Source organism: Actinocatenispora comari (assembly GCF_017312725.1).
Lineage (GTDB): Bacteria > Actinomycetota > Actinomycetes > Mycobacteriales > Micromonosporaceae > Actinocatenispora > Actinocatenispora comari.
Window position 1 is genome coordinate 56,435 of sequence record NZ_BOPO01000023.1, and the last position, 57,066, is coordinate 113,500.

The 57,066-nt window shown below is 72.3% G+C and carries 54 protein-coding genes and 1 pseudogene (2 of these 55 only partly in view); 19 read left to right on the forward strand and 36 right to left on the reverse strand.

Translation table 11 applies throughout. The features are described 5' to 3' along the window. On the forward strand, positions 1-60 hold the 3' end of the coding sequence (locus NUM_RS08275; RefSeq protein ID WP_207124203.1) for a VIT1/CCC1 transporter family protein. Its footprint begins 657 nt before the window's first position; only the last 60 of its 717 coding nucleotides appear in the window; its start codon lies beyond the left edge, outside the window; it ends in the stop codon at positions 58-60. 77 nt (positions 61-137) lie between these two features. On the opposite strand, the gene NUM_RS08280 is transcribed toward NUM_RS08275, so the two are convergent. Continuing rightward, positions 138-1,130: a GlxA family transcriptional regulator gene (locus tag NUM_RS08280; protein ID WP_207124204.1), complete on the reverse strand. Its 993-nt coding sequence runs from the start codon at positions 1,128-1,130 to the stop codon at positions 138-140. A gap of 96 nt (positions 1,131-1,226) precedes the next feature. Between NUM_RS08280 and NUM_RS08285 the strand changes: the two genes are divergently transcribed. The 5 genes from NUM_RS08285 (at position 1,227) to NUM_RS08305 (ending at position 9,473) form a co-directional block, all read left to right on the forward strand. Further along, complete coding sequence (locus NUM_RS08285; RefSeq protein ID WP_225918414.1) at positions 1,227-2,171, forward strand: NAD(P)H-dependent oxidoreductase; 945 nt, start codon at positions 1,227-1,229, stop codon at positions 2,169-2,171. A 140-nt stretch (positions 2,172-2,311) separates the two neighbouring features. Then, positions 2,312-4,402: a beta-glucosidase gene (locus tag NUM_RS08290; RefSeq protein ID WP_207124205.1), complete on the forward strand. Its 2,091-nt coding sequence runs from the start codon at positions 2,312-2,314 to the stop codon at positions 4,400-4,402. A 541-nt stretch (positions 4,403-4,943) separates the two neighbouring features. After that, positions 4,944-5,855 (forward strand): phosphatase PAP2 family protein, encoded by a 912-nt coding sequence (locus tag NUM_RS08295; RefSeq protein WP_207124206.1) that lies wholly within the window; start codon positions 4,944-4,946, stop codon positions 5,853-5,855. A gap of 194 nt (positions 5,856-6,049) precedes the next feature. Next, positions 6,050-7,471 carry a sigma 54-interacting transcriptional regulator gene (locus NUM_RS08300; protein ID WP_207124207.1) on the forward strand — a complete coding sequence of 474 codons (1,422 nt, stop codon included), beginning with the start codon at positions 6,050-6,052 and terminating at the stop codon, positions 7,469-7,471. 43 nt (positions 7,472-7,514) lie between these two features. Next, entirely contained in the window at positions 7,515-9,473 is a 1,959-nt protein-coding gene (locus tag NUM_RS08305; protein WP_207124208.1) for a vWA domain-containing protein, read from the forward strand. Positions 9,474-9,531: 58 nt separating this feature from the next. Here the strand turns inward: NUM_RS08305 and NUM_RS08310 are convergent, their stop codons facing one another. The 3 genes from NUM_RS08310 to NUM_RS08320 all read right to left on the reverse strand — a co-directional run bounded on the left by NUM_RS08310 (position 9,532) and on the right by NUM_RS08320 (position 11,118). Beyond that, complete coding sequence (locus NUM_RS08310) at positions 9,532-10,245, reverse strand: cytidylate kinase family protein (RefSeq protein ID WP_225918416.1); 714 nt, start codon at positions 10,243-10,245, stop codon at positions 9,532-9,534. After that, positions 10,242-10,643 (reverse strand): VOC family protein, encoded by a 402-nt coding sequence (locus NUM_RS08315; RefSeq protein WP_207124209.1) that lies wholly within the window; start codon positions 10,641-10,643, stop codon positions 10,242-10,244. The genes NUM_RS08310 and NUM_RS08315 overlap by 4 nt, the downstream gene beginning before the upstream one ends. A gap of 97 nt (positions 10,644-10,740) precedes the next feature. After that, entirely contained in the window at positions 10,741-11,118 is a 378-nt protein-coding gene (locus tag NUM_RS08320; protein WP_207124210.1) for a rhodanese-like domain-containing protein, read from the reverse strand. An 82-nt stretch (positions 11,119-11,200) separates the two neighbouring features. On the opposite strand from NUM_RS08320, the gene NUM_RS08325 reads away from it, so the two are divergent. Beyond that, complete coding sequence (locus NUM_RS08325; protein WP_207124211.1) at positions 11,201-11,719, forward strand: hypothetical protein; 519 nt, start codon at positions 11,201-11,203, stop codon at positions 11,717-11,719. A 51-nt stretch (positions 11,720-11,770) separates the two neighbouring features. On the opposite strand, the gene NUM_RS08330 is transcribed toward NUM_RS08325, so the two are convergent. Beyond that, positions 11,771-14,620, reverse strand: coding sequence for a penicillin acylase family protein (locus NUM_RS08330; RefSeq protein ID WP_207124212.1), 2,850 nt, complete (start codon positions 14,618-14,620; stop codon positions 11,771-11,773). 152 nt (positions 14,621-14,772) lie between these two features. Then, complete coding sequence (locus NUM_RS08335) at positions 14,773-15,555, reverse strand: HAD-IIA family hydrolase (protein WP_207124213.1); 783 nt, start codon at positions 15,553-15,555, stop codon at positions 14,773-14,775. Between the two features lie 128 nt (positions 15,556-15,683). On the opposite strand from NUM_RS08335, the gene NUM_RS08340 reads away from it, so the two are divergent. Continuing rightward, complete coding sequence (locus tag NUM_RS08340; RefSeq protein WP_207124214.1) at positions 15,684-15,899, forward strand: hypothetical protein; 216 nt, start codon at positions 15,684-15,686, stop codon at positions 15,897-15,899. A 33-nt stretch (positions 15,900-15,932) separates the two neighbouring features. On the opposite strand, the gene NUM_RS08345 is transcribed toward NUM_RS08340, so the two are convergent. Beyond that, positions 15,933-17,156 carry an amidohydrolase gene (locus NUM_RS08345; protein ID WP_207124215.1) on the reverse strand — a complete coding sequence of 408 codons (1,224 nt, stop codon included), beginning with the start codon at positions 17,154-17,156 and terminating at the stop codon, positions 15,933-15,935. Positions 17,157-17,239: 83 nt separating this feature from the next. Between NUM_RS08345 and NUM_RS08350 the strand changes: the two genes are divergently transcribed. Then, positions 17,240-17,902, forward strand: coding sequence for an HAD family hydrolase (locus NUM_RS08350; protein ID WP_207124216.1), 663 nt, complete (start codon positions 17,240-17,242; stop codon positions 17,900-17,902). Between the two features lie 76 nt (positions 17,903-17,978). Here the strand turns inward: NUM_RS08350 and NUM_RS08355 are convergent, their stop codons facing one another. Next, on the reverse strand, positions 17,979-19,091 hold the full coding sequence (locus tag NUM_RS08355; RefSeq protein WP_207124217.1) for a phage baseplate protein: 1,113 nt from the start codon (positions 19,089-19,091) through the stop codon (positions 17,979-17,981). Between the two features lie 262 nt (positions 19,092-19,353). Here NUM_RS08355 and NUM_RS08360 point away from each other — a divergent pair, with 262 nt between their 5' ends. Then, positions 19,354-20,103 carry a M50 family metallopeptidase gene (locus NUM_RS08360; RefSeq protein WP_207124218.1) on the forward strand — a complete coding sequence of 250 codons (750 nt, stop codon included), beginning with the start codon at positions 19,354-19,356 and terminating at the stop codon, positions 20,101-20,103. Positions 20,104-20,111: 8 nt separating this feature from the next. Here the strand turns inward: NUM_RS08360 and NUM_RS08365 are convergent, their stop codons facing one another. Then, positions 20,112-21,089, reverse strand: coding sequence for an ArsR/SmtB family transcription factor (locus NUM_RS08365; RefSeq protein ID WP_207124219.1), 978 nt, complete (start codon positions 21,087-21,089; stop codon positions 20,112-20,114). A gap of 75 nt (positions 21,090-21,164) precedes the next feature. Here NUM_RS08365 and NUM_RS08370 point away from each other — a divergent pair, with 75 nt between their 5' ends. The 4 genes from NUM_RS08370 to crcB all read left to right on the forward strand — a co-directional run bounded on the left by NUM_RS08370 (position 21,165) and on the right by crcB (position 25,071). Then, complete coding sequence (locus NUM_RS08370; RefSeq protein WP_207124220.1) at positions 21,165-22,454, forward strand: MDR family MFS transporter; 1,290 nt, start codon at positions 21,165-21,167, stop codon at positions 22,452-22,454. Between the two features lie 192 nt (positions 22,455-22,646). Next, positions 22,647-23,879: a phosphoglycerate dehydrogenase gene (gene serA / locus NUM_RS08375; protein ID WP_207124221.1), complete on the forward strand. Its 1,233-nt coding sequence runs from the start codon at positions 22,647-22,649 to the stop codon at positions 23,877-23,879. A 251-nt stretch (positions 23,880-24,130) separates the two neighbouring features. Beyond that, on the forward strand, positions 24,131-24,706 hold the full coding sequence (locus NUM_RS08380) for a fluoride efflux transporter FluC (RefSeq protein ID WP_225918417.1): 576 nt from the start codon (positions 24,131-24,133) through the stop codon (positions 24,704-24,706). Further along, positions 24,703-25,071: a fluoride efflux transporter CrcB gene (crcB, locus tag NUM_RS08385; protein WP_207124222.1), complete on the forward strand. Its 369-nt coding sequence runs from the start codon at positions 24,703-24,705 to the stop codon at positions 25,069-25,071. Before NUM_RS08380 ends, crcB begins: the two co-directional genes overlap by 4 nt. 98 nt (positions 25,072-25,169) lie before the next feature. On the opposite strand, the gene NUM_RS08390 is transcribed toward crcB, so the two are convergent. Further along, positions 25,170-25,931, reverse strand: a complete 762-nt coding sequence (locus NUM_RS08390) for a hypothetical protein (RefSeq protein WP_207124223.1) — start codon at positions 25,929-25,931, stop codon at positions 25,170-25,172. A gap of 302 nt (positions 25,932-26,233) precedes the next feature. Here NUM_RS08390 and NUM_RS08395 point away from each other — a divergent pair, with 302 nt between their 5' ends. Beyond that, positions 26,234-26,470: a hypothetical protein gene (locus NUM_RS08395; RefSeq protein WP_030444556.1), complete on the forward strand. Its 237-nt coding sequence runs from the start codon at positions 26,234-26,236 to the stop codon at positions 26,468-26,470. Positions 26,471-26,626: 156 nt separating this feature from the next. Here the strand turns inward: NUM_RS08395 and NUM_RS08400 are convergent, their stop codons facing one another. The 18 genes and pseudogenes from NUM_RS08400 to NUM_RS08485 all read right to left on the reverse strand — a co-directional run bounded on the left by NUM_RS08400 (position 26,627) and on the right by NUM_RS08485 (position 45,778). Continuing rightward, positions 26,627-27,103 carry an NUDIX hydrolase gene (locus tag NUM_RS08400; protein ID WP_225918418.1) on the reverse strand — a complete coding sequence of 159 codons (477 nt, stop codon included), beginning with the start codon at positions 27,101-27,103 and terminating at the stop codon, positions 26,627-26,629. Positions 27,104-27,129: 26 nt separating this feature from the next. Further along, positions 27,130-28,587: an AMP-binding protein gene (locus tag NUM_RS08405; protein WP_308440556.1), complete on the reverse strand. Its 1,458-nt coding sequence runs from the start codon at positions 28,585-28,587 to the stop codon at positions 27,130-27,132. 19 nt (positions 28,588-28,606) lie between these two features. Then, complete coding sequence (locus tag NUM_RS08410; RefSeq protein WP_207124225.1) at positions 28,607-30,277, reverse strand: condensation domain-containing protein; 1,671 nt, start codon at positions 30,275-30,277, stop codon at positions 28,607-28,609. Further along, entirely contained in the window at positions 30,274-31,608 is a 1,335-nt protein-coding gene (locus NUM_RS08415; protein WP_207124266.1) for a condensation domain-containing protein, read from the reverse strand. Before NUM_RS08415 ends, NUM_RS08410 begins: the two co-directional genes overlap by 4 nt. A gap of 12 nt (positions 31,609-31,620) precedes the next feature. Next, on the reverse strand, positions 31,621-33,408 hold the full coding sequence (locus NUM_RS08420) for an AMP-binding protein (protein WP_207124226.1): 1,788 nt from the start codon (positions 33,406-33,408) through the stop codon (positions 31,621-31,623). Positions 33,409-33,411: 3 nt separating this feature from the next. Then, positions 33,412-34,005: a GNAT family N-acetyltransferase gene (locus tag NUM_RS08425; protein ID WP_207124227.1), complete on the reverse strand. Its 594-nt coding sequence runs from the start codon at positions 34,003-34,005 to the stop codon at positions 33,412-33,414. Positions 34,006-34,156: 151 nt separating this feature from the next. After that, on the reverse strand, positions 34,157-34,768 hold the full coding sequence (locus NUM_RS08430; RefSeq protein WP_207124228.1) for a hypothetical protein: 612 nt from the start codon (positions 34,766-34,768) through the stop codon (positions 34,157-34,159). Beyond that, entirely contained in the window at positions 34,765-36,030 is a 1,266-nt protein-coding gene (locus tag NUM_RS08435; RefSeq protein ID WP_207124229.1) for a nitroreductase family protein, read from the reverse strand. Before NUM_RS08435 ends, NUM_RS08430 begins: the two co-directional genes overlap by 4 nt. 209 nt (positions 36,031-36,239) lie before the next feature. After that, on the reverse strand, positions 36,240-36,845 hold the full coding sequence (locus NUM_RS08440; RefSeq protein WP_207124230.1) for a hypothetical protein: 606 nt from the start codon (positions 36,843-36,845) through the stop codon (positions 36,240-36,242). A 28-nt stretch (positions 36,846-36,873) separates the two neighbouring features. Beyond that, on the reverse strand, positions 36,874-38,265 hold the full coding sequence (locus tag NUM_RS08445; protein ID WP_207124231.1) for a YcaO-like family protein: 1,392 nt from the start codon (positions 38,263-38,265) through the stop codon (positions 36,874-36,876). Between the two features lie 171 nt (positions 38,266-38,436). Then, positions 38,437-38,658: a hypothetical protein gene (locus tag NUM_RS08450; RefSeq protein ID WP_207124232.1), complete on the reverse strand. Its 222-nt coding sequence runs from the start codon at positions 38,656-38,658 to the stop codon at positions 38,437-38,439. 401 nt (positions 38,659-39,059) lie between these two features. Continuing rightward, positions 39,060-39,953, reverse strand: a complete 894-nt coding sequence (locus tag NUM_RS08455) for a carbohydrate ABC transporter permease (RefSeq protein WP_207124233.1) — start codon at positions 39,951-39,953, stop codon at positions 39,060-39,062. Continuing rightward, positions 39,950-40,948, reverse strand: a complete 999-nt coding sequence (locus NUM_RS08460) for a carbohydrate ABC transporter permease (RefSeq protein ID WP_207124234.1) — start codon at positions 40,946-40,948, stop codon at positions 39,950-39,952. Before NUM_RS08460 ends, NUM_RS08455 begins: the two co-directional genes overlap by 4 nt. Next, positions 40,945-42,354 carry an N-acetylglucosamine/diacetylchitobiose ABC transporter substrate-binding protein gene (ngcE, locus tag NUM_RS08465; RefSeq protein WP_207124235.1) on the reverse strand — a complete coding sequence of 470 codons (1,410 nt, stop codon included), beginning with the start codon at positions 42,352-42,354 and terminating at the stop codon, positions 40,945-40,947. Before ngcE ends, NUM_RS08460 begins: the two co-directional genes overlap by 4 nt. Before the next feature lie 58 nt (positions 42,355-42,412). Continuing rightward, positions 42,413-42,760: a phosphoheptose isomerase family protein gene (locus NUM_RS08470; protein WP_207124236.1), complete on the reverse strand. Its 348-nt coding sequence runs from the start codon at positions 42,758-42,760 to the stop codon at positions 42,413-42,415. Between the two features lie 396 nt (positions 42,761-43,156). Next, positions 43,157-44,011, reverse strand: a complete 855-nt coding sequence (locus NUM_RS08475) for a TrmH family RNA methyltransferase (protein ID WP_207124237.1) — start codon at positions 44,009-44,011, stop codon at positions 43,157-43,159. Between the two features lie 247 nt (positions 44,012-44,258). After that, a pseudogene (locus NUM_RS08480) lies at positions 44,259-45,338 on the reverse strand (SPFH domain-containing protein); the annotation flags it as partial. Further along, a complete protein-coding gene (locus tag NUM_RS08485; RefSeq protein WP_207124268.1) occupies positions 45,338-45,778 on the reverse strand; it encodes an NfeD family protein in 441 nt (146 codons plus the stop codon). The gene NUM_RS08485 and the pseudogene NUM_RS08480, both read right to left, overlap by 1 nt. A 140-nt stretch (positions 45,779-45,918) precedes the next feature. Between NUM_RS08485 and NUM_RS08490 the strand changes: the two genes are divergently transcribed. Both NUM_RS08490 and NUM_RS08495 read left to right on the forward strand, forming a co-directional pair. Further along, the gene (locus NUM_RS08490) at positions 45,919-47,259 is read left to right on the forward strand and encodes a serine hydrolase domain-containing protein (RefSeq protein WP_207124238.1); all 1,341 of its coding nucleotides are present in this window, start codon (positions 45,919-45,921) and stop codon (positions 47,257-47,259) included. A gap of 122 nt (positions 47,260-47,381) precedes the next feature. Next, positions 47,382-48,644, forward strand: a complete 1,263-nt coding sequence (locus NUM_RS08495; protein WP_207124239.1) for a C40 family peptidase — start codon at positions 47,382-47,384, stop codon at positions 48,642-48,644. Between the two features lie 9 nt (positions 48,645-48,653). On the opposite strand, the gene NUM_RS08500 is transcribed toward NUM_RS08495, so the two are convergent. Continuing rightward, on the reverse strand, positions 48,654-49,502 hold the full coding sequence (locus NUM_RS08500) for a DUF3097 domain-containing protein (protein ID WP_225918420.1): 849 nt from the start codon (positions 49,500-49,502) through the stop codon (positions 48,654-48,656). Positions 49,503-49,647: 145 nt separating this feature from the next. On the opposite strand from NUM_RS08500, the gene NUM_RS08505 reads away from it, so the two are divergent. Then, positions 49,648-50,433 (forward strand): hypothetical protein, encoded by a 786-nt coding sequence (locus NUM_RS08505; protein WP_225918421.1) that lies wholly within the window; start codon positions 49,648-49,650, stop codon positions 50,431-50,433. 198 nt (positions 50,434-50,631) lie between these two features. Here NUM_RS08505 and NUM_RS08510 read toward each other — a convergent pair whose 3' ends face one another. Together NUM_RS08510 and NUM_RS08515 are read right to left on the reverse strand one after the other, a co-directional pair. After that, positions 50,632-50,949, reverse strand: a complete 318-nt coding sequence (locus tag NUM_RS08510) for a hypothetical protein (RefSeq protein ID WP_207124241.1) — start codon at positions 50,947-50,949, stop codon at positions 50,632-50,634. Positions 50,950-51,035: 86 nt separating this feature from the next. Continuing rightward, positions 51,036-51,671, reverse strand: a complete 636-nt coding sequence (locus NUM_RS08515) for a TetR/AcrR family transcriptional regulator (RefSeq protein WP_207124242.1) — start codon at positions 51,669-51,671, stop codon at positions 51,036-51,038. Positions 51,672-51,759: 88 nt separating this feature from the next. On the opposite strand from NUM_RS08515, the gene NUM_RS08520 reads away from it, so the two are divergent. Beyond that, positions 51,760-52,473 (forward strand): SDR family NAD(P)-dependent oxidoreductase, encoded by a 714-nt coding sequence (locus NUM_RS08520; protein ID WP_207124243.1) that lies wholly within the window; start codon positions 51,760-51,762, stop codon positions 52,471-52,473. Between the two features lie 51 nt (positions 52,474-52,524). Here NUM_RS08520 and NUM_RS08525 read toward each other — a convergent pair whose 3' ends face one another. From NUM_RS08525 to NUM_RS08545, 5 genes are all read right to left on the reverse strand, one after another. Continuing rightward, positions 52,525-53,478 carry a ferrochelatase gene (locus NUM_RS08525; RefSeq protein ID WP_370466942.1) on the reverse strand — a complete coding sequence of 318 codons (954 nt, stop codon included), beginning with the start codon at positions 53,476-53,478 and terminating at the stop codon, positions 52,525-52,527. A 90-nt stretch (positions 53,479-53,568) separates the two neighbouring features. Then, positions 53,569-54,339, reverse strand: a complete 771-nt coding sequence (gene fabI, locus NUM_RS08530) for an enoyl-ACP reductase FabI (RefSeq protein ID WP_207124245.1) — start codon at positions 54,337-54,339, stop codon at positions 53,569-53,571. A 139-nt stretch (positions 54,340-54,478) separates the two neighbouring features. Then, a complete protein-coding gene (fabG, locus tag NUM_RS08535) occupies positions 54,479-55,183 on the reverse strand; it encodes a beta-ketoacyl-ACP reductase (RefSeq protein WP_207124246.1) in 705 nt (234 codons plus the stop codon). 132 nt (positions 55,184-55,315) lie between these two features. Beyond that, positions 55,316-56,266 carry a VWA domain-containing protein gene (locus tag NUM_RS08540; RefSeq protein WP_207124247.1) on the reverse strand — a complete coding sequence of 317 codons (951 nt, stop codon included), beginning with the start codon at positions 56,264-56,266 and terminating at the stop codon, positions 55,316-55,318. A 114-nt stretch (positions 56,267-56,380) separates the two neighbouring features. Then, positions 56,381-57,066 carry the 3' portion of a DUF58 domain-containing protein gene (locus NUM_RS08545; RefSeq protein WP_370466944.1) on the reverse strand. The gene runs 256 nt beyond the window's last position, so 686 of the gene's 942 nt are visible here — the last part of the coding sequence; its start codon lies beyond the right edge, outside the window; the stop codon is at positions 56,381-56,383.

A 57,066-nucleotide genomic window follows, 5' to 3' on the forward strand; every position in this document is an offset into this window, starting at 1 on the left:
GCGATCGCCATGGTGGTCACCTTCGTGATCGGCCACGCGTTCGGCACCACGACCGGCTGATCGGCCGACGTCACGCCTGCTGGTGCGGCCCGTACGGCACCGCCACCGCCGTCGCGCCACCAGCACCGGTTGCCAGCTCAGCGGCCGCGGAAGGTGGCCCGGTAGGCGGACGGCGAGGTGTGCAGCGTGGTGGCGAGATGCGCGCGCAGCGACGCGGCGGTACCGAAACCGGCCTGTGCGGCGACCCGGTCCACCGGCAGGTCGCTGCCCTCCAGCAGCTCGCGGGCCCGCTCCAGCCGGCGCTGCAGCAGCCACTCCCCCGGCGCGACCCCGACCTCGGCCCGGAACCGCCGGGTGAAGGTACGCACGCTCATCGAGCCACGCCGGGCCAGCTCGGCGAGCGGCAGCGGTCGGTCCAGGTGCGCGAGCGCCCACTCCCGTACCGCCGCGGTGGAGGTCTCGGCCACCGCCGGCACCGGCTGCCGGATGAACTGGGCCTGGCCGCCCTCGCGGTGCGGCGCGACGACGGTGGCCCGGGCGACCTCGTTGGCGACGGCGGCACCGTGGTCCCGGCGGACCAGGTGCAGGCACAGGTCGACGCCGGCCGCGGCGCCCGCCGAGGTGAGCACGTCGCCCTCGTCGACGTAGAGCACGTCCGGATCCAGCCGTACCGCCGGGAACAGCCGGCGGAAGCTCTCCGCGTACCGCCAGTGCGTGGTCGCCCGCCGCCCGTCCAGCAGGCCGGCCGCGGCCAGCACGAACGCACCGGTACAGATGGAGGCGAGCCGGCTGCCCGGCCGGCGCCTGGCCAGCGCGGTGGCGAGCTCCGGCGACAGCCACCCGGTCTCGTCGGTGGCGTCGGGCGCGTGCGCGGCCGGCACCACCACCGTGTCGGCGGTGCGCAGGGTGCCCGGGCCGCGCTCGACCACGATCGGGAAGTCGGTGTCGGTACGCACCGGGCCGGGCACCAGCGTGCAGGTGACCACCCGGTACAGCGGGGTGCCGGCGGCCGACCGGGCCCGCCCGAACACCTGGTGCACCAGGCCGAGATCGAGCAGCTCCACCCCGTCGCGGACCAGCACGACCACCCGGTGCGGCCGTTCGGATGCCCGCCCCGCGTTGCTGACCATGGCCCGATCCTTGCACATGATGGCTGTCAGGCCAATCGTCGGTCCGGCCGCCCCGGTCCACGCTGGGGTCATGGACGGGATGCAGCAGGGAGGTTCGTGGTGAAGATCCTGTGGGTGTCGGCGCATCCGGAGCCCCGGTCGCTGACCGGCGCGTTGCGCGCCGAGGGGCTGCGCACCCTCGCCGAGGCGGGGCACGAGCACCGGGAGTCCGACCTGTACGCGATGGGTTTCGACCCGGTGGTGCGGGGCAGCGACTACCCCGCCGAGCCCGCCGGCGCCCGGCTGGACGTCGCCGGAGCATCCCGCCGCGCGTACGACTCGGGTACGTTGCCGGCCGAGATCCGTGCCGAGCAGGACAAGCTGCGTTGGGCGGACACGGTGGTGGTGCAGTTCCCCCTCTGGTGGTACGGCATGCCCGCGATCCTCAAGGGCTGGTTCGACCGGGTCTTCGTCAAGGGGTTCGGTTACGGCGTCACCGATCCCGCCACCGGCCGGACCCGGCGGTACGGCGACGGCACGCTCGCCGGCCGCCGCGCCCTCGCGGTGGTCACCGTCGGCGCGCGCGGGCCGAGCCTCGGGCCGCGGGGCATCCACGGCGAGCTGACCGACACGCTGTTCGGCCTGCTGCACGGGACGTTCTTCTACACCGGCATGCGGGTGCTGCCACCGTTGCTGCTCGACGGCGCGAACCGGGTGAGCGCGCGGCGCTACGACGCGATGCGGGCCGAGCTGGCCGACCGGCTGCGCAGCCTGGCCGACACGCCGCCGCTGCCGTACCGGCCGGAGGCCGGCGGCGACTACGACGCCGACCTGGTGCTGCGCGCCGACCTGGCCCCGGGCCGTACCGGCCTCGCCGTCCACCGCGCCACCCCGGACCACCCGGTCCCGCGCCGCGGGACCCCGGACGGTCCGACCCGGGATCGAGGGACGGGCGCGCCCGCGGGTCCCGGCCGGCCGATCGTCGAGCCCGAGAGCGCCGATCTTCCGGGCGCCGGGCCGGCGACGCGGCGCGACGCCGCCCGGTTCGCCGGCTGCCGCTGATCGTCGGCGCCCGCGCGTGGCCGGCGGAACGGCACGGGTGTGGCGCCCGACCCGTTCTCCGGCCGGCTCTGCTTTCCGCAGCGTGGTGGGCGGCGGTCACAATGGCCGCCGGATACCGGATCGTCGGTGGGAGGCCGCGGGTGCGGGTGCGGTGGTGGCGGTGGCCGGCGGCGCTGGCCTGCGTGCTGCTCGCCGCCGGCACGTTGAGCGCCGCGGCCGCCGGTGGCCCACCCCGCGCCTGGCTGGATCGCACCCTGCCGGCGACGGTGCGCGCCACGGCGCTGGTCGCCGCGATGACCCGCGGGGAGAAGCTCGGCCAGTTGCACGGGATCTGGCGCGGCGCCCACCACCGGTACGTGCCGGGCATCCGGCGGCTGGCCGTGCCGCCGCTGCGGATCACGAACGGCCCGGCCGGGGTCGCCGCCGGTGACGACCCGGTGCAGCCGGCGGCGACCGCGCTGCCGGCCCCGATCGCGCTCGCCGCCACCTTCGACCCGGCCGCCGCGCACCGGTACGGGCGGGTGCTCGGCACCGAGACCCGCGCGTCCGGGCACGGGCTGGTGGAGGCGCCGGACGTCAACATCGCCCGGGTGCCCACCGGCGGTCGGGTCTTCGAGTCGTACGGCGAGGACCCCTACCTGGCCGGCCGGCTCGCCGCCGCCGACATCCGCGGCATCCAGTCGACCGGCACGATCGCCGAGGTCAAGCACTTCGCGGCGAACAACCAGGAGACCGACCGGGACACCGTCGACGAGCGGATCGACGACCGCACCCTGCACGAGATCTACCTGACCCAGTTCGAGGCGGCGGTGCGCGGCGGCCGGCCAGGTGCGGTGATGTGCGCGTACCCGCGGATCAACGGCACGTACGCCTGCCAGCACCGCTACCTGCTGCACGAGGTGCTGCGCGGCCAGTGGGGCTTCGACGGGTTCGTCCAGTCCGACTTCGACGCGGCGCACGACCCGCTCGCCGCGGTGGCCGCCGGGATGGACCTGGAGTTGCCCAGCGGACGCTGCTACGGCGCCCCGCTGCGCCGCGCGCTGGCCGCCGGCACGGTGCGCTGGAGCGAGGTGGACGCGATGCTGGTGCGCCGGTTCGCCACCGAGATGCGGATCGGCGTGTTCGACCGTCCCCCGGTCCGCACCGAGCTGCCCACCCGGGCCGACGCCGGCACCGCGCGCCGGCTCGCCGCCGAGGGCATGGTGCTGCTGCGCAACGAGCGACACGCCCTGCCGCTGTCGCCGCGGCTGCGCTCGGTGGCGGTGGTCGGTCCGGCTGCCGGTGCCGCGGTCACCGGGGGCGGCGGCAGTTCGCGGGTGCGCGCCGCGCGGCGCAGCGATCCGGTCGCGGCGATCCGGCGGCGGCTCGGTGCGGCCGCCACGGTCCGGTACGCGCCCGGCGACACCGCCGCCCGCATCCCGGCCGCGGTCGCCGCGGCCCGCCGGGCCGACGTCGCCGTGGTGATGGTCGGCGACGGCCAGACCGAGGGCAGCGACCGGCGCAGCCTCGCCCTGCCCGGCGTGCAGGACCGGCTGGTGCGCGCGGTCGCCGCGGCCAACCCGGCCACCGTGGTCGTGGTCAAGAGCGGCGGCGCGGTGTTGCTGCCCTGGCACGACGAGGTGCCGGCGATCCTCGACGCCTGGTACCCGGGTGGGCAGGACGGCGCCGCGGTGGCGGCGGTGCTGTTCGGCGACGCCGAGCCAGGCGGTCGGCTGCCACTCACCTTCCCGGCAGCCGACTCCCAGGTGCCCGCACACGAGCCCGGGCAGTACCCGGGGGTGGGCGGCACCGTGCGCTACTCGGAGCGGCTGCTGGTCGGCTACCGGTGGTACGACGCGCGGCGGGTGGCGCCGCGGTACCCGTTCGGGTTCGGGCTGTCCTACACCACCTTCGCGCTGTCCCGGCCGACCGTGGCCCGGCACGAGGCCGGCGCCACCGTGCGGGTCGAGGTCGGCAACACCGGCGCCCGGCCCGGTACCGAGGTGGTGCAGGTGTACCTGGGGTTCCCGGCCGGTGCCGGGGAACCGCCGCGGCAGCTGGCCGGGGTCGCCCGGGTGCGGCTCACGCCCGGCGAGCACCGCACGGTCGCCGTACGGTTGCCGCCCCGCGCCTTCCGCGTCTGGGACACCGCGGCTCAGCGCTGGCGGCCGGCGCCCGGCCGGTTCCGGGTGTACCTCGGCGACTCGTCGGCGCACCTGTCGCTGGCCGGCTCGGTGACCGTTCCCCGGTGAGTACGTTCCCGGAGAGGACGCTGGGAAAGCCGTGTGTTTGCTGTGACTTCGCGACACGGCACCGTCTGCTGTGGTCGATCCGGGCCCGATCGGGCATGCTGGGGTCGTCCCAGCCGATCCGGTGGCGGCGAAGCCGGCCCGACTGTCGACAGCGACGCCGTCCGGCCAGCCCGGGTGGCGGGGGTGCGATGCCACCGGGGGGCGGCAGCGGCAAGTGGTGTCTCCGGGTGGGTGCGGCGGTTCGGGATGCTGCGGCGGTTCGGGATGCAATGGGCGATTGCCCTGACGGCGAGTCCCGATGCCACCACCGCTCGTTGAGCATGAATGTGACCTCGGCCCCGGCGGTTGGCCGCCCGCGGGTCCGGTTTGCGATGATGTCCTACCGTGCCTACGGCCGGGACTGCGGCCGTTGGCACCGCGACGGCTACGGGGGCCGGAGCACGACGGCGTGTGAGGGGCCATGATCACGGGAGGCAACCGGCTGGTGAGTCCGGGAACGCAGATTCCGCGACCGCGAGGTGCCGTTGGTGCGCACCGCGCCGTGCCGCCGCGGGTTCGGCCGACCGGCTGGTGGTTCGACGTCGTGCTGGTCGCCATCTTCGTGGCGATCACCATCCCGCTGATCTTCAACGACAGCCACATCCTCGCCGTCGACACCGCCGCCCTGAACTGGTCGGACAACCACCGCAACGCGCTGAGCTGGTGGACCGGGTACGCGCTGAGCTGCCTGGGCCAGGGTGGTCCGCTGACCTACGGCACGCTGGCTATCGCGGTGTTCCTGGCCTGGCGCCGGCGCACCATCCGGCCGGTGTTCGTGCCGGCCACCGCGTTCCTGCTGACCTACCTGGTGATCGGCCCGATCAAGGTGTGGAGCAACCGCGCCGTGCCGCACCACGGTCCGGTCGAGATGTTCGCCCACCCCTCCGGGCCGTACAGCATGGCCTACCCGTCCGGGCACACCGGCAACGCGATCGTCTGGTACGGCGCGCTGATGCTGCTCATCGGGCCGTACCTGCCGCGGGTCATCTACTGGCTGGTCCGGTTCGGCGCTCCCGCCACGGTCGCAGTCACCATGGTCTACATCGACTACCACTGGCTGACCGACGTGGTCGCGGCGATCCCGCTGGGGCTGTTCCTGAGCCGGGTGCTCTACCGCATCCCGTTCGACACGATCCCGCTACCACCCTGGCGACGGCGCGCCGAACAGCCCAGCGGGATCGAGTCGGAGGAACCACGGCGCAGCCTGCCCGCGCTCGTGCCGGCGTCCTGGGGCCAGCTGGCCGCCGGGCGACGGCCGGGTCCGCTGGCCCGGATCTGGTCCACCACCCGGCCCGCCGGCCCTCCGGTCCGGTCCGACACCCCGGTGCAGCGCCGCCCCGGCGGCGCCGGGCGCGCCGGCCGGCACCCGCACGCGCGCGGCGGCCCGGTCCGGGTCCGCGACGACCACGAGTAGCGGTGACCGCGGGGTGTTCACCCCGCGGTCACCTCGGTGGTTGCGGCTCGTGGGACTCGGTGTGACGGGGCCGGGTGGGTTGTGACGGGGCCGGGTGGGTTGTGACGGGGCCCGGGCGGGTAATGACGGGGCCCGGGCGGGGCCGGGCGGGGCCGGGGGTTGTGCGTGGTCGTTTGGGGTGAGGTCGCCGTAGCGTGGTGCGGGTGACGACTCCCATCGCACCCGAAGAGCTGCCCCGCACGACCGGCGCGCTGCGCGCCTCGGGCCACCGGTACCGCAGCATCCGCACCGAGATTCGCGACAATCTGCTCACCCGGCTGCGCGCCGGGGAGGACCCCTGGCCCGGCATCGTCGGGTTCGACACGACCGTTCTGCCCCAGTTGGAGCGGGCCCTGATCGCCGGGCACGACGTGGTGCTGCTCGGTGAGCGCGGCCAGGGCAAGACCCGGCTGCTGCGCGCCCTGACCGGGCTGCTGGACGAGTGGTCCCCGGTCATCGACGGCGCCGAGCTGGGCGAACACCCGTACCGGCCGGTCACGCCGGCGTCGGTGCGCCGGGCCGACCAGCTGGGCGACGAGCTGCCGGTCGCCTGGCGGCACCGCTCGACGCGGTACGCGGAGAAGCTGGCCACCCCGGACACCAGCGTGGCCGACCTGGTCGGCGACGTCGACCCGGTGAAGGTCGCCGCCGGCCGCAGCCTCGGCGACCCGGAGACCATCCACTACGGCCTGGTACCGCGGGCGCACCGCGGCATCATCGCCGTCAACGAGCTGCCCGACCTCGCCGAACGCATCCAGGTGGCGCTGCTCAACGTGATGGAGGAGCGCGACATCCAGGTCCGCGGGTACAACCTGCGGCTGCCGCTGGACGTGCTGCTGGTCGGGTCGGCCAACCCGGACGACTACACCAACCGGGGGCGGATCATCACACCGCTCAAGGACCGGTTCGGCGCCGAGATCCGGACCCACTACCCACCGACGGTGACCGCCGAGGTGGCGCTGGTCCGGCAGGAGGCGCAGCTGGTCGCCGAGGTACCGGAGACGCTGCTGGAGGTGGTGGCCCGGCTGTCCCGGCTGCTGCGCGAGTCGACCTCGATCGACCAGCGCTCCGGCGTGTCCGCCCGGTTCGCGATCGCCGCGGCCGAGACGGTGTCCGCCGCCGCGCTGCGCCGGGCCGCGCTGACCGGCGAGGACCCGGCGGTGGCCCGCCCGGTCGACCTGACCACGGTGCCGGGCGTGCTGCGCGGCAAGCTGGAGTTCGAGCCCGGCGAGGAGGGCCGGGAGGACGAGCTGCTGCACTACCTGCTGCGCCGGGCGGTCGCCGAGACCGGCCGGGCCCGGCTGGCGGGCCTCGACCTGACCGAGCTCGCGGACGCGGTGTCCGACGGGCACCAGGTGCTCACCGGCGAGCGGGTACCGGCCGGCGAGGTGCTGGCCGCGCTCCCGAAACTCGCGGTGCTGGACGAGCTGGTCAGCCGGCTGCGGCTGCCGGCGGACGCCGGTGACGGGGCCCGCGCGGCCGCCGTCGAGCTGGCGTTGGAACACCTGTACCTGACCCGCCGGCTGGCCAAGCAACCGACCGACGCCGACCCCGACACGGTGGTGTACGGCGGATGACCGGCCGCGTGGCACCCACCACTGCGGTACGGAGGGAGTGGCGATGAGCTCGGATCCGTCGTTTCGGTACTCCCGGTTCCTCGGCGGGCCGGACCCGCTCGCCCCGCCGTACGATCCGCGGGCCGCGCTGGACGCCATCGGCGAGGACGTGCTGGCCGGCGCGTCCCCGTCGGCGGCGCTGCGCGAGCTGCTGCGCCGCGGCCTGGGCGACCGGGCCGGGCTGGACGAGTTGTCCCGCCGGGTGCACGAGCGGCGCCGCGAACTGCGCTCCCGGTACCGGCTGGACGGCACGTTGCGGCAGGTCGACGAGCTGCTGCGGCAGGCGCTGGCGGACGAGCGGGACGCGCTCGCCGCGGAGCGCTCGGACGACGCGCGGTTCCGGGAGATGCAGCTGGACGCGCTGCCGGGCGACACCGCGGGCGCGGTGCGCGAACTCGCCGAGTACGACTGGCGCAGTGCCGAGGGTGCCGCGGCGTACGCCGAGATCCAGCGGCTGCTCGGCCGCGAGCTGCTGGACCAGCGGTTCGCCGGGATCCGGGACGCGATGCGGCAGGTCACCGACGCCGACGTGGCCCGGGTCGCGGACATGCTCGCCGACCTGAACGCGCTGCTCGCCGCGCACGCCCGCAGCGAGCCGGACATCGACCGCCGGTTCGCCGAGTTCATGGACGCCCACGGCGAGTTCTTCCCGGAGCGGCCGGGCAGCATCGACGAGCTCATCGAGTCGCTGGCGCAACGCTCGGCGCAGGCGTCCCGGCTGCTCAACTCCCTGACCGAACAGCAGCGGGCCGAGCTCGCCGAGCTGTCCCAGCAGGCGTTCGGCGATCCTCGGATCGGCGCCGCGCTGTCGCAGCTCGACGCGCAGCTCCAGGCGCTGCGGCCGGACCTCGACTGGTCCGGTGGGGCGGAGTTCGACGGGGACCAGCCGCTCGGCCTGGGGCAGGCCAGCCGGGCGATGGGCGAGCTGGCCGACCTGGACTCGCTGGCCGAGCAGCTGGCCCAGGCGTACCCGGGTGCGCAGCTGTCCGACCTCGACCTGGAGGCGCTGGAGCGTACCCTCGGGCCGCGGTCGGTGGCCGACGCCCGCCGGCTCGCCGAGCTGGAGCAGGCGCTGCGTGCGGACGGGCTGTTCGAGCGCGCCGCCGACGGGTCGCTGCGGCTGTCGCCACGGGCGTTGCGCCGGCTCGGCGAGACGGCCCTGCGGGATGTCGCACGGCAGCTGTCCGCGCGCGGCGGACAGCGCGACACTCGGCTCGCCGGCGCCGCCGGGGAGCCGACCGGCGCCAGCCGCGAGTGGCGCTTCGGTGACACCGAGCCGTGGGACGTGCCGCGCACGCTGGGCAACGCCGTGCTGCGGCGGGCCGCCGACCCGTCCGACGACGCACCGTTCGCGCTGGCCGACGTGGCCATCACGGAGACCGAGGCGCGCAGCCGGGCCGCGGTCGCGCTGTGCGTCGACACGTCGTGGTCGATGGTCGCCGAGGGGCGCTGGGTGCCGATGAAGCGCACCGCGCTGGCGTTGCACCAGCTGGTGCGCACCCGGTTCCGGACCGACGCGCTGGAGCTGATCACGTTCGGCCGGCTCGCCCAGACCGTCTCCGCGGAGGAGCTGGTCGGCCTCGACGGGGCGTACGAGCAGGGCACCAACCTGCACCACGCGCTGCTGCTGGCCGGACGGCACCTGCGCAAGCATCCGGACGCGCAGCCGGTGCTGCTGGTGGTCACCGACGGCGAGCCGACCGCCCGGCTGACCCCCGACGGCGAGGGGCTCTTCGACTACCCGCCGGATCCGGAGACGCTGCGGGTCACCGTCGCCGAGCTGGACCACCTGGCCCGGCTGGGCGCCGCGGTCACCGTGTTCATGCTCGGCGAGGACCCCAGCCTGCGGGCGTTCGTCGACCTGGTGGCGCGGCGCACCGGCGGCCGGGTGGTGAGCCCGGACCCGGACGGGCTGGGCGCCGCGGTGGTCAGCGATTACCTGCGCTCCCGCCGCCGGTCCTGACCAGGACCAGGCCGCCCCGACCCGGCCGGGTCGGGGCGGCCGGCTGGGACCGCGCGGTTCAGGCGGTGAGACCGAAGTGGGTGGCGACGCGCTCGGTCAGGGCCGGTTCGGTGGCGCTGCCGTCGACGGTGATCCACGGTAGGTCGAGTTCACGCAGTTCGCCGGCCAGCCGGTCGGTGAACATCCGGTCCCGGGTGAGCAGGTTGTCCAGCGCCCGTCGCGGATCGCTGGTCCGGCCGGCGATGGTCCACCTACCGCCGCGGTGGTCCAGGGCGCGTTCCCGGAACTGCGGCGTCGGGAGCAGCCACACCGCGTGCGCCCGGTCCGCGAGCAGCGGCGCCACCAGCCGGGGCAGCAGCCGGAAGCCCTCCACGACGATGCCCGGCCCGGCCGGGAACGCGAGCAGGTCGGCGACGATGTGGTCGAACCCCTCCCCCTGGAACCAGTGGAAGGTTTCCAGCATCACCTCGGGGCTGCGGAGCAGCCACCGCTGGTCCATGTCCATCGCGACGAACTCCGCGAGCCGCGGGCTGTCCGCCGGCGTGCTGCGGGCGGCGTGATCGGACATCACGTCGTCGGTGCCGTAGTAGCGCAGCCCGTACCGATCGGCGAGGTGCCGGGCGACGGTCGACTTGGCACCACCGGACCCGCCGCCGATCCAGTACACGTGGCCCAGCCGCTCGGCGATCCCGGCCGCACCGCCCACGCCCGCGGGCGCGGCATCGCCGGCTCCCGGACCGCTCCCGGCGTCACCGGCTCCGGCGGCGGTCACGGCGTCGCCCCGGCGGCCGGCTGGATCAGGTCCCAGCGGTTGCCGTACCGGTCGGTGAACACCGCGACCGTGCCGTACGGCTCGTGCCGGGGCGCCTCGGCGAACCGGATCCCCGCGGCGAGCATCCGGGCGTGCCGGGTGGCGAAGTCGTCGGTGTGCAGGAAGAAGCCGACCCGGCCGCCGGTCTGGTCGCCGATCCTGGCCCGCTGCCGGTCGTCGGCCGCGCGGGCCAACAGCAGCGCGGTACCGGCCGCCTCGCCCGGCGACACCACCACCCACCGCTTGCCGTCGCCGAGGTCGGTGTCCTCGACGAGCCGGAAGCCGAGGTCGCCGACGTAGTGGTCGACGGCGGCGTCGTAGTCGTCGACCACGATCGTCACGAGCGCAAGACGTGCCATCCCGCCATCATGCCCGGCCCCGCCGACGCCCAGCGCTCCCCCGACGCGCAGTGCCCGCCCATGCCCGGTGCTGGTGATGCGCGGGGCTCGGCAACGTTCAGCGGCGGCGGGACAGCAGCCGGCGCAGCAATCCCGGTCGGCTGGCCGAACCGGGCAGCGGCCCGGTGACCACGGGATGACCGGCCGCGCGCCAGGCCTTCGTGCCGCCGCGCACCGACAGCGCGGTACGGCCGAGGGCGGCGAGCCGCTGCGCCGCCTGCCAGGACCTGCCGCCGCTGGTGCAGACGGTGATCAGCTGGCCGGGTGGCAGCCCGCGCACCGCGGCCGGCAGCCGGGACAGCGGCACGTTGCGGGCGCCGGCGACGTGCCCGTTCGCGTACTCCTCCGGGGTCCGGACGTCGAGCACCAGGTCACCGGCCGCCCACGCCGCGGCCGCCACCGCGACGTCGATCTCCTCCGCACTGCCCGCCGGCATCGTTGCACGGTACGCCGAAAGCGACCCGGGACGCGTGCAGGACGTCCATCGGATCTTCACATCGGCGCTCGATACTTCTGGCATGAGGATCAGGCGGGTGCGCGGCTATCTGATCGTGTTCATGATCGGCCTGGTGATCAGCGGGCTGACGGCGTTTCCCCTGGTCAGCGAGTCGCGGTTGCTGGTGACGGTGCTGCACTGGCTGTCGGTGGACACGCTGCTGCCGGGGCCGGCGGCGTTCCTCGCCTCGGTGGCCGACGGGCTGCGCGACGCGGGCGCCCGCTACCCGTACCTCGCGTACGGGACCGACTGGCTCGCGTTCGCACACCTGGTGATCGCGGTGGCGTTCGTCGGCCCGTTGCGCGACCCGGTCCGCAACGTGTGGGTGGTGCAGTGGGGGATGATCGCCTGCGTGGCGGTGATCCCGCTGGCGATGATCGCCGGCCCGATCCGGGACATCCCGCTGTACTGGCGTTTCGTCGACTGCTCGTTCGGCGTGGTCGGCATCGTCCCGCTGCTGCTCGCCTACCGGCACATCCGCCGGCTGGCGAGCCCGGCGACACCCGCCGACCGGTCCGCGGAGCCGGCCGTCACCGCCTGACCGCGCCGGCGCCGCCCGCCACGAGGGGGGCGGACGGCGCCGGTCTCGCGGTCAGCGGTGCGACTGGTACTGGACCACCTGCTGGAAGGTGGGCCGGTTCTGCCAGCCGATCGTCGGGTCGGTGATGCCGCCCAGCGGGTGCTGGATGATCGAGTCGGCGCACCACTGGTCGCCGGCGTCGCAGTCGTCGTCACCGGGGTACACCTGGTCGGCCGGCTCGGCCGCGGCCTGCCGCAGGCTGTCCAGCAGGGCGGTACGGCACCGGGCCAGGTCGCCGCCGCCGCAGAAGGTGGCGCCGAGGCCGCCGGACACCGGCTTGCCCAGTACCGCCCGCAGGTCCTTGTGCACGTAGCTCCACCAGCCGTACTGGAACGACGAGCCCTTGTGGCCCTGCGACTCGCCGATCGAGCTGCCGCCGCCGGTGTCGCCGTTCTGGCCGCCGGACGGCGACTCGTTGATCTGCAGCGCCGTGGCCTGCGCGGCGTACAGCGTGTCACCCATCGCGGGCTGGAACTCGGCCGAGACCAGCAGCGGCCACCAGGCGTCCATGATCCGGATGGTGTCCCCGTCCACGTAGGACTTGTCGCCGGCGCTGGCGGAGACCCGGTGCGAGCCGGCCTGCTGCCAGGCCTTCAGCGCGTCCACCACCGTCGCCAGGTCCGGGTCGGTGACCGGGGCGGTCTCGATGACCTGCAACGCCAGCGGCAGCACGTCCTCGCCGCGCAGGTCGGCGTTGGCCGCGTCCTCCATCGCCTTGGTCAGCTCGGCCCGGCTCACCTTCCGGCCGCTGTCGACCAGCGCCTTGACCCGGTCGTCGAGCAGGTTCGCCCGGTGCACCGGGCCGTCGCCGGGCTGCGAGGTGCCGTAGTCGAGCGCCTGCTTGTTGTTCCAGCTGACGTAGTAGTCCTGGTTGCGCGACTGCGGATGCGCGTCGAACGCGGTGTAGGTCGCGGTGTTGTCGGACGGGTCGAAGCCGGCCCACTCGTACTGCTGCTCCGCCCGGATCGGCAGGTCGAAGTCCACATCGGACGGACGTACCGGGTTGTCGCCGGAGTTGAAGTACGCGGTGTCGGTCGAGTCGACGTAGAACCAGTTGAACGTGTAGTTCACGTCGGCCGCGGCGTGCTGGAAGTCCGACGCCGAGTGGATCGCACCGGGGTCGTTGAACTCCTGGAACCCGATGATCGAGTCCACCTCGTGCTGGTAGCTGGAGCGCAGCGAGGTGAACGCCACCGGCTTGCCGTCGACCGTCGCCCGGGACTGCACCAGCCCGTACTTCGTCCGGTACATCACCAGCTTGTACGAGCCGGCCGCGGTCTGGTCCGCGAGCGTCGGCGACCACGCGTCGTCGCGCTCCAGCCGCTGCATCGCGGTGCACGTGCCGTGGTACAGGTACGACCGGGACGCCTTCGTCGCGGGCGACCCGTCGGCGTTGCACAGCGGTACCGCGTAGGTGTCGGTGATGTCCTGGCCGGCCGAGGTGGCGCTCCACGAGTAGTCCTGGCCGCGGCCGAGCTCGACGTAGAAGCTCAGCCCGGCGAACGCGGCGCCGCGGGCGCTGATGCCCGGCCCCTCCAGCTCCTCCAGCATCAGCAGCTGCGGGGCGTAGTAGCCGGTCTGCGGGCCGAACACGGCGACCGGGTGGCCGCCGTCGGCGTGCGCCGCCGAGACCACCAGCGCGTTGGACATGCCGCGCTTCGGCGAGTTCAGCAGGTCGGACGGCAGCACGCCGTGGTTGTACATGCCGGCGACCGAGCGGTACTTCCGCGGCGCCACGGCGGCCTTCGACACCGCCGAGGAGCCGGCGGAGCCGGTCGGGTCGTACACCAGCTGCTCGGGCGTCACCGAGCCCGGGTCGGGCATCGCCACGCTGGGCGCGTCCGCGCCGGCCCCGCCGTACGGGAACTTCTGGCCGTCGTGCAGGGTCAGCACCGCCTCCGGGTCGTTCTGCTCCCGGAACGCCTGCCACATCGCGTCACCCCGGGCCACCCCGTACTTGGCGTCGAACGCCTGCTTGGCCAGCGCGTTGGTGACCTCGTTGCCGCCGCCGGCGCCGAACAGCGCGCCGATCACCGCGGCGATCGCGACCAGGTCGGTCGGGGCGAAGTGGTCGATGCCGCCGGCGTTGGTGATCGGGTCGACGTGCCCGGTCAGGTCGTACTCGCCGGGGAACGTGCGGGACGAGTACGCCTTGTCGATGTAGGCGTTGACCCCGTCGACGTAGTTGGTCACGTCCTGGTACGCCTGCGCACCGCGGGCACCGGAGTTCGCCACCCGGTCGACCTGGTCCTGCAGGTCCTGTTCGGTGTACGGGGCCTGCCGCCAGAACTGCTGCTCCAGCGCCCGGTTGCCCGGCGCCCCGCCGGCGAAGCCGGTCAGCTCGCCCCGGCCGACGTGCCGGAACAGGTCCATCAGCCACAGCCGGTCCTGCGCCGCGGCGTAGCCCGCGCCGTACTCGGTGCCGGCGCGGGTGGTGCCGTAGACATGCGGTACGCCGGTGGCCTTGTCCCGCACGATGGTCACGTCGTCGCGCGGTTGGATGCTGCTCGCCACCTGGTCGGCCGGTACGCCCAGGGACGAGTCGTTGAAGTAGCTGCCGAGCTTGTCGTCGGTCAGCTGCTGGTAGCCGTTCACCAGGTCGGCGTACTTGCCGAGCTGGTCGTCGGTGTGCTTGGGCCGGGTGCCCAGGGTGCGGTTGAGCAGGATCTGTGCCAGCGTGGCGTTGCCGTTCTCGCCGGGCGGCAGGATGTCGTTGCAGTGCCCCTGGCAGTAGTCGGTGACGGAGTCGGCGGGCGAGTCGGCACCGGCGCTGGCCGGGCCGGCCACCAGCAGCGCGGCCAGGCAGCCCAGCGCACCGACCAGGGACACCGTTCTGCGGGTCGACGGGCGGATTCGAATCATGCGCGATCCCCTCCACGGGTCATCGGCAGGTCGCGAGATTTTCTCGTGTTTGATGATCGCGCCGCGACACAGGACAGACAAGTCCCTGATGCCGGATTTTTTACTTGGCAGTAACCGGCAACCCGATCGCCGACCGGGCCGGCCGGTCCTGCTCAGCCGATCTCGTCGACCAGGTCGGCGATCGAGTCCACCACCCGCGACGGTCGGTACGGGAACCGGTCGATCTCGTCGCGCTGGGTGATGCCGGTCAGTACCAGCACCGTCTCCAGCCCGGCCTCCATCCCGCACAGCACGTCGGTGTCCATCCGGTCGCCGATCATCACCGTGGACTCCGAGTGCGCCTGCACGGTGTTCAGCGCCGAGCGCATCATCATCGGGTTCGGCTTGCCCACGAAGTACGGCTCGACCCCGGTCGCCTTCGAGATCAGCGCCGCCACCGACCCGGTCGCCGGCAGTACCCCCTGCCCGGACGGGCCGGTCGGATCGGGGTTGGTGGCGAGGAACCGGGCCCCGTCGGCGACCAGCCGAATCGCCCGGGTGATCGCCTCGAAGCTGTACGTGCGGGTCTCCCCCAGGATCACGTAGTCCGGGTCGTGGTCGCTGAGCACGTACCCGATCTCGTACAGCGCGGTGGTCAGCCCGGCCTCGCCGATCACGTACGCCGAGCCGCCCGGGCGCTGGTCGTTCAGGAACTGCGCGGTGGCCAGGGCCGAGGTGAAGATCGCCTGCTCGGGTACCGAGATGCCCATCCGGTCCAGCCGGGCCTGCAGGTCGCGGGGCGTCTGCATCGAGTTGTTGGTGAGCACCAGGTAGCGCTTCCCGGAGTCGCGCAGCCGCTTGACGAACTCCTGCGCGCCGGGCACCGGGGAGCCCTCGTGGATGAGCACCCCGTCCATGTCGGTCAGCCAGCACTCGGTGGGCCTGCGTGTGGTCATACCCCATCCTGGCCGATCGGAGCGGGCACGCGGGTGCCGACGCGAGGAAGATCGGCCGGCGGATCCGGCCGGTACCGCGTGTGCGACCATGACCCGCGACGATCATCGGGGCACCGAGGAGGGCACACGTGACGGCAGCGAACGAGGCCGAACTGATCCAGCGGATGTGGTTCGGCACCGTCGAGGAGGCCATCGAGGCGGTCAACGCCGCCGCCACCCTCGGCTTCGGCGTCACCCTGCACAACGAGTCGGTGCCGGACGAGGACGAGGGCACCACCGCCGAGCAGTGGATCGTCGCCCTCTACTCCGAGGCGCCCCTCGCCACCCCCGACCCCACCGAGTAACCCGGGCGCCGTGCGCGCCCGGGCGCTACCCGGTCAGGCGAGTTCGTCGTAGTGCGGGTTGGCGGTGACGCCGACGCCGCGGTGGTCGTCCCAGTGGTACACGTCGCGGCCGGCGACGAACACCCGCAGCGCGCGGCTGGTGACATCCAGCGGGTCGCCGGACCACAGCACGACGTCCGCGTCGCGGCCGACGGCGAGGGTGCCGACCCGCTCGTCCAGGCCGAGCATCCGCGCCGGGTTGACCGTGATCGAGCGCAGCGCGGTCCCGCGGTCCAGGCCCTCCTTCACCGACAGCGCGGCCTGGTAGACCAGGAAGTCGATCGGTACCACCGGGTGGTCGGTGATGATCGCGATCTCGACGCCGGCCCGGTCCAGGATGCCGGGGTTGCGCAGCGAACGCTGCGCCACCTCGACCTTCGACCGGTTGGTGAACAGCGGGCCGATCATCACCGGGATCTGCTTGTCCGCCAACAGATCCGCCAGCAGGTGCGCCTCGGTACCGTGGTTGACCACCAGCCGGTAGCCGAACTGTTCGGACAGCCGCACCGCGGTCGCGATGTCGTCGGCCCGGTGGGTGTGCTGGCACCACGGGATCTCGCCGGACAGCACCCGGGCGAGCGTCTCGTAGGTGGCGTCCCGGTCGAACGGCTTGCCCTCGTCGGCGGCGTGCGCGCGGGCCGCCACGTAGTCCTGGGTGTGCAGGAACGCGTCCCGGATCACCGCGGCCACGCCGAGCCGGGTGGACGGCAGCTTCTTCTGCTCGCCGTACACCCGCTTCGGGTTCTCGCCCAGCGCGCTCTTCACGCTGGCCGGGTCGCGCACCACCATCTCGTCGACGGTGCGGCCCCAGGTCTTGATCGCGGCGGTCTGGCCGCCGATCGGGTTGCCGGAACCGGGCTTGACCACCACCGTGGTGATGCCGCCGGCCAGCGCGTCGGCGAGGCCAAGGTCGGCCGGGTTGATGCCGTCCAGCGCGCGCAGCCGGGCGCCGTTGGGGTCGGTCATCTCGTTGTAGTCGCGGCCCTCCCAGCCGATGCCCTCCTCCCCGATGCCCGCGTGCACGTGCCCGTCGACGAACCCGGGCAGCACCCACTGGCCGGTCGCGTCCACGGTCCGGGCCCCGGCCGGTACGGTCACCTCGCCGGCCGGCCCGACCGCGCTGACGCGGCCGTCCTCGACGAGCACCACGCCGTCGTCGATCGGGTCGGCCCCGACCGGTACGACCCGGCCACCGGTGATCGCCAGCTGTTCCGCCATGAAGTTCTCCCTTCGCCGTCCCCCAGCTTGCCGCACGCCACGTCCGCCGCCGGCGCGGGCCGGCGGATGGCAGGCTGGAGGACATGAGTAGCAGGCGTGGCGTGATCTTCGACCTGGACGGCGTCCTGGTCGACTCCGAGCAGTGGTGGGACGAGATCCGGCGCGGCGTGGTCGCCGAGTACGGCGGCCGCTGGACCGACCAGGCGACCACCGCAATGCTCGGCATGTCCACCCCGGAGTGGGCCCGCTACCTGGTCGACACGCTCGGCGTCCGGCTGGCACCGGAGCGGGCGGCCGGCACGGTGATCGACCGGATGGCCGACCGGTACGCGGCCGGGCCGCCGCTGCTGCCGCACGCCGTCGAGGCGGTCCGGGAGGCGGCGCGGCGGGCGCCGGTCGCGATCGCCACCTCCTCGCCGCCCCGGATCAGCGACGCGTTCCTGTCCGGTACCGCGCTGACCGGCACCGTGCGCGCCGCGGTGTCCTCCGAGCAGGCCGGCGCCGGCAAGCCGGACCCGGCCGTGTACCTCGTCGCCGCGACCCGCATCGACGTACCGGCGGCCGACTGCGTCGCGATCGAGGACTCCAGCAACGGGCTGCGCGCGGCGCTCGCCGCCGGGATGACGGTCGTCGCCGCGCCCAACCCGCACTTCCCGCCGGATCCCGACGTGCTGGCCCGCGCCCCGTACCGGATCGACTCGCTCACCGAGCTGGCGCCCACGCTGGAGCGGATCTGGCCCGCCTGAACCGATCGGCCGACGGCTCGGCCAGCCACCGGAGCCGGTGGGCGCCGCGCGGTTGCGGTCCCGGGTCGACGCGCCGTCAGGGCACGAGGCGGTCCAGGTAGCAGACCGTGGCGATCTTGTGCGAGTCGGTGGCCGAGATGGTCTCGGCGAAGCCGAACGCCAGCCGCGGCGCGCCGTCGGGGCCGAGCTGGATCGCCATGCCCTCCGGCTCGCGGAACCGCATGTCGTTCGCCACGGTCATCAGCTGCCGGCCCTCCACCACGCCGTCGGTCCAGCGCACCCGGGTGACCACGGTGTTGCCGGTCGGCGACACCGATCCGGTGTGGCCGAACGCGTTGCCCTCGATCAGGTACAGGTAGCGGCCGTAGGTCGCGTACCCCTGGAAGTCGGTGGCCAGCACGTCCGGCTGGGCGACCTCGGCGATCGGCTTCACCACCCCGGCGCGCAGCTGCGGCAGCAGGTAGAGCGCGTACCGGAAGTGCCCGTCGACGCGGTGCCGCATGGTCAGCGTGCCGTGCACCGGGTCGGTCGCCGCGGTGGTGCGGTCCGCGCCGGGCACCGGGGCGTACTGGCGCAGGCTGGGCGAGTCGGGGGTGAGGATCGCACCGTCGACGAACGGGAACCGGCCGAGCACGCTGCCCCAGCCGTGCACGCCGTCGTCGGCGATCGCCTTCGTCTCGGTCCACAGGTACGCGCCGTGCGGCGACGGCTCGACGCCGATCTGCACGCCGTGCCCGAACCCGGTGAGGAACATGTGGCCGAGCACCGTACCGGTGCGGTCCAGCCGGGTCAGGCACAGATCGCCGTGCAGGTCGCGGGTGGCGCCGGCAACTGGAGCGGCCTCCCCCGGCAGTTGCTGCCCGCCCTGCATCAGCTGCACGGTGTACAGCTCGTCGTGGGTGTCGTCGAACGCCAGCGCCTGCAGCACGGTGTTGTTGTACAGCGGCCTGTCGCGCCACAGCACGTGCCCGGGTGCGTCCAGGGCGAACCGCGGCGATCGCGGCAGCGCCGGCCCACCCGCCGCGGACGCGGCGCCGGTCGCGCCGTCGCCGGCGTTCGCGGTACCGGTGAGCAGGGCGCCGAACCCGGCGCCGAGGGCCACACCACCGGCGGCCAGCAGCCCACGCCGGCTGATCTGTCGGCTGTTTCGTCGGCTGGGCTGCCGATGCCCGGCAGGAGTCTCGACCACGCCTGACCTCCCCTCCACCTGCCGCGTCCGATACGCGGCAGGCACAGCATGACCGGGACACGAACGGAAATCAACGGTAGGTCGACGTCAATCTCGCAAACATTCGCGTGAAGTTCGCATCGAACATCTCGGCACGATCGACGCCCGCGACCGTACGGCATGGCGGCGGCACGGTACGGCGTGATGCCGGCGCCGTGACCGACGGTGTGGGACGCGCATGGCACCATCACGGTCTCGACTCACCGGCGAGAGAGGCGGCCCCGTGCACGGCTCGACGATCAGCGAGGTCTGGCATCAGGTCATCGGCACCCAGCCGACGGCGCCGTTGGCGTTGGTGCTGGTCACCGGCGTCCTGACGCTGCTCGTCGTCGCGTACGGTCCGGTCTGGCGGGTGGCACGCAACGCGATCACCATCGCGCACGAGGGCGGTCACGCCCTGGTCGCGCTGCTGTCCGGCCGCCGGCTGACCGGCATCCGGCTGCACTCCGACACCTCCGGCGTCACCGTGTCGGTGGGCAAACCGACCGGCCCCGGGATGGTGTTCACCGGTCTCGCCGGCTACATCGCGCCGTCGCTGCTCGGCCTGGGCGCCGCGGCGATGGTCACCGCGAACCGGCTGACCGCACTGCTGTGGCTGACCCTGGTGCTGCTGCTCGCGATGCTCATCATGATCCGCAACGCGTACGGGGTGCTCACCGTGGTGGTCACCGGCGTCGTGCTGTTCGTCATCTCCTGGTTCACCTCGCCGACGGTGCAGGCCGCCGCCGCGTACCTGATCACCTGGTTCCTGCTGCTCGGTGGGCTGCGGCCGATCTTCGAGCTGCAGACCAAGCGGTCCCGCCGGCAGGCACCCAGCTCCGACGCCGACCAGCTGCACCGGCTCACCGGCGTACCGGGCATCGTCTGGGTCGTGGTGTTCTTCCTGGTCGCCGCGGGTTGCCTGGTCGTCGGCGGCTACTGGCTCGTCCCCGAACTCCCCTCCATCGCCGCCGGCTTCGGCGCCGCCGGCTGACCGGTGGGTCAGCTCGTCGCGGCGAGGAGCGTGTCGGCGGTTTCGGTGCGGGCGTAGAGGACCACCCGGCCGGCCCGGTGCGAGGCGACCAGGCCCGCCGCCCGCAGCAGCGTCAGCTGCTGGGAGACCGCACCGGCGGTCAGGCCGGTACGGCGGGCGAGTTCGGTGGTGGACGCCGGTGCGACGAGCTCGGCGAGCAGCCGGGCCCGGGCCCGGCCGAGCACGGCGCCGAGCGCCTGCGGCCCGACCGCGGTACCGGTCTCCCAGACCGTGGCGATGCCGCGCGGCGGGTACAGCAGGGTGGGCTGCCAGGGCCGCTGGCTGATCGAGTACACGCTGGGCCAGGCGAACACCGACGGCACCAGCACCAGGCCGCTGCCGTCCAGGCTGCGGGAGTCGTGCCAGTGCGTGTGCCGCACGTACAGCCGGTCGTCGGCGAAGCTGACCCGCTCGTGCAGGTCGCCGAACAGCAGGTACGCGCCGCCCTCGGCGAGCCGGCGGGCCCGGTAGGCGATCTCGCCCTCCAGCAGGCCGCGCACCCGGGGCCAGTCCGGCGCGAGCGCGACCTGCCAGTACGCGGTGACCGTGTCGGTCAGCTCGGCCAACCCCGACGCCGGGTCGTCGGCCAGCCGGGCGGCGAACGGGCCGGCCGCGGCACCCAGCCGGTGCAGTTCGGCGCGCACCTGCGCCGGGGCGGTCGCCCGGACCGCGGCGAGCTCGGCGGCGAAGTCCGGTACCGGGGTGGTCGGCGGCGGCGTCAGGAAGTCCGGGATGTAGCGGGTCGGCGCGGGCACCAGGTCCAGCAGCGGCCCGAGGTCGACGCCGGCGTCGGCCAGTGCGCGCCGGGCCCGCCGGATCCACGGCAGGTGCAGCGCCCGGTCGGCCGGGTGACGCAGCGCACGGATGCTCACCACCGCCTCCCACAGCGGCGAGAACGCGAACCGGATGCGCAGCACGTCCTCGGTGGAAAAAGCCAGCTCCAGCACGATGCCCCCGATCGGAGATTCAGCGCAGTCTAAATCTCTGGAAAGGAGCGAGAGCGGTCGGCGACAGTTACCCGCGTGACTCCGCCCAGCACCGACGAACGCCCCCGTCCCGACACCACCGCCACTATCCCGGCCCAGCGCCGGTCCCGACTCGCCACCGAGGTGCACACCCATCTCGGCGGGCTGCCCCGTACCTTCTGGATCCTGTTCGGCGGCCAACTGGTGAACCGGATCGGCGGCATGGTCGCCGCGTTCCTGGTGCTCTACCTCGGCGCGCAGGGGCTGTCCGCCGGCCAGATCGGCGCGGTACTGGCCGCGCGCGGCGTCGGTTCGCTGGTGTCCCAGCCGCTCGGCGGGCTGCTCGCCGATCGGGTCGGGCGCCGGTTCACCCTGCTGACCGGGCTGGTCGCCACCAGCGGCGCGCTGGTGCTGCTCGGTGCGGTACACCCGCTGCCGGCGATGATCGCCGCGGCCGCGCTGCTCGGCTCGGTCAGCGAGCTGTACCGGCCGGCGTCCTCGGCGCTGGTCGCCGACGTCGTGCCGCCGGCGGCCCGGGCCAAGGCGTACGGGCTGCTGTTCTGGGCGGTCAACCTCGGTTTCGCGGTGGCGAGCCTGCTCGCCGGATTCCTCGCCGAGCACGGGTACTGGCTGCTGTTCGCCGTCGACGCCGGCTCCGGGCTGGCGTTCGCGGTGATCATCGCGGTCGGCATCCCGCGCGGCACCGCGGGCCGGCCGAAGCCCGCCGCCGGCGGCGACCGGGCCGGCTACCGCACCGCGCTGCGCGATCCGCTGCTGGTGGCGCTGGTGCTGCTCACCCTGGCCTACGCGACCGTGTACAACCAGGCGCAGGTGGCGATCCCGCTGGCGATCCGCGACCACGGCCTGCCCGCCACCGTGTACGGCACCGCCGCGGCGGTCAACGGCATCGTGATCGTCGTCCTGCAACCGGTACTGACCACCTGGTTGGCCCGGTTCGACCGGATGAAGGTGCTCGCCGCGTCCTGGGCGCTGGTCGGCGGCGGCATGGCGCTGACCGGCCTCGCGCACACCGCCTGGCAGTACTGCCTGGTCGTGGTGGTGTGGACGATCGGCGAGGTGGGTACCGCCGGGTTCACCGCGGCGCTGGTCGCCGACCTCGCTCCGGCCCAGGCGCGCGGCCGGTACCAGGCGATGTTCGGCTGGGGGTGGTCGGCCGCGAGCCTCACCGGACCGACCGTCGGCACGTTCGTCTACGGCACGCTCGGCCCGGCCGCGACCTGGCTCGGCTGCCTCGCGATCGGTGCGCTGTGCGGCGTCGGCGCGCTCGCCCTGGCGAGCCGGGTCGCCCGGCGCCGCGCCGCCGCGCTGCACCTCGCGCTCGCCTGATCGGGCAACGGTGACGAACCGGTCGCGCGGTATCGGACCGTTCGTGCGCGCCTGCATCGTGGTACCGGCCACCCGGTGTGGTCGGCCACCCCGGCGGGGTCTCTAGGCTGGGTGCATCAGCCCGGGCCGCCGGCCGCGTCGTCGGCCCGGATGCCGAGCAGCGACGCACGGCCACCGCTCGAGCGAGAAAGGATGCTCGTGGTCATCGACACCGCCACCCAGCAACCCGTCCGCGCCCTGCTGTTGGAGGGCATTCACCCCGACGCGCAGAGCCGGCTGGAAAAGGCCGGGTACCAGGTGGAGACCCTGGGCCGGGCGCTGGACTCCGAGGAGCTGGCGAGCCGGCTCGGTGGCGTGCAGTTGCTCGGGATCCGCTCCAAGACGCAGGTCACCGAGCAGGTGCTGGCCGCCGCACCGGACCTGCTCGCGGTCGGCGCGTTCTGCATCGGTACCAACCAGATCGACCTGCCGGCCGCCGCCGCCCGCGGCGTCGCGGTGTTCAACGCGCCGTTCTCCAACACCCGCAGCGTGGTGGAGATCGCGCTGTCCGAGATCATCGCGCTGACCCGCCGGCTGACCGAGAAGAACGCGAGCCTGCACGCCGGCGTGTGGGACAAGTCGGCCTCCGGCGCGCACGAGGTGCGCGGCCGCCGGCTCGGCATCGTCGGCTACGGCAACATCGGTACCCAGCTGTCGGTGCTGGCCGAGAACCTCGGCATGTCGGTCTACTTCTACGACACCGCGGACAAGCTGGCGCTGGGCAACGCGCGCCGCTGCGGCTCGCTGGACGAGCTGCTCAGCGAGGTCGACGTGGTCACCCTGCACGTGGACGGACGGCCGGGCAACAGCGGCATGTTCGGCGCCGACGAGTTCGCCCGGATGCGTCCCGGCAGCCTGTTCCTCAACCTGTCCCGCGGGTTCGTCGTCGACCACCTGGCACTGCGCGACAACATCACCTCCGGGCACCTGGCCGGCGCCGCGATCGACGTGTTCCCGACCGAGCCGAAGGGCCGCGGCGACGCGTTCGTCTCCGAGCTGCAGGGCCTGCCGAACGTGATCCTCACCCCGCACATCGGCGGCTCCACCGAGGAGGCGCAGCAGGACATCGGCCAGTTCGTGGCCGGCAAGTTCCGCGACTTCATCGAGGCCGGCGCGACCGCGATGAGCGTCAACTTCCCGCAGCTGGACCTGGGCGAGCGGCCCGGCGCGCGGCGGCTGGTGCACGTGCACCGCAACGTGCCCGGCGTGCTGGCGAAGATCAACGGTCTGCTCGGCGAGCACCACGTCAACGTCGACGGCCAGCTGCTGGGCACTCGCGGCGAGATCGGCTACGTGATCACCGACATCGGTTCCCGGGGCAGTGCCGACGTGCTGGCCGGCCTGTCCGCGATGCCGGAGACGATCCGGCTGCGCGCCCTCGACTGATCTGCGCTCCGGGTGGGGCGATCCGCCCCACCCGGGTGGTCGGTGGCGCGCCGCGCCGGGCGTCCGTTTCCCGTCCGGGCAGTGAGGTTTCTCGCTCCGGTGAGCGCAGCGGCGGTGATCACCGGCGGATATCCTGGGCCCATCGGCGGTGGGGCCCGCCGTCCGGCTTCGGCCGGAGAACCGCACCAACCGGTCGCCAACGGTCCCTACCAGGTGCACTGCACACCCGGTAGGCGAGGGAGCCCACGGACATGTCACACGGCCACGGCGCCGCGATGGACGAACACGCGTCGACGCAGGGTCCGGCCGGGCCTGGTGAGCCCGGTGCCGGCGACCCGGTACCGAAGACCGCCGGCGCGGCACCACCGCTCGCGACCGACCCGGACGTCGACCTGCACGTACCGCAGCAGCGGCAGGAGCTGCGCCACCACCCCGCGGTGCGGCTGGGGACGATCGCCGCCGGCGGCGTGCTCGGCGCGTTCGGGCGCTACGGGTTGTCGGTCGCGATCCCGCACGCACGTATCGGGTTTCCCTGGTCGACGTTCCTGACCAACGTGTCCGGCGCGTTCCTGATCGGCGTGCTGATGGTGCTGATCGCCGAGGTGCTCCCGGCACACCCGCTGATCCGGCCGTTCCTCGGCGTGGGCGTGCTCGGCGGCTACACCACCTTCTCGACGTCCATCGTGGACACCCAGCAGCTGGTCGTCGCGGGCGCGGCCCGGACCGCGCTGCTCTACCTGGTCGCCACGCTGGCCTGCGCGGTGCTCGCCACGCTGGCCGGGACGCTGCTGGCCCGTACGGTGGCCACCCGCAGGAGGCAGGCATGACGCTGGTGCTGATCGCGATCGGTGCCGCGGTGGGCGCACCGGCGCGCTACCTGGTCGACCGGGCCGTGCAGTCGCGGCACGACTCGGTGTTCCCGTGGGGCACCTTCACGGTCAACATGCTCGGCTCGTTCCTGCTCGGCTTCGTCGTCGGCGGCGCGGGTGCGCTCTCGCCCGGGCTCACGGCGCTGCTGGGCACCGGCCTGTGCGGCGCGCTGACGACGTACTCGACGTTCAGCTACGAGACGCTGCGGCTGCTGGGCACCGCCGGGCGCAGCCTCGCCGTGCTCAACGTGGTGGCGAGCCTGGCCGGCGGGCTGGGTGCCGCGTTCGCGGGCCTCGCCGTCGCGACCGCGATCTGGGGATAGCGGACCGGCCGCGACGCCGTGGTGGGGCCGCCGCGGGGCGGCCCCGGCACGGGGATGCGTTCGGCGGCCCCGGGGCAAGGGCCGCCGAACGGGGTGACTCAGTTGCCGTACGACGGGGAGTCGTCGACCGCGCCGAAGCTCTCCGAGTAGTCCTGGCCGCCGTGATCCGAACCGCCGTCCGACCCGTCGCCGGAGCCGCTGGTGGAGTCCGAACCGGACTGGTCGCCGGTCGAGGACGAGCCGCCGGAGGGGTCCGCGCCGCCGGAGGAGTCGCCACCGTCCGACCCGTCGGCACCCGGCACCGAGGTGAGGTCGGGGATCGACGCCGAGCCGCCGGAGCCATGGTCGCCGCCGGAGGAGTCGCCACCGGAGGTCGACGAGTCGCCGCCGGAGGTCGAGTCGCTGCCCGAGGTGGACGAGTCGCTGCCGTCACCGGAGCCGCCGGCCGGCGGCTGCGCGGACGGACCACCCGGCGCCGCCGCGCCGCCCGGTGCCGCCGCACCGGAGCCGTCGCCGCTGGTGTCGTGGCCGCTGGTGTCGTCGCTGCCGCTGCCGCCGCCGGAACCGCCGGTGACGTACGAGTCGTCGTGGCTGAAGTCGACGCCGCTGGCAGTGTCGTCCAGGTAGCCGTCGCCGTTCTCGTCGACCATCCGCTCGTCGAAGCTGCCGTCGTGGTTCTGGTCGTAGTCGGCGTATTCGACCACACCGTCGTTGTTCTCGTCGTACGCGACGAAGTCGGTCTGACCGTCCCCGTTCGTGTCGGCCGTGTACTCCACGGAGCCGTCGCTCTCGTAGTGGGCCGTCACGTCGTCGGCCTGGCCGTCACCGTCCGCGTCGATCCACACGTCGCTGTCGCTCATTCCGCTTCCCCCTAGACTCGGCCCCACCGGGGCCGTGCACCCCACCAGGCCTGTTGCATCACCTATGTTGGCGGCCGGTTCGACCCGCGCCGTGCACCACGATAGGTCCCGCCCTCCAGTGCCGCTCTCCCCGTTCCGTGCCAGCAAGCGATCGTCACGCACCGTGTCGGCAAGCTGGCGGTTTCGCGTCCGGTTCGCCGGCGGTACCGACCGGCGAATGCTGATGAATTCGCAGAAGCCGCGCGTGTCGACCGGGCGCAACGCATACTGATCGTGTATCGGACGAGCACGAGGGGTAAGCGATGATGACGACGTCGCCGGACCTGAGGAGCGTCCTGTCGCGGGTGACCGACGCGGTGGAGAACCTTCCGTGCGGGGCCGAGCACTCCTGCTCCGCCCAGCTGCGGCGGGACCTGTTCGCGCTGCGCGAGCGAGTACGGTGGGCCGGCCGGCCCAGCGGTGACCTGCTCGCCGAGGCCGAGGGGCTGCTCGGCCGGATCAGCGAGTACCTGGCCGCCACCGGCCCGGCCGTGCGCTGAGCCAGCGGAAGTCGTTGCGGCGCCCCGGCCGTCGGCCGGGGCGCCGCACTGCATGGCCGGCACTGCCGCACTGCGTGGCCGGTGCTGCCGCACTGCGCGGCCGGCACTGCCGCACCGCGCGGGCGGTCGCCGCACCGGGCAGCTCGCGGGCTCGGGTCAGTCGAGGGTGGGCTGGCGCCGATCGGGGTCCTCGATCGGAACATCCTCTGCCAGGAGGCCGACGCCATCGTGTGCCCGGACACTCGGGTCCGCGGCGTCCAACGCGTCCAAGACGCGTGCCGCATACACTTCCCGCATCTTTCCGCGGACATCGTCCTCGGTCCACCAGGCGAAATCCGCGGTTTCGTCGGTCGTGACGAGAGTCCCGCCCAGCCGGCGCACCCGGAAGACCAGTGCGACCGCACCGATGCGCATGTTCTTGTACACGCCGGTGAGGCGTACCGGTGCGACCGACAACCCGGTCTCCTCCCGCATCTCCCTTCGCAGGCAGTGAACGATCGACTCGTCCAGTTCCAGCAGGCCCCCGGGGGGCTCCCAGTTCCCGTTGTCCCGACGCTGGATCACCAGCACCCGGCGCCGTTCGTCGAGAAGAATGCCGGAGGCACTCACCGAGTGCCTGGGGATGTCGACCACTGCCCACCTCGGACAATCGATGGAGGTCACGTCGGATCACTGGCCAGGCGCAGGCCTGCACGATCGAGCTTTCCGTTCGGGCCGTGCGGTAGCGAGGCGACCCGGGTGAAGTGGTGCGGAATCATGTACCACGGCAACCTGCGTGACGCGAATTGCATCAGTTCGATCTCCGCCACCTCGTCGCCGGTGTAGAAGGCGTGCAGGTGCGCGTCGGAACCCGACCCGGCGACGATCACCGCGGCCTCGTCGACCAGCTCGTGCTGCCGCAGGGCGGTCTCCACCTCGCCGGGCTCCACGCGGTACCCGCGCACCTTCACCTGATCGTCGAGGCGGCCCAGGTGCACGAGCTGGCCATCCTGCTCGACGACGCGGTCACCGGTGCGGTACCAGTGCTCGTCCGTCAGCGGCCCATCGCCGTCGTAGGGCGCGACCGCGCCTCCCCTGACGGTCAGGAAGCTCCCCCGGTCGTCCCGCGGATCCAGATAGCCGGGAAACCGCTGCGCTCCGCGGACACAGAGCTCGCCGTCGACAACGACCGATTCGAGGTGTGGGTAGACGGTGCCGATCGGCACCGTGTCGTTCGGCGTGTCCGGCCACCCGGTCGGGTCCGCCGGGACCCGGTACGCCGCGCAGCTCAAGGTCAACTCGGTCGGCCCGTAGACGTTCTCCACGACGCTGTTCGGAGCGGCTTCGCGCCACGCCGCCGCGTCCCGCCAGAACAGCCGTTCCCCGCAGAAGAGGCTGTACGACAGGCCGGGCATGCAGCCCGGCGGCAGCGAATGCAGGGCCCGGGTGGTTCCTATCACCGAGGGGACCGAGAACCAGTGCGTGATCGACCGGGCGTTGACGTACGCCACCGGGTTCATCGCCTCCGACCTGCTCGGCACGACCAGGGTGGCGCCCGATCCCCACGCCGCGAAGAGATCGAACAGCGACAGGTCGAACGTCAGATCGAAGGAGTGCGAGAGCCGGCACCCGGCCGCCAGGTCGTACCGACGCCGCACGTAGTCGATGTGTGCGACCACGGCCCGGTGCGGAATCGGTACGCCCTTGGGAGCGCCCGTCGAACCGGAGGTGAACATGACGTACGCGAGGGAACCGTCGCCGGCCCCGGCAGCCGATGCCGGGTCGGCGGGCCGCTCGACGGCCCGGACACCGTTCGGATCATCGACCAGGAGAAGATCCACCGACGCCGCGCGCGCGGCGGCCTCGCTGCGGTCCGACGGCACGTTCGGGCTCAGCGGCACGACCGCGGCACCCACCCGCAGCGCCGCCAGGTAGCACACGTACGCATCGAGGCCGCGCGCCAGCAGCAGGCCCACTCGCCGCGGGCGGCGACCGCGGGTCAAGACCTCCGCGCGGTGCTCCACCAGGTCACGCAACCCCGCGTAGGTGATGCGCTGGCCGGGAAACTCGACCGCGATCGCGCCCGGGTGCCGCTCGGCACTCGCGGCGAACAGGTCGAACAGGGTGCGCTGCATCATCGCCCCGATCTCCGCGCGGTCAGCACGGTTGCGCCAGTCGCTCGACCAACCCGCAGAACTCGCCGAGGGTCGGCGCCTCGAACAGGTCCGCCGGGGTCAGCTTCAGCCCGAGCTCGGCGCCGATCCGGAGCACCACCTGCATGGCGACGAGCGAGTTACCCCCGTGCTCGAAGAAGTCGTCGGCGGGATCGAGTGCGTCGACACCCAACGTGGCGGCCCAGATGGCCGCCACCGTGGCCGCCACTCCGCCCGTCGCCGCGACACCGGCCACCGGAGCCTCGTCGTCCCCGTCGAGGCCGGCGTCCGTGTCGTCAGACGCCCGAACCCACGTGGACTCGGCGGTCACGATGTCGCCGACCGTTCGTTCCGGGTCCGCCAGCATGGACTCCAGCACCCGCCCGAGGCTCGTCAGCAGGGCGTGGCCGGTCTCGTCGGGCACCACCGATCGTTGCCAGGTCAGGGTCAGGGTGAACCGGTCGGCCGGGGTGACGCTCAGGGCGAGCGGCAGCCCCGTGTCCTCGTTCGCGCCCCCGGTCTCCGTGCCCGCCGGCCCGCGGCCCGCGGTCCTGATGTTCTGGTACGCCAGGGTGCTGTCGAACAGCGCGCGTCCGGGTCGAACGCCCGCCGCGGATCGGACGTCGGCCAACGGCACGTGCTCGAACCGCATCAGGTCGAGCATGGTGCGGTGAACGGAGCCCAGCCAGTGATTCGTCCGCTGCTCGGCCGACACGTCGGTTCGCAGCGGCAGCCAGTTGACGAACATGCCCACCGCCGTGTCGATGCCCGGTACGGGCGCGGTTCGTCCGGACGTGATCAGGCCGAAGACCACGTCACGAGCGCCACCGCGGCAGTGCAGCACCAGCGCCCAGGCGCCGGCGAACACGGTCGCGGCCGAGATCCGATCGCGGACCGCCCGCTCCCGCAGCGCATCGCCCAGCCGGCGGGGCAGCGTGAGAACCGCCGCACCGGACGGCTCGTCCCGCGCCCCGAGCCGGCGCGGCGCGGCACCCAGACCGAGCGGCGTCGGCAACTCCAGCCCGGTCAACGTCCTGCGCCAGTACGCCAGCGCGCGCGAGCGGTCCTGCTGCTGCGACCAGCGCACGTAGTCGATCGGTGGGCACGTCTCCACGAGGTCGGTGCCCGGGTCCCGGTAGGCGCTCCACAGCTCCTGCGTGAGCTGCGCGAGGCTCCATCCGTCCAGGGCGACGTGATGGTACTGCCAGACCAGCCACCAACGGTCGGCGCTCTCGGCCACCATCGCCAGCCGTACCAGCGGCGGCTCGGCCAGCGCGAACGCCTGCCTCCGCTGGTCGCGCAGGTAGCGCGTGAACCAGCGGTCGAAGCGACCGCCGTCCGGCTCGTGGCGCACCAGCGGTACCGGGGTGGCGAGGCTGCGGAAGACCACCTGCAGCGGGCCGGCATCGACCTCCCAGTGGTACGCGGCGCGCAGCGCCTGGTGCCGCTGCACCACGAGCCGCCACGAGCGCCGCAACGCCGCCGGGTCGAGCCGTCCGTCCACCACCGTGGGCACCTGCACGACGTACCGGCTCGATTCCTCGTGCAGGAGCGCCTCGTACAGCAGGCCACGTTGCTGGGGCGCCACCGGGTTGACGGTCTCGACGTCGGAGCGGGATCGACCGAGGACCGTCTCCAGTCGCTTCCACGTCGCCTCGGCCAGTCGAACGGTCACCGGTCACCCTCGATCACTGGTATCGCACCACCGACGGGCGGCAGTTCCTCGGCGAGCCAACGGACCGGAGCGGTACCGCTGCCGGGTACCAGTTCCAGCAACCGCAACACGTCGTCGCTGACCTCGGCGGCGACCTCGTCACCGCCACGACGGCCGCCGAAGAAGGTACGCGTCCACGTCACGTCGGGCGAGAAGTGGAACCGCAGCGTCGTACAGGTGACGTCGCCGGACGGCCGGAACGGCCCGAGCACCGAGCGCTCCACGCGATCCGACGGACCCTCGCCGGCCGCGCTGCGGCGGTCGTCCACCTGGACGTGCAACTGCACATAGTCGGCGTCGGCGCCCTGGAGGCAGTTCTCGTACCCGCGGACGGCACGCACCAGATCCGACACACTCGCGTACGAATGCCGAAGCGCCGCGGCACAACTCCCCCGGATCCGCTTGGCCAGGGTGAGCAGGGACTCCCCGGGAGAGACGCGGCAGACCAACGGCCGATCGTTCACGAAGTTGCCGACCGAGACCTGCCGCGCCGGATCCCGTCGCGTGGAGATCGGTGTGTGCACGAGGAAGCGCTCCTGTGCGGTGCGCCGCCACAGGCTGATGGCGCAGAGCGCGGCGATCACCACGAACGGCGAGCACTTCAGCTCCCGCGCCGCCAGCTGCACCGCGTGGTAGCCGGCCCCGCCCGCACGGTGGCGGTCCCGTTGCGCCCGAACCCCGTCCGCCGCACCGTGCGGCATGACGCCGGTGAGCGGAGCGACGTCACCGAGCCGGCGCGCCCATTCGCCGGCCTCCTCGGCGACGCGGTCCGTGCTCGGCTGGGCCCGGCACACGTCCTGGAAGGTCATCGGCAGCTCGGGCAGGGCGCCGCCGTCCAGCAGCAACGCAAGGTCGCGGGTGACGATCTCCGCCGACGTCCCGTCCGCAACCAGGTGATCCAGGGCACCGAGCAGGACCCCGTACCGCTGCCCCTGACGGATCAGTTCGAAACGTGCCCGACGCGGCCCACGTGGATCGAACAGGTCGGCGCACCGCAACCACGCCCGCCGTGCCGGGACGCGACCCGGGCACCCGCTCTGCTCCTCAGCCACCAGCAGCGGAGGTGTCTCGTCGGCGACGAACTGGCCGTCCGCCGCCGAGGCGCCGAGCTGGGCGCGTAGCCCACCATGGCGTTTCGCCAGCCGCTCGACGGCACCGGCCACCCGGTCGTACGAGATCTCGGCCGGCACTGGCAGCGCTGTCGTCAGGTTCAGGGCGACGCCGGGACCGAACAGGTTCTGGAAGTACAGCAGGCTGCGCTGCTCGGCGGTGAGCGGGAAGAGGCGACTGATGGCGCGGCCCTCCTAGTCGACCGAGCGATCGGGGATCCGACGGTTCGCCAGCACGCGCCGCAGCGCCTCGACGAAGTCGTCCAGGGTGCCGAACGGGTAGACGTCCGCCAGGTCGACACCGAAGCCGAGATGTGCCTCGGCGGCCGAGAGGATGCCGACCGTCGCGAGCGAGTCGCCACCCATCGCGTAGAAGTCGTCCCGGTCGGAGACCTTCCGGCGGAGGGCACGCTCCCAGATGTCCCGCATGGCACGAGACAGCGCCTCGCGGTCGCCCGGACCCGGCTCCTGCCCACCGGACCACGCCCTGGACGACAGCTCGTGCTGGACCATGTCGCGCAACGCGTTCTTGTCGACCTTGCCGGAACGAAGCCGGGGAAGCTCGTCCACGAGATGGATCCGGGACGGGATCTTCATCCGATCGATCGCGCCGTCCAGCAGGCCCCGGATCGATTCCTCGCTCGCCGGCCCTTCCGGCACGACGACCGCCACCAGATCCTCCCCCAGGAGCTCGTCGTCGACTCCGAGCACCGCCACCTCGCGCACCTCGGGACAGGAGTGGTACGCCGCCTCCACCTCCGCGCAGGAGATGTTCGCTCCGCCGCGGATGACGATGTCCTTGCTCCGGCCGATCAGGTACACGGTGCCGTCCGCATCGATCCGCCCCAGGTCACCGGTGCGGATCCACCCGCCGTCGGAGGGTGCGCAGCCGTCCGACGGCTGGTCCAGATACCTGCGGTACGAGCCGTTGTTCTTCCGAATCCAGATCTCGCCCGTACAGCCGGGCGGCAGCGGTTCGCCGGCGGGGACGACCGTCTTCACCTCCGTCCCCGGCGACGGTTGGCCCAGCCTGGTGGGGTCTCCGGTGAAGCGGGCGCAGATGCTCGCGGTGCCGCCCTCGGTGAGCCCGTAGATGTTGATGACCCGCGCGGTCGGGAAGCTGCGGGCGAGCTCGCCGGAGAGCTTGGCGTCGGCGGCCGCACCGGTCAGGAACACGCCGAACACCGAGTCGGCCCGCGCGAGCGGGGCCACCCGTACCGATCGGACCAGCGCGCGGGCATCCGTGGGTGTCAGGCTGAGTATGTTCGCGCCGCCGGCATCGACCAGCGATCGCAAGTTCTCCGGCTGGGTCCCCGCCGCGACGACCACGCACGGGGTACGGGGTCGCAGCGTCGAGTGGAGAATCAGCTGCCCGGCGTTGGTCCCCACCGGGAAGGCATGACCCAACCTGGCTCTTCTGCCGAGGCGGTCGTCCCCGACCGAGTCCAGGTTCGCGCGAAAGTCCTTCCACGTGCACGCCACCAGCCGGCCGGTGCCGTCGGTGGACCCCGAGGTCGCGAGGATCTCGAGGACCTCGTCGGCCGGACTGGCCGGACCGTGGTCTGCGTCGGTACGGTGCGAGCCGTCCCGGCTCCGGTCTTCGGCACACGGCTCGACGCTCAACTCGCCGAGCTCGTCGCACGCCACGATCGCCGTCGCCGAACACTCGGCCCCGATCCGCCGCGCCTCCCGCTCGGTCACGCTGGCGGACAGCGGCACCGCGGGGTGACCGGCGAGGATCGCGCCGAGGTAGGCCACGGCGTACCGATCCCACTGCGGCGAGCCGAACCTCAGCAGCAGTGGGGACCCTGCCGCAAGGTGCAGGCGCGCGAGCCGCTCCGCGAACGCGGTGGCGGCGGACTCCCACGCCGCGAAGGTCAGCGGCGCGCGCCCGACCACCGTGATGATCGGGGTGTCCGGTTCGGCCAGCGCCCGCGCGCGCAGGATCTCGGCCATTCCCCGTGCACCCGACGTGTTCGGCATGCTCTACTCCCGTACGGCCCAGACGGAGCTTGCGACGCTTTCGTCGAAGAAGCCGCGGGCGGCGTCGAGCCCGACGACGTGGATGTCCTCGCGTCGCTGTTTCGCCCACGCGTCCCGCTCGAGTCGCCACCGTCGCTCCGTGGCGTCGGTCCCGTCTCGTTGCACGACCTCGTCGGCATAGTTGACGTACCCGAGCCGCCGGGAGACGGCGTTGGACGCGCCATTGTCCGCGAACGCGGCACTGAGCGCGACCCTCGCACCAAGGCCGGCGAAAGCGAAGTGCAGAATCGCGCGACGCATCTCGGTCCCGATCCCCTTCCCCTGAAAGGGCAGGCCGATCCAGGACCAGCTGGTGACCGTTCGCTGTGCCGCGAACTGCTCCGCACCCAGCGACTGCAACCCGATCACCCTGCCATCGAGTTCCACCGCACCGACGAAGGTCCACCGGTTCGGCTGCCACATCGCCCGCAGGCCCCACCCGTGTTGCAGCAGGTTGCGTTGCAGAATCCCGGCAGGCTGAAGCGTCCACGTGTCATAGAACGGCAGTTCGCCGGCCCGGTGAATGCCGTTCGCCGCCACCTGGGCGACGTCGCGCAACCGGCTGTCGTCGGCGCACCTGATGGTGAGCCTCGGTGTGCATATCGCGACATCGAAGAGCGGCCACGGAGCCTCGCCGGTCGACGTCGCAGGTCGAGCCGACGTTGCCGGACCGGCCGAAGTTCCCGGCGCCCACGCATCGTCCATACCGCTACTCGCCTTCGCGACCGGACGGAAGGCTCATCGACAGGGAGACGATCGGGCGCAGCTCGAAGGGTTTGGCGCCGATCAGCCTGGTCCAGCGGGCTATGCTGTTCTCCGCCAGGATCGCGCCCTGCAGACCGGCGTCGAGGCCGGTCATCCATCCGCCCATCACCGCGCGCCCCGCCCGTATCGCCAGTGCGCCGTATTCCGGAGCGCCGATGCTCCGCAGGTCCATGGCCAGGACGAGCTGGATCGCGGGACCGTTCGCGTTCGGCCAGCTCTCCGTGACGTACTCCAGCTTCGCCGACACGGGAACGAACGAATCGTCGCCGTCCAGTCGGTACCACCCCGGCGCGAGACCCTCGACGTTCGCGGCGAGAAACAGCACCGCCAACGGCAGCCCAGCGACCTGAGCGGAGATGTCGGACGTCACTGCCACAAGCGTCCGCAACGGTACCGCGACGTCGCTGGTCAGACTGCGGACCGTGCGCCGTCGCCGCATGGTGTCGAGCGTGTGCGCCGCGGCCACCTCGACGCGTTCGAAATCGCGGTCGTCGATGTCGGATCCGCCCATCGCCCGGACCATCCCGGAAGGCTTTCCACCCGTGGCAGAACTCATGTCTCCACCTCCCGACGCCCTCGATCAGTGCGCATCCGCGCGACACAGGTGATGAACTCGTGCGGGGAGGTCAGGCCCAGCAGCGCGCGGAGCTCGACGGACGAGTGCACGCCCTCACGCGCCTCGACGTGCCAACCCAGCGCCGCCGCGCGAGCGGCCGCGTTGGCGAGCGCGCAGCCGGTTTCGAGCAGGGCGAGTTTGATTCCGAAGCTTCCGTACTTCCGCGCGTTGCGCCGCAGATCCGCCACCAGAACGAGCGCCGCGTCGGCGCCGTCCAGCAGACCCTTGATGCTCGGCTCGGGGCAGGCGACTTCGCGTTCGTGTACCTCCGCCGCCGCATCCGGCGGGCAGAGCCCCACGGTGACGCTCCCACCGGTACCACCGGCAGGCAGGATGTAGAACGCGTCGCACGATCTCAGGTCCCCGCCCGACGGGGTCAGCCGGCGGTGCGGCTCGGACGGGTTGGCGCCGGTCGCCGCTCGCCCGACGAGGCGGGCCCGGTGCAGCGGCGTGCCCGCCGGTGCCGAGTCGAGTGCCTCCTGGCGGTAGCCCAGCGCGGGGCGGTATCGCGGCATCGGCTCGCCGACCGGCATCGCGTCGCCGGCCTCGGTCCCCAGCTCGTACGTACCGAGCTCGTACCGGACCACCTCGTCGTCGGCGCCCGTGCCCGCACAGCCCATGCGCTCCAGACACTGCCGGCAGTCCGGGTCGACCGTCGCGTGCACGCTCCTCGTCCCCTGCGCGAGCGACACCTCGGTCACCGTGTTCTTCACGTGGCCGGCCTGGTAATGCAGGACCAGCGACGTGAGGCGCTGCACGGCGAGCGCCACGGTCACCTGCCACGAGCGCCTGCTCGCGGCCCGCGGCGAGGCACCGAGATCCTTGGCCAGGGCGCGAAAACACCGGAAACACGGGCTCATCGGCGAGTCGTCGAAGACCGGGCCGATCCGTGCCGACGACTCGTGCGCGCTGGCCAGCAGGACCGGTCCGCCGTCCGGCTCGTCGAGCTCGCCGCCCAGCCACAGCGCCACGTCGGCGTTGTCCGCGCCGACCGTGAAGCCCGATCGCTCCAGGCAGTCGGTCGCCACGTCGCGCACCACGGCGTCGTTCGTGACGACCCGGCAGACCGGTCTGCGGCCGTCACCGGCGGGGTCCCGCGCCAGCCAGAAACGTTCCGCCGGGGTGGCGCCCTGTGCCGTCGCGGCCAGGGCACCGGCCTGCCAGAGAATGCCGAGGGCATGGTCGGCATCCGGTTCACTCATGCCGAGTCGATCGGACACCGACCGCGAGGTGCCCCCGTGCAGCGTCGACCACACCTCGACGAGTCCCTCGAGCTCGTCTCGCGCACCGGTCAGACGAGCAGAACTCGTGGAACCCACGACCACCAGCGATCCGTCCCGCAGGAAACGGAGGTCGACCGCGGCATTGCGGTGGACTTCCGCCGGCCGGGAAACGAACGCGAGCTCATCACTCAGATCCATGACGTTCCCTCGAAGGTCGTCCGATCATCCATGGCGACGCCACACCGCCGGCAACCGTCGACCCCTTCGAACCGGCTCATCCGAAGGTCGGCACCATCGTGGGAGCTGTACCACGCCACCGCATCGTGGCCCACCGGATCGGAGACACCCACCTCGAGTATTCCCGCGCTCAGACAAACGTGGGCTGCCGTGTGGCCGGCGATCCGACGGAGCACGGAATTGTCCGGGTAGCTCCGCACGGCCTGCAGGTAGGTGCCGATCTTGTTGGACGCGTTCCGCTTCTGCTCCATCGCCGCGAAACAGTGGTAGCAACAGCGGGCGGCGGCGCCGGCGACGATGGGGCCGACACGCACATGGATCGGGTTGACGACCACCGGAACCAGGGCGAAGTCGTTGGCGATGGCCGCGTCGCTCACCGCGGCCAGCTCCCTCGCCGGCTCCCAGGACGCGGCGACGACGACGACAGAACCGGGGCCCGGCGGCGTCGCCACCAGGACGTCCTGTGCCGTTTCGGTCGGCGCGAGGTCGCAGCACAACGACCGAAGCTCCTGCCCGAACTCGTCCAGCGACAGCCACAGCACGGTGCCGTTTGCCACCTGGGCCTCCACGATAGCCGAATCAGGGTCACGCGAACGGCTGCGGCCAGGGGTTCAGCCCGCCTTCGTCGATCTCCATGCCGAACCTGTGCAGCGGGTACTCGTACATCCTCGGTTCGCCCCGGTAGCGGGCATAGGGAGAGATCGACATGGGCACCAGACCGAGGACGATGACGCGGACCACGACGATTCCGTGCGCTGCCGCCGATCGGGTGGTCAGGTCGATCGCCAGCACCTCGTGGCCGCGCTCGGTCAACCGCCGAACGAGACTGTCGAGCTGGTCCGAGCGTCCCGATTCCCCGAATCCTCGCTCCGGCATCGGTACCGGTGCCGGTGCCGGCCGGTCCGCCAGAAGAAACTCGAAGGCGGACTCGCGCTCGGCCACGCCCATGTAGACCGCACCGTCGACGACCGCCGAAATCTCCTCCGGCGTGGCGATCGGTGTGTCCTTGGCCGCCTGCATGATCGCCGAACGGCTGACGGCCGCCTCGCGCAGCACCTTGTCCGCGGCGGTCACCGGATCGAGCGCGGCGGCACAGTGTACGGACTGCCGCAGCCGGCGGTTGGCGTGATCCCGCTGCACGCAGTAGACGATGGACACCCCGTCGATGTCCGTGGTCGCGTCGAAGAGGTGATTGTCGATCCCGCGCCGCGCATCGTCGTCCAGGAGCCGCCGCGCTTGTTCCGACAACAAGCCGAGATCGAGGCGTGGCAGCGGAAGCCGGCATTCCCAGGTCAGCGCGATGGCGTCTCGTTCGATGACCTCGAGCAGGCCGGCGAGCAAGGCGTCGGTGGCGGAGACGTGCGCCGCATATCCCGTGGATATCGGTGCGACGAGCTGTTTGGATGCGTGCCCGTGCCGATCACCCAACAGCACCATCTCGACCGGTACCAGCTTGCGCTCACCGGTGGACAGGGAGCGCGCCATGACCCAGTCCAGCACGTCGTCCTCGTCCGGCTCGGACAACCCGCACCGGGGATCCGCATACTCGAGCTGCGAGCACCGGGGAAGCCGTGCCAACGGAATGGCTCGATCGCCCAGTTCTCGCCGCGCCGCGCGGACGATGTCCAGGTTGCTGCGCAGGAAGCCGGACTGCCGCTCCAGCATTTCGGAGACGGCCCGGGTCGCCGCCATCTCCGGTCGCCGGTAGTCGGTGCCGCAGCCCGAGATCTCGTGGTTGAGCTTCGTGAGTCTTCCCCGGTCGTCCCACTGGAGGATCGCAGAAGAATTGACCACGGAAATGCTGAAATCGGACGAATCGCCGTACAACGAGAACTGTTGCAACTTGTCGGTGGTGGAGACTGCTGGCGCGAGAGGTGGGTAGGTCTTCGACTCGAGCTCGACGGAAAGACTGGCCTTCGCCATGACCTTCGACAACCTTTCTTCCCGCGCCAGAGCCCCGCGCGTGGTACCGAGCACGCCACGAGCGTCGGTATCACCGGTTGAAGTAGGAAACAACACCCCTGATCACCGTGCTTTGCCAGCACCCACAAGAGCATTGTCCGTCATCTGCACCAGCCACATCCGACCCGCCGATTCGTGCCCGGCGATGGATTCATCGGCGTCGCTGCGTCCAGGGTGACCGCGGCGTCAGACCGCCTTTGCCACCTCGAGCTCGACCTCTTCCAGCTGGTCGAAGTACTCGGTGTTGACGTTCTGCCATTCCGGCCGGGACGCGCACATCATGCAATCGCCGCCCGCGCACGACGTGCACGCTCCGCAACCCAGGCATCCAGAGGAGCTGCCGGCACTCGGCGCAAACTCGTCCGCCGCGTGTCTCTCGATCGAGATACTGCCGAATCTCGTGGTCATGTTTCCTCCACTTCTTTGGCCAGGACGCAATCTGTCTACCGACGTCACAGGTCACTGTCAAGACCGCACAAGAGGCTCTATAGATAGTTCCACAGAAGCGGCCGAGGTGACCCGTTTCTGTTTACCGGCATCCTCGGGCCGCCATCCGATTGGCGGCCCTGTCTGAGCATCGATCCTCGGACCGCAACGAGAATCAGAGCTCACCGCCTTCCCCCTCCGGCAAGCAGCGAATGCACCCCGGGCACACGCAAGCGAAAAGCATGAGGCCCGAGCATCGCTGCCCGGGCCCCATACTCACTGCGACCTACAGTCACTTCGACGATCCCGCTGAGGGTGCCGGCACGGCATCCGGCGGGACCACCTCGTGTCTCATCCACTCCGCGCGGGGCGAACCCCGCCGGCTACTTCACCGCCCCGGCGACGACCGAGCCGCGCAGCTGCCGCTGGAAGATGATGTACACCACCAGCACCGGAGCCACGGTGATCACCACGGCGGCGAACAGCGCGCCGAAGTCGACCGCGTACCCGGCCTGCGACTGGAACTGCGACATCGCCTGGGTCAGCACCGAGTCGTCCGGCTTCAACACCGTCGGCAGCAGGAACTGGTTCCACAGACCGAGGAAGTTGAAGATCGCGACCGAGGCCATGCCCGGCCGGGCCATCGGCAGCATCACCTGGAAGAACGTGCGCCACTCGCCCGCGCCGTCGACCTGCGCCGCCTCGTACACGTCGAACGGCAGCCGTCGGAAGAACGCGTGCAGGAAGAACACCGTGAACGGCAGCGCGAACGCCACGTACGTGACGATCAGTCCGCCCAACGTGTTCAACAGGCTGAGGTTCTTCAGGATCGAGAACAGCGGCACGATCGCCAGGAACGGCGGAAAGGTCAGCCCGACGAGCATCAGGTAGTAGATGACCCGGTTGCCGAAGAACTTGAACCGGGCCAGCACGTACGAGCACATCGCGCCCAGCACCATCACGATGGCCAGCGAGCAGCCGACCACGATGACGGTGTTGATGAACGCCGGGCCGACCCCGGACTCGTTCCAGGCGGTCGCGTAGTTCTGCCAGTGGAAGCTGTGCGGCCAGGTGAGCGGGTTGCCCAGCGCCTCCTTCGTCGTCTTGAACGAGGAGACGAACACCCACAACAGCGGCAGCACGACCAGCAGCGACCAGAGGATCAGCACGATGTGCGCGACCACGTCGAAGCCGACCGAACGATCGTTGCTGCGACGGCGTGGTTGCCCGGCCGACCGCGGCGTGTCGGTGGGCTCGGTGACGGCGGTCTGGGTCATCGCCGACTCCCCTTCTCCCGGCCGCCGGTCACGGCGTTGACGATGAACACCAGCGCCGCGAACGCCAGCGTCACGACGGCGAGCATGACGCCCATCGACGTGGCGTACCCGAACTGGCCCTTGGTGAAGGCCGTCGTGTACAGGTCCTGGGACATCACCAGAGTGGAGTTCTGGGGGCCGCCATCGGGGTTCAACGCCGCCATGTAGACGAACGAGTCGAGCGCCGCGATCCCGACGTAGATGTAGGCGGTCTGGATGTTGTCCCGGATCAGCGGGATGACGATCGACACCGCGGTGCGCACCCGGCTGGCACCGTCGAGCCGGGCGGACTCGAAGATCTCCGGGTCGACGCCACGGATACCGGCGATGAACAGCACCATGTAGAACCCGACGAAGCTCCACACGATCACGAAGATCGAGGCGGCCATCGCGGTGCGCGAGTCGCCGAGCCAGGCGTAGTTCTTCGCGTCGTCGAACCCGAGGTGGGTCAGGACGGCGTTCAGGATGCCGGTGGTGGGGTCGTAGATCTGCGCCCAGATGATGCCGATGACGATGGCGGGAACCGCGTACGGGAAGAACGACACCACGCGGTACAGGTTGGACTTCGTCAGCCCGCGCACCGCGCCGGTGCCGCTGCCGCCGACCGTGACCACCGTGGCCAGCGCGAGGGCGAGCACGATCGTCACGAAGGGCACGACCAACCCGAGGATGATGCTGTTGCGCATCGACCGCAGGAACGTGTCGTCCTGGAACAACTTCACGTAGTTGTCGATCCCGATGAAGTTCATCGTCGCGCTGAAGCCGCCCCAGTCGGTCAGCGAGTAGTAGATCGCCTGCACGAACGGGGAGACGACGAACACCAGGAAGATGACCAGCGGCACGCCGAGGAACACCGCGAAGAAGCTCACCCGGTCGAAGGTGAGTCGCCTCCGGCGCCCTCGGCCGGCCGGCCGGGCAGGCCGGCCGGCCGAGGTGGTCGAAACGGTTGAACTCACGAAGTGACCTTGTTCTTCTTGATCGAGCTGTCGTTGGCGACCTTGTCGGTGATCTTCTGCAGCGCGCTGGTCAGCCCGGCGGTGTCGATCTTGCCGGACAGGAACGAGTTCCACGGCACGAGCATGTCGGGGTTGGTGCCGTAGAAGTCGATGAACTGGTAGTTGAAGACGTTCGTCCCGGCCTTGTCCAGCATCTGGGTCTGCGACTGCAGCGCGGTCGAGCCGAACCCGTCCGCCGGCACCAGGCCCTTGACGATGGTCGGGGCGAGCCGCGTCTTGCTGAAGTTGGTCGCGGCGTCCTTCGACAGCATCGCCCGCATGAGCTCCTTGCCGCCGGCCGGGTTCTTGCCGGTGCTCGGCACGATGTACGGCTCACCCGCGGCGCTGCGGATCGTCTCGTACGGCATCTGCGAGCTGCTCGTGAGCGTGAACTCCGGGATGCCCTTCATCTGGAAGCCGGCCTTGGTGGCCTTCTTCATCTCGTTCTCGATCCAGCCACCGGACGGGTAGAGGACCGCCTGCTGGTCGTTGCTCCACTTGGCCTGCGCCTTGGTGAACTGGGTGCCGGCACCGCCCGGGACGAAGTAGCCCTGCTTGACGCAGGTCTCCAGCTTCTTGAACACCGACTGGATGTTCTTGTCCGACCAGCACTTCGGCTTCAGGTTCTCCAGCGCCAGGCGGACGTCCGGGCCGCCCTCCTTGATGGCGGAGTCGATCGCGAGGGTCTGGTAGTAGGTCGCGGCCTCCTTGCCCCAGACGAAGAGGTACTTGCCCTTCTTCTTCGCCTTGGCGCCCAGGTCGATCGCCTCGTCCCAGGTCTTCGGCGGGGTCCAGCCGTTCGCGTCGAACAGCGAACCGGAGTACCAGATGCCGTACACGGTCATCGCGTAGTTCATCGCGACGAACTTGCCGCTGAACGTACCCGGGTCCTTCACGTGCGGGTACACGGTGTCGGCGATCTTGGTGCCCTCGTAGTTGTTCGCCTCGAAGACGTCGTCGAGCTCCGACAGGCTCTTCAGGACCGTGCTGAAACCGATCGCGTTGGCGCCGGAGTTGTCGATCAGGTCCGGCGGGTTGCCGCCGGCGAAGCGCGGCTGCAGCTGCTGGGCGATCTTCGTCGACGGTTTCACGGCCGACTTCGTACCCTGCTTCTTGTCGGCGATCTTCGCCGCGAAGGTCACGTAGTCGTAGCCGTAGCCGCCGTTGAAGATGACCGCGTCGATCGCCGAACCCTTGGCCACGCCGAACGGGTTGGTCGACGTCTTCTTGCCGGTCTTGGCCTTGTCTCCGCCGCCACTGCCCCCGGCGCAGCCGGCCAGTGCCGCGCCGAGCGGCGCGGCAGCGGCCACGGCCAGCGAACCCTGCAGCAGCCGCCGGCGACTGACCGGCTTGGTGTTCTCGTCCATGGTCTGAGGCGACCTTCCGTCGGAAACGGGACTCATGGTGGTCCTCGCCTTCGCTGGCTCAGGCGGCATGCCGGATCCTGCCGGCGTACCGCTGTTCAAGGATTCGGTTGTGCTGGTCCCCACCGGGGATATTGGCGGAAAGGTACACCGGGGGTTGCTCCCCGGCATCGAGCAGCCGTTGTACCACTTCGGCAACAATCGACCGCCCAGGCAACGCCGCGGTGCTCGACGAGATCGCTTCGCCCGCACCGCGGAGCGACAGTGCCGGCCCGGGAGTTTCGGCCAGCATGCCTTTGTGCGGCACACGATCGGGAAGATCGGCGAAACGATGGCCGTTCGGCTGCCGCGACTGTGCCCGAACGGTGTCCTGCGCAGAGGTGATCGGCAGTCGCCGACGAACGCGCACCGACCGCGCACCGTTTCGCCGCCCGGCCGTCACCGGGCGCTCGGTGCACCGAGCGGGCCGGAGCCACGTGGCGATCCACCGGTCCGGAACGGACCGGGTCGCCGCCGCAGCGGCCGCGCCGTCAACCGTCACCCAGCACCTCCCACCGACGGCCGTCATCGGTTCACGCCCGACGGGGGTGAGCGAACCGCGAAACGATGTCCAGCAGTTCGCCGAGCCGGGACTGTGACGATTCTTATCTACGATCTCATGAAGTCAAGTGCTCGAACGTAACGCTTTTCGATCAGACGTTGGCAAGGACTGCGCGCGACGTGCACGATCCGGCCTGAACGTACATATGCGGCGGCCGCAGTGGTCGGACCGACACGAGGCAACGTGGGCGGGTCCCGGCGCCGGTCAGTCGGTGCGGCACAGCTCCCAGCAGGCGACCGCGGCCGACGCGGCCACGTTGAGCGAATCGACCCCACCGCGCATCGGGATGCGCACCCGCACGTCGCTGGCCGACAGCGCGGCGCCGGACAGCCCCGGGCCCTCGGCACCGAACAGCAGGGCCGGTCGCCGGCGCTGCGCCGCGGTCAGGTCCTGTAGCCGGACCGCGTCCGGCGCGGGGGTCAGGGCGAGCACGGTGAACCCGGCCGCCCGGACCGCGGCGAGGCCGGCGGGCCAGGGCGTCAGCCGCGCGTACGGGATGGCGAACACCTCGCCCATGCTCACCCGCACGCTGCGCCGGTAGAGCGGGTCGGCGCAGGACGGCGAGAGCAGTACGGCGTCCAGGCCGAGACCGGCGGCGCCGCGGAAGACCGCACCGACGTTGGTGTGGTTGTTGACGTCCTCGAGAATCAGCACCCGGCGCGCGCCGGCGAGTACCTGCCCGACCGGCGGCAGCGGCCGGCGGTGGAACGAGGCGAGCACGCCCCGGTGCACGTGGAAGCCGGTGACCGCTTCGAGCACGTCCTGCCCCGCGGTGTACACCGGCGCGTCGAGGGTGGCGGCGAGGTCGGCGACCTGCCCGTACCGCTTGGTGTCGACCAGGATCGACCGGGGTCGGTAACCGGCCCGCAGCGCCCGCCGCAGCACCAGTTCACCTTCGGCGATGAACAGGCCGTGCGGCTGCTCGTACCGGGTGCGCAGCGCGACGTCGGTCAGTTCGCGGTAGTCGTCGAGTCGGGCGTCGGCGGCGTCGCCGACGACGCTGTCGCCGGGCGCCGGAGCGGGCGGTTGCGCGTGTACCACGCGACGATTCAACCGCACCGCGTCCGGCGCACCGACGAGGGCGTTACCGGCCGTCCGTGGGCGGCTGGCCGGCCGAGCGGTACACGCCGCCCGCGGGCGGCGGGGTCTGCCCGGTCACCGGCTGCGCGGACGGGGCCGGCGGAGCCGCCTGTGCGGACGGAGTCGGCGGGGCCGGCGGAGCCGCCTGTGCCGGCGGGGCCGGCGGCGCCTGCGGGGTGGCCGGCGCCGGTGCCGGCTGGCTCGCCGGCGCCGGGTCGGTCAGCTCGGACGCCGGCACGGGTGCGGCCGGCAGCGCCGGCTGCTCGCTCTTGACCCCCTGGTCGGGCCCGCTGACCTCGGCCGACGCCTCGGTCGCGGCGTCCGCGGCGGCCTTCGCCGCCTTCTCCGCCTCCGCCTCGGCCTCGGGCGCGAAGCCGGCGACCTCGTCGTCCGGCACGTACTCCGCGCTGGACTCGATGCCGTCGCCGCCGCCCATCATCTTGCCGAACGCGCCACCGAACCCCTCCAGCGCCTTGGTCAGCTCGGCCGGGATCACCCAGATCTTGTTCGACTGGCCAGCCGCGATCTGCGGCAGCGTCTGCAGGTACTGGTAGGCGAGCAGCTTCTGGTCCGGGTTGGCTCGGTGGATCGCGTCGGCGACCTGACGGATCGCCTTCGCCTGGCCCTCGGCCTGCAGCACCCGCGACTCCCGGTCACCCTGGGCCCGCAGGATCGCCGACTGCTTCTCGCCCTCGGCGGTCAGGATCTGCGACTGCTTGTGCCCCTCGGCCGTCAGGATCGCCGCCCGGCGGTCCCGCTCGGCGCGCATCTGCTTCTCCATCGAGTCACGGATGCTCGGCGGCGGCTCGATCGCCTTGATCTCGACCCGGTTGACCCGGATGCCCCACTTGCCGGTGGCCTCGTCGAGCACGCCGCGCAGCTGCCGGTTGATGTCGTCCCGGCTGGTCAGGGTGCGCTCCAGGTCCATCGAGCCGATCACGTTACGCAGCGTGGTGACGGTCAGCTGCTCGATGCCCTGCAGGAAGTTCGCGATCTCGTAGGTGGCACGCGCCGGGTCGGTGATCTGGAAGTAGAGCACCGTGTCGATCGACACGACCAGGTTGTCGGAGGTGATCACCGGCTGCGGCGGGAAGCTCACCACCTGCTCGCGCAGATCGACCTTGGTACGCACCCGGTCGACGAACGGCGCGAGCAGGTTCAGGCCCGGCCCCAACGTCTTCAGGTACTTACCGAGCCGTTCCACGATGTATGCCTGTTGCTGCGGCACGATCCGCACCGAGCGGATCAGCACGATCAGCACTATCAGCACGATGATGGCGACGATGACGCCGAGCACCGCGTCCATTACGGCATCCTCCACACCAGGGCGGTGGCGCCCTTGATCTTGATGATCTGCACCCGCTCACCGGGTTCGAATGTCTGTGTCGCGTCGAACGACCGGGCGGTCCACTCCTCGCCCTGGATCCGGACCAGGCCGTGGTGCTCGTCGACGCTCTCGAGCACCATCGCATCGGCGCCCTCCAGCGCCGCCACCCCCATCGGCTCGTGGTCGGAACGCTCCGCGGAGGAGCGCTGGTAGCGCACGATCATGGGTCGCACCGCCGCCAGGGTCGCCGCCGTGACCAGAGCGAACACGATGCCCTGCAGCCACACCGGCGCACCGAGTGCGGCCGCCGCGGCCGCCGCGAAGGCCCCCGCGGCCACCATGATCGCCACGAAGCTCAGAGAAAAGGCCTCGGCGACGGCCAAGACCACACCGAGTGCCAACCATATGATCGCCGCCACAAGTCGATCGTGACATGGCGACGCACCCGATGACACCTCCGCCCCGGCGCGAACCGGTAACCGTTGGCCGATCGTGCCGTTCTCGACCGTGATAACGTCCGCCCGCCCGCCGTTGATCATGCCCCATACAGGAGGATTGCGTGGCTGTCGACCCGAACATCCGCCCCGGTACCGTCGCGCAGGTCGACGCCGCCGTCGCCGCGGCGCAGGCCGCCGGCCGGGTGCCGTCGCTGATCGCCGGCGTGGTCCGCGACGGCGCGCTGGTGCACGTGGCCACCGCGGGCGAGACGCCCACGGCCACCGCGGACACCCAGTACCGGATCGGGTCGATCTCCAAGACGCTGACCGCGACGCTGGTGCTGCGGCTGCGCGACGCCGGCGGGCTCGCGCTCGACGACCCGTTGAAGCGACACCTGCCCGGTACGCCGGCGGGCGCGCTCACCGTGCGCCAGCTGCTCGGGCACGTGTCCGGGCTGCAGCGCGAGCCGGACGGCGAGTGGTGGGAACGCTCCGCCGGCGGTGACGTGGACGCGCTGCTGGCCGGCCTGGGCCCGGACAAGCTGGCCCGGCCGCCGTTCGCCGGCTACCACTACTCGAACCTCGCGTTCGGGCTGCTCGGCGCGCTGCTCACGCGCGCCACCGGGAAGCCGTGGTGGCAGCTGGTGCGGGAGCAGCTGCTCGCACCGCTGGGCATGACGCGCACCAGCTACCAGGCGACCGAGCCGTTCGCCCGCGGGTACGTGGTGCATCCGTGGGACGGCACGCTGCGCGAGGAGCCGCGGCACGACGCCGGTGCAATGGCGCCGGCCGGCCAGCTGTGGAGCACGGTGACCGACCTGGCCCGCTGGGCGGCGTTCCTGGCCGATCCGGCGACGGCCGGCGACGGCACGATCCTGGCCGCGCCGACCGGCGCCGAGATGACCGTGCCGGTCGCCATCAGCGACCTGGAGTCGTGGACCGCCGGCCACGGACTCGGCGTGGAGCTGTGGCGCCGCGGCGAGCGGGTCTACCTCGGCCACACCGGCTCGATGCCCGGCTACCTCGCGGTCCTGGTCGCGCACCGGCGCAGCCGCACCGCCGTGGTGGCGTTCGCGAACGCGTACACGATGCTCGGTGGCGGCATCGGCGGGTTCGGCATCAACCTGCTGACCACGGTGCTCGACGCCGAACCGGAACCGGTCGCCGGCTGGCGGCCGGGCGAGGTGCCGCCGGCCGAGGCCGCGCCGCTCACCGGCCGCTGGTGGTGGATGGGCCGGGAGTACGAGGCGAGCTGGGCCGACGACGCCCTGGTGCTGCGGTCGGTGACGCTGCCCGGCGGTACGCCGTGGCGCTTCACCCGGGAGGCGCCGGACGTCTGGCGCTGCCACACCGGGATGAACACCGGCGAGACCATGACCGTCCGGCGCACTCCGGACGGTGCGGTCGAGGCTCTGGACATCGCCACGTTCGTGTTCCGCCGGGAGGTGCTGCCGGCGGAGTGACCGCGGCGGGCAACTCGCACCAAGCGCGACCTTGCCGTGCAAACCGGTACCGGACACTGCGGACGGACCGGCCCTGACCGGGCGCGGTCTCGACACCCGATCGAGTTAACCTCGCCCGGTCCGTGGGTGCGTCGGTCGACATCACCCTTGACTGGTGCCACGTGCTCGCCTGGGAGGTGTCCGCAGTGCAGCCCGCTTCACCCCTTCAGCCGGCTTCGCGGCGTGTCCGGTGCCGCTGGCCGGAAGCCGCCCGCCTGCCCTGGTCCGCGCTGCTCGCCGCCCCGACCGTGCTGGCCGTCCTGCTCGCGCTGGTGCCGGCCACCTCGGCTGCGGCCGCGCCGAACGGCGTCCGGTCGACCGACAGCGTGGCGGCCCGCGTCGGGCAGCTCAGCGCGCAGCTGGCCAAGGCCGACGCCGACCTGCGCCAGGCGTCGGTGCGCGCGTCGGTGGCGATCGAGAAGTACGAGCGGGCCGCGGTGCGGCAGCGCAAAGCGGCCGACGCGCTGGCCGCCGCGCGCCGCAGGACGAAGTCGGCCGGCCAGGCGGTCGACCGGCAGCAGGACCGGGTCGGCCTGATGGTGCGGCGCAACTACGAACTCGGTGGGGTGCTGGGCACCACCGCGAGCGTGCTGGCGGGCAAGCCGTCCGACCTGATCACCAACCTGGGCTACCTGCGCTACGTCGGCAACCGGCAGGCGGCCACGCTCACCCGGTACCGGCAGTCCAAGGGGCTCGCGGTGCTCGCCGAGGGGACCGCCCGCTCCGCGCTGAAGGCGGCGAACACCGCGCGCAAGAAGGCCGCGAGCGCCAAGGCCGCCGCGCAGCAGGCCGTCGACCAGCGGCACAAGCGGGTCGCGACGCTGACCGCGCAGCGCGACAAGGTGCAGGGCCAGCTGGACACGATCGAGGCGCACAACAAGTCGGTGCGGGCGGCCGCGGCGGCGCGGGAGGAGCGGCAGGCCGCGGCGCAGCGGCGCTCGGCCGACACCGCGACCGAGGTCTCCGCCTCCACCGGCGGCGGCGCCATGGTGGCGGTCCGTGCCGCGCTCGCCCAGCAGGGCAAGCCGTACGTGTGGGACGCGGCCGACCCGTCGGTCGGGTTCGACTGCTCGGGGCTCGCGCTCTACGCCTACCAGCAGATCGGGATCGAGCTGCCGCACTCGGCGGAGTACCAGTACCTGCAGGGCCGGCACGTGTCGTCGAACGCGCTGCAACCCGGCGACCTGCTGTTCTACTCGTACAACGGGCGGGTGTCCGGGATCCACCACGTCACCATGTACATCGGCAACGGGCAGATCGTGCAGGCCGCGGACTTCGGCATCCCGGTGCAGGTGGTCCCGGCGTACTTCGACTTCGGCTACCTCGGCGCGACCCGGCTGGCCTGACCGCGCGGGTCAGTCCGCCGGGGCGGTGACGAAGTCGATCAGGTGCTCGACGGCGCCCAGCAGCGGCGCCTCCACGTCCCGGTAGTCGCGCACCGAGCCGAGGATCCGGCGCCACAGCGCGCCCGGGTCGCTGACCCCCAGCGCGGCGCAGACGCCCTCCTTCCACGGCTGCCCCTTCGGTACCTCGGGCCAGGCCCGGATGCCGATCTTCGCCGGCTTCACCGCCTGCCAGACGTCGACGTACGGGTGGCCGGTGACCAGCACGTACGGGGAGGTCACCTGGGCGACGATCCGGCTCTCCTTGCTGCCGGCGACCAGGTGGTCGACCAGCACCCCGAGCCGCCGTTCGGGGCCCGGCTCGAACTGCGCCACCGCGCCGACCAGGTCGTCCACCCCGGACAGCGGCTCCACCACGACACCCTCGACCCGCAGGTCGTCGCCCCAGATCCGCTCCACCAGCGCCGCGTCGTGGATGCCCTCCACCCAGATCCGGCTGGCCCGGGCCACCTTCGCCGGTGAGTCCGGTACCGCGATCGAACCGGAGGCGGTGAGCCGACGCACCGCGGGCGTCGCCGGACGTGCCGGCCGGCGCAACGTCACCACCCGGCCGTCGACCAGGAATCCGCCTGGTACCAGCGGAAACAGCCGCCGTTTGTCGTGCCGGTCGGCCAGCACCACGGCGTCGGCCTCGAACCCGACCACGGCGCCGCAGAACCCGCCGTCGGCGTCCTCCACGACCAGCCCCGGCTCGGCGTCGACCACCGGCACCTTCGGGCGCCGGTTGCGGTCGCCGGCGAGCACGTCGGTGCCGTAACGGTCGGCGGGCCGGTCGTCCCGGCGGCGAAACGGACTGCGCACGTCGCGACCGTAGCCGGCGGACGCGGATCCGGTCACGCCGGCACGCCGGGTACGTGGGCGGCAGTCGCCGGGCGCCACCCCCACGACGTGGTGCGCACCAGGCTCCCGGGCCGCTGTCGCGCGGCAGGTCGTTACCCTGGGAGCCATGTCCGCTGATCCGGTCCAGTCCGTGGCGACCAGTGTGCGGCCCACCGTGCGGCTCACCCCGTGGATCCGCTCCTGGCGGGCCGGGCTGGTGCCGTTCGACGACGCCGCCGTGGCGCTGGAGGACGGCACCGACCACGCGGTGCTGGACATGCCGGGCAGCGTGCGGGACCAGACCCTGCGGGAGGCGTTGACCGGCCTGGCGAAGCTGCCACCCGAGCGGATCCGGCTGGTCCTGCCGGCGCCCGGCGACCCGCGCGGGCTGCCCGGCCCCGGCCCGTTCACCTCCGCCGCACTGCTCGCCGGCGAGGGCATCGTCGCCGGCGACGTCGGCCTGGTGCCGGAGCCGCGGGAGTACACGTCCGGGTCCGGCGACACGTGGCTCGCGATCACCTGGCGCGGGTACGAGATCGCCTCCGGCGGGGTGCCGGCGGAGCTGGTGACCCCATCCGAGGCGGAGGCCGAGCTGGGGCTGGCGCTGGCCGCGTCCACCCAGGCGCTCGCCGAGCTGGACGTGGCCCGCTGGCGGCCGTCGCTCGCCCCGGCGTTGACCGCGCTGCGCCGGGGCGGGGGCAGCGCCGACCTGCCCGCCGGGTACGACCCGCGCAGCCGCCGGCTCTACGCCCGGGCCGGCATGCTCGACCGGGTGCTGGCGCTCGCCGAGCACGACGAGCCCGGCGGCGCGATCAACGCGTACGAGGCGAACCAGCGGGCCGCGGCGCTGCGCCCGCTCGCCACCGCCTGCCGCCGCGCCCTCGTCGCCGCCTGCAACTCGCCCCTGCACTGACCGGTCGTCGTCGGGCGCGCACCACCGTCCCGCCGACCCCCGGGCACCCGACCGCGCCGCACCGATCCCACGGCGCCCGCACGCCACGTCAGCGGCGGCCGCGCTCCACGTCGGCGGCGCGCCTGCTCCACGTCAGCGGCACCCGTGCTCCGCGTCAGCGCCGCCCGGGCTCCGCGTCGGCGGCGCCGGTGCTCCAGTTCAGCGGTGGCCGACGAACGCGAGCGCCTCCCGGGCGAGCGGCAGCCAGGCCAGCCCGGAGGTCGGGTCCAGGCTGAACCACTCCTTCATCGGGGTGCCCTTGTTGGCGTCGAACCGGACGCCTTCGCCGTCGTCGACCAGCGCGTCGACCCGGGACCGCGGCAGCTTCAGCACCAGCCGGCCGCGCACCAGCATGGCGAAGATCCGGTTGTCCACCCGCATCGCGGACGAGCCGAACCCGCTGCCGGACGGCGGGGTGACGCCGGGGCTGCCGAGCAGCTCCCCCACCAGTTCCTCGAACCGCGCAGCGACGTCCACGGCGGCCCCCTCCCGATCGGATCGCCCTCGGGATGCCGACGGTAGCCGCCCGCACCGACATTCCGCGGTACCAGCGCCGGGACGGGTCAGTCGCAGCCGCCCAGTGCCCGGTCGACCTCGGCGGGCGAGAGCGGCGGCGCCGGCAGCGGGTGTGCACCCTCGGCGCGTAGCCCGTCGAGCATCAGCGCGAGGTGCCGGTGCCGGGCGTGCGTGCCGATGCCGGTGGTGGCGGCGACCGTCGCGGCGTGCCCCCAGAACACGAACGCCAGGTCGGCCAGCGTCACGTCGGCGCGCAGCGCGCCGGCCCGCTGCGCCCGGCGCACGATGCGCAGCATCTGCCGGTACCCGTCCCGCAGCGCGGCCCGGGTCTGCGCGGAGTGCCGGACGGTCCGGCCGGTCAGGTCCCGGTACCCGCGGTCGGCCGCCTGCAGGTCGCAGATCCGGGTGACGAAGTGGACGAACCCCTCCCACGCGTCGTCGTACGACAGTGCCTGCGCGGCGATCGCCGCGGTCGCGGCGACCTGGTCGGCGCAGGCGGCGTCGATCAGCGCGTCCCGGGTGGGGAACCGGTTGTACAGGGTGCCGATGCTGACGCCGGCCTGCCGGGCGATGTCCTCCAGCGGGGCGTCGAGCCCGCGGGCGGCGAACACCGTCCGGGCCGCCTCGACGAGACGTTCCCGGTTCCGGCGGGCGTCGGCCCGCAGTGGTCGCTCCTCGGTCATGGCACCAGCGTAAGCGATGTTGAGGCGAACCTCAGGTTGGTGCTACCGTGCCTAACTTGAGACAACACTCAACTTATTGGGAGCGACGATGACACGATCGATGGCGATCATCAACACCGGGCCGGGCCTCGGGCTGGCGGCGGCCCGCCGGTTCGGCCGGCAGGGATACCGGCTCGCGCTCGTGGCCCGCAACGGCGAGCGGCTCGACCGGTTCGTCGCCGAGCTGGCGGCGGACGGCGTCACCGCCGTCGGGTACCCGGCGGACCTCGCCGAACCGGGCGCGGTGGAGCGGGTCGCGACCGCCGTCGAGGCGGCGCACGGCCCGCTCGACGTGCTGTACCTCAACGGGCAGCCGGCCGCCGACCGCATCGCCGCACCGCTGGACGTGGACCCCGACAACCTGCGCGCTCAGCTCGATGCGCTGGTGTACAACCCGGTCACGCTGGTACGGCGGTTCCTGCCGCCGATGCTCGCGCGCGGCGACGGCGCGATCCTGGTCAGCCTCGGCGCGTCCGCGACCACCCCGATACCGATGCTCGCCAACGTCGGAATCGCGATGGCCGGGCTGCGCAACTACGTGCACACGCTGCACGGCGCGCTCGCCGAGCGTGGTGTCTACGCCGGCGTGCTCACCATCGGCGCGCTGGTCGCCGGCAGCGACCCGGAACGGATGCTCGACGCGGCCCGGTCCGAGCCGCCGGCCGAGGTGCTCGACCCGGCCGACCTTGCCGACACGCTGTGGCGGATGCACACCGACCGCGCCAGCGTCGAGGAACGGGCCGGCGCACTCGCCCGTGTCTGAGCAACGCGCGCCTCGCCGTCGGCGACGACGGGCGCGCCGGTACCGGTGGGGTCAGCGGCGGGGCGGGAGGGCGCAGCAGCCGTCCGCGCAGGTGTCCCAGACGGGCAGGGTGCCGAGCCGACGGCGCGGGGTCGCCGGGTCGAGCCGCTCGGTGACCAGCTCCCGGACCATCGCCACGAAGCGCGGATCGGTACCGGGCGTGGCGGCGCGGGCGTAACCCAGCCCGAGCCGCTTCGCCGTCTCCGCCGCCTCGTTGTCGAGATCCCAGCGGACCTCCATGTGGTCGGAGACGAACCCGATCGGACTGACCGCGACGTTCGCCACGCCCCGCGCGGCGAGCGACTCCAGGTGGTCGTTGATGTCCGGCGAAAGCCACGGCACCTGCGGCGGGCCGGACCGCGACTGCCAGACCAGGTCGTGCCCGCCCTCGACGCCGGCCCGGTCGGCGACCAGCTCGGCCAGTTCGGTGAGCTGGTCGGTGTAGCGGTCGCCGGTCGGGCCCGCCGTGCGGTTCATCGCCAGCGGCACCGAGTGGGCGGTGAACACCACCCGGGTCTCCCCCGCCGGCAACGTGTCCAGCGCCGACCGCAGCGCGTCGGCGTGCGGCTCGACGAACCCGGGATGGTCGTAGAACTGGCGCAGCTTGTCGACCGCCGGGGCGCCCGGGCCGACCTTGGCCCGGGCCGCCACGATGTCCTCCAGGTACTGCCGGCACGACGAGTACGAGCCGAACGCGCTGGTGGCGAACGCCAGGGCGTGCCGCACGCCGTCGTCGCGCATCCGGGCCAGGGTGTCCGCGAGGTACGGATCCCAGTTCCGGTTGCCCCAGTAGATCGGCAGGTCGATGCCGTGCGCACCGAACTCGACCCGGACCGCGTCGAGCAGCTCACGGCACTGCTGGTTGATCGGCGACACGCCGCCGAAGTGCTGGTAGTGCTCGGCGACCTCGGCCAGCCGGGCGTCCGGGACGCCACGGCCGGCGGTCACGTTGCGCAGGAACGGCATGACGTCGTCGGGGCCCTCCGGGCCGCCGAACGACAGCAACAGGAACGCGTCGTACACGCCTCTATCTTCTACCACCGGTAGATGGCGGGCTCAGGCGCCCACCGCATGGAAGCCGCCGTCGACGTGGATGACCGTACCGGTGGTGGCGGGGAACCAGTCGGACAGCAGGGCGCAGACCGCCCGGCCGGCCGCCTCGGTGTCGGTCAGGTCCCACCCCAGCGGGGCCCGCTCGACCCACTTGTCCTCGAACTGCTCGAAGCCCGGGATCGACTTCGCCGCCATGGTGCGCAGCGGGCCGGCCGACACCAGGTTGGACCGGATGCCCTGCTTGCCCAGGTGCAGCGCCAGGTAGCGGCTGGCCGACTCCAGACCCGCCTTCGCCACGCCCATCCAGTCGTACACCGGCCAGGCCAGGGTGGCGTCGAAGGTCAGGCCGACGATCGAGGAGCCGCGACCCAGCAGCGGCAGGCATGCCATCGCGAGCGCCTTGTACGAGTACGTGGAGACCTGCACCGCGGTGGCGACGTCGTCCCACTCGGCGTTGAGGAACTCGCCGCCCAGCACCGACTGCGGCGCGAACCCGATCGAGTGCACCACCCCGTCCAGCCCGTCGACCTGCTCGCGCACCCGGTCGGCCAGGCCGGCCAGCTGCTCGGCGCTGGTCACGTCCAGCTCGATGATCTCGCCCACCGGCTCCGGCAGCCGCTTCGCGATCCGCTCCACCAGCGACATCCGCCCGAACCCGGTGAGCACGACCTGCGCGCCCTGCTCCTGGGCCAGCTTCGCCGCGGAGAACGCGATCGACTGGTCGGTCAGCACGCCGGTGATCAGCAGCCGCTTGCCGTCGAGAAGTCCACTCACGCTCGCTCGTCTCCTAGCTCGTGTACTCGGCCGTGCCGCCGGCTGATCCGTGGCCGTGCCCGCTCCAACGATCCGCGCCCGTACCGCGTGGATGATCGCCGTGCCGCTCCGGTCATCCACGCCCGCACCGCTCGGGTGGTCAGTGGCCCATGCCGAGGCCGCCGTCGACCGGCAGCACCGCGCCGGTGATGTAGCCCGCCTCGTCGGAGGCGAGGAACCCGACCGCCGCGGCGACCTCGTCGACCTGCGCGAACCGGCCGCCCGGGATCTCGCCGAGGAGCTGGTCGCGGCGCGCCTGCGGCAGCTCGGCGGTCATGTCGGTCTCGATCATCCCGGGCGCGACCACGTTCGCGGTGATGTTGCGCGAGCCCAGCTCCCGGGTGATCGACCGGGCCAGCCCGACGAGGCCCGCCTTGCTCGCCGCGTAGTTGGTCTGGCCCGGGTTGCCGGACAGCCCGGCCACCGACGAGATGAAGATCATCCGGCCCCAGCGGGCCCGCAGCATCTTCTTCGCGGCCCGCTTCGCGCACCGCCACGAGCCGGCCAGGTTGGTCTCCAGCACCGAGGAGAACTGCTCCTCGCTCATCCGCAGCAGCAGCGTGTCGGCGGTGATGCCGGCGTTGGCCACCAGCACCTCGACCGGGCCCAGCTCCGCCTCGATCTGGTCGAACGCGGCGTCCACCTGCGCCGGATCGGTGATGTCGCAGCGCACCCCGTACAACCCGGCCGGGACGTCGCTGCCGCGGTGGGTGACCGCGACCCGGTCGCCCTGCTTCGCGAACCGCTGCGCGATGGCCAGGCCGATCCCGCGATTGCCACCGGTCACCAGGACGGTACGAGGCATCTGCACTCCCTGTTGCGATCCTCGCCGGCCGGGAACGGCCGGCGACTGCCGTCTCGCCGGCCGCGAGCGGCCGCCACGGCCCCAGAGACTACCGTCGGGCCGCGCCGACCGGCCGGGCGAGGTCGGCCGCCGTCACGGCATCCGGGACGACCAGAGCAGGCTCATCGCCGCCGCCGCCAGCCCGAACAACAGCCCGAACCCGATGTACCACTGGGCGATCTCCTTCGCCATCGTGCGATGACCGATCGACGAACCCATGTCCTGGTACACCTGTCTGAGCTCGGTGGCGCTCGCCGCCGCGTAGTAGTGGCCCTTGGTCATGTCGGCGAGCTTGTGCAGCGACTGCTTGTCCACCGGTACCGGGGTGGTCTGGCCACCGATCGACACGTGCCCGTGGTCGGTGCCGAACGCGATCGTGGACACCGGCACGTTCGCCGCCGACGACGCCTTGCCGGCGTCCTCGATGGTGCGGCCGTAGGTGCGGAAGCCGTCCGACAGCAACACGATCCGGGCCGGCGGCGCACCGGACGCGCCGTCCGCCGGGACCGTGGCGATCGCCTGCAGCGACGTGAACACCGCCTCGCCGGTGGCGGTCGACTCGGCCAGCCGCAACCCGTTGATCGCCGAGTACACCTGGTCGCGGTCCTTGGTCGGGGAGGCCACCACGTTCGCCGCCTTCGCGAACGAGACCACGCCGACGTTGAAGTTGCGCGGCAACTGCTTGACGAAGTCCTTAGCCGCGGACTGCGCCGCGCGCAGCCGGTTCGGGGCGACGTCGGTCGCCTCCATCGACAGCGACACGTCGATGGCGAGGATGACGGTGGCCCGCTCCATCGGCTGCTGCACGTCCACCGCCGGCCGGGCCATCCCCAGCGCCAACGCCAACAGCGACAGCACCAGCGCACCCGCCGAGGCGTGCCGGCGCCAGCCGATCCCGCGCGGGGTCAGCCGCTGCAACAGTTCCAGGTTGGAGAAGCGCATCGCGAACGAGCGGCGGTGCAGCTGCACCCACACGTACACCCCGGCCAGGGCCAGCACCGGGACGATGGCGAGCAGCCACCACGGAGACAGGAAGCGGATCATGCGGGGCCCCCGCGGAAGTGTGAAACGAAGCGGAACGGTGTGCTGCGGTGCCTCATGCGCGGCCCCCGCGGACGTACGAGACGGAGCGGGGCGGCCCGCCGCCGGGTGGATCGGTCATCGGGTCGTCCCCCTGGTCCGGGCGTGCCGCTGCGCGGCGACGAACCGGACGATGTCCAGCAGCCAGTCGGAGTCGGTGCGCAGCCGCAGATGGCCGACCCCGGCGTGCCGCAGCGCCGCCGAGATCGCCGCGCGCTGTTCGCTCGCCGCCGCCGCGTACCGGGCCCGGACCGCCGGCGTGGTCTGCACCTCGTGCACCAGGCCGGTCTCCGGGTCGACCAGCTCCAACACCCCGACGTCCGGCAGTTCCAGCTCGCGCGGGTCGAGCACCTCGACCGCCAGCACGTCGTGCCGCACCGCGAGCCGCCGCAACGGCCGCTCCCAGCCCGTCGGGGCGAGGAAGTCGGAGATCACCACGGCCATCCCGCGCCGCCGCGGCGGCCGGTTCAGCGCGTCGATCAACGCGGCCAGATCGGTGCGGCCACCCGCCGCCGGCCGCTCGGTACGCGCCACGCTGCGCAGCAACGTCTGCGCGCCCCGCCGGCCGGGCCGTGCCGGCACCCGGTAGGTGTCCGAGCCGGTGCCGATCACCGCGCCGATCCGGTTGCCGCCGCGCACCGTCAGGTGCGACATCGCCGCCACCGCGGCGATCGCGAGGTCACGCTTCAGGCAGTCCGCGGTACCGAAGTCCAGGCTCGCCGACAGATCGACCGCGAGCCAGGTCTCCAGCTCCCGGTCCACGA

Bases quoted from the DNA above. Each gene is read 5' to 3' on its own strand.
- NUM_RS08380 (WP_225918417.1), top strand. From the start codon at position 24,131: ATGTCACACGGCCACGGCGCCGCGATGGACGAACACGCGTCGACGCAG.
- NUM_RS08540 (WP_207124247.1), bottom strand. From the start codon at position 56,266: ATGATCCGCTTCCTGTCTCCGTGGTGGCTGCTCGCCATCGTCCCGGTG.
- NUM_RS08435 (WP_207124229.1), bottom strand. From the start codon at position 36,030: ATGAGTGAACCGGATGCCGACCATGCCCTCGGCATTCTCTGGCAGGCC.
- serA (WP_207124221.1), top strand. From the start codon at position 22,647: ATGCTCGTGGTCATCGACACCGCCACCCAGCAACCCGTCCGCGCCCTG.
- NUM_RS08345 (WP_207124215.1), bottom strand. From the start codon at position 17,156: ATGGCGGAACAGCTGGCGATCACCGGTGGCCGGGTCGTACCGGTCGGG.
- NUM_RS08505 (WP_225918421.1), top strand. From the start codon at position 49,648: ATGTCCGCTGATCCGGTCCAGTCCGTGGCGACCAGTGTGCGGCCCACC.
- NUM_RS08395 (WP_030444556.1), top strand. From the start codon at position 26,234: ATGATGACGACGTCGCCGGACCTGAGGAGCGTCCTGTCGCGGGTGACC.
- NUM_RS08405 (WP_308440556.1), bottom strand. From the start codon at position 28,587: ATGATGCAGCGCACCCTGTTCGACCTGTTCGCCGCGAGTGCCGAGCGG.
- NUM_RS08515 (WP_207124242.1), bottom strand. From the start codon at position 51,671: ATGACCGAGGAGCGACCACTGCGGGCCGACGCCCGCCGGAACCGGGAA.
- NUM_RS08320 (WP_207124210.1), bottom strand. From the start codon at position 11,118: ATGCCGGCGGGCAGTGCGGAGGAGATCGACGTCGCGGTGGCGGCCGCG.
- NUM_RS08520 (WP_207124243.1), top strand. From the start codon at position 51,760: ATGACACGATCGATGGCGATCATCAACACCGGGCCGGGCCTCGGGCTG.
- NUM_RS08335 (WP_207124213.1), bottom strand. From the start codon at position 15,555: ATGACCACACGCAGGCCCACCGAGTGCTGGCTGACCGACATGGACGGG.
- NUM_RS08390 (WP_207124223.1), bottom strand. From the start codon at position 25,931: ATGAGCGACAGCGACGTGTGGATCGACGCGGACGGTGACGGCCAGGCC.
- NUM_RS08315 (WP_207124209.1), bottom strand. From the start codon at position 10,643: ATGGCACGTCTTGCGCTCGTGACGATCGTGGTCGACGACTACGACGCC.
- NUM_RS08420 (WP_207124226.1), bottom strand. From the start codon at position 33,408: ATGCCGAACACGTCGGGTGCACGGGGAATGGCCGAGATCCTGCGCGCG.
- NUM_RS08325 (WP_207124211.1), top strand. From the start codon at position 11,201: ATGAGGATCAGGCGGGTGCGCGGCTATCTGATCGTGTTCATGATCGGC.
- crcB (WP_207124222.1), top strand. From the start codon at position 24,703: ATGACGCTGGTGCTGATCGCGATCGGTGCCGCGGTGGGCGCACCGGCG.
- NUM_RS08525 (WP_370466942.1), bottom strand. From the start codon at position 53,478: ATGCCGTTCCTGCGCAACGTGACCGCCGGCCGTGGCGTCCCGGACGCC.
- NUM_RS08305 (WP_207124208.1), top strand. From the start codon at position 7,515: ATGAGCTCGGATCCGTCGTTTCGGTACTCCCGGTTCCTCGGCGGGCCG.
- NUM_RS08450 (WP_207124232.1), bottom strand. From the start codon at position 38,658: ATGACCACGAGATTCGGCAGTATCTCGATCGAGAGACACGCGGCGGAC.
- fabG (WP_207124246.1), bottom strand. From the start codon at position 55,183: ATGCCTCGTACCGTCCTGGTGACCGGTGGCAATCGCGGGATCGGCCTG.
- ngcE (WP_207124235.1), bottom strand. From the start codon at position 42,354: ATGGACGAGAACACCAAGCCGGTCAGTCGCCGGCGGCTGCTGCAGGGT.
- NUM_RS08330 (WP_207124212.1), bottom strand. From the start codon at position 14,620: ATGATTCGAATCCGCCCGTCGACCCGCAGAACGGTGTCCCTGGTCGGT.
- NUM_RS08280 (WP_207124204.1), bottom strand. From the start codon at position 1,130: ATGGTCAGCAACGCGGGGCGGGCATCCGAACGGCCGCACCGGGTGGTC.
- NUM_RS08350 (WP_207124216.1), top strand. From the start codon at position 17,240: ATGAGTAGCAGGCGTGGCGTGATCTTCGACCTGGACGGCGTCCTGGTC.
- NUM_RS08430 (WP_207124228.1), bottom strand. From the start codon at position 34,768: ATGAGTTCTGCCACGGGTGGAAAGCCTTCCGGGATGGTCCGGGCGATG.
- NUM_RS08455 (WP_207124233.1), bottom strand. From the start codon at position 39,953: ATGACCCAGACCGCCGTCACCGAGCCCACCGACACGCCGCGGTCGGCC.